Annotated in this window: 55 protein-coding genes and 3 pseudogenes (1 of these 58 running past the window's edge); 21 read left to right on the top strand and 37 right to left on the bottom strand. The window is 53.9% G+C overall.

Annotated features, from left to right (window positions below; all coding sequences use genetic code 11):
• The 4 genes from treB to nrdG form a co-directional block, all read left to right on the top strand.
• On the top strand, nt 1-1,178 hold the 3' portion of the coding sequence (treB, locus tag ACKI5T_RS15150) for a PTS trehalose transporter subunit IIBC (protein ID WP_407438539.1). It extends 241 nt beyond the left edge of the window; the window shows 1,178 of its 1,419 coding nt (coding positions 242-1,419); its start codon lies off the left edge, out of view; its stop codon occupies nt 1,176-1,178.
• Between the two features lie 51 nt (nt 1,179-1,229).
• The gene (gene treC / locus ACKI5T_RS15145) at nt 1,230-2,885 is read left to right on the top strand and encodes an alpha,alpha-phosphotrehalase (protein ID WP_407438471.1); all 1,656 of its coding nucleotides are present in this window, start codon (nt 1,230-1,232) and stop codon (nt 2,883-2,885) included.
• Between the two features lie 375 nt (nt 2,886-3,260).
• Nucleotides 3,261-5,399, top strand: a complete 2,139-nt coding sequence (gene nrdD, locus ACKI5T_RS15140) for an anaerobic ribonucleoside-triphosphate reductase (RefSeq protein WP_407438469.1) — start codon at nt 3,261-3,263, stop codon at nt 5,397-5,399.
• Between the two features lie 128 nt (nt 5,400-5,527).
• Nucleotides 5,528-5,992: an anaerobic ribonucleoside-triphosphate reductase-activating protein gene (gene nrdG, locus ACKI5T_RS15135; protein WP_407438467.1), complete on the top strand. Its 465-nt coding sequence runs from the start codon at nt 5,528-5,530 to the stop codon at nt 5,990-5,992.
• Between the two features lie 3 nt (nt 5,993-5,995).
• On the opposite strand, the gene ACKI5T_RS15130 is transcribed toward nrdG, so the two are convergent.
• The 14 genes from ACKI5T_RS15130 to pmbA form a co-directional block, all read right to left on the bottom strand.
• Nucleotides 5,996-6,280 (bottom strand): type II toxin-antitoxin system RelE family toxin, encoded by a 285-nt coding sequence (locus ACKI5T_RS15130; protein WP_407438466.1) that lies wholly within the window; start codon nt 6,278-6,280, stop codon nt 5,996-5,998.
• Nucleotides 6,270-6,512, bottom strand: coding sequence for a type II toxin-antitoxin system RelB/DinJ family antitoxin (locus ACKI5T_RS15125; RefSeq protein WP_407438464.1), 243 nt, complete (start codon nt 6,510-6,512; stop codon nt 6,270-6,272). Before ACKI5T_RS15125 ends, ACKI5T_RS15130 begins: the two co-directional genes overlap by 11 nt.
• A 77-nt stretch (nt 6,513-6,589) precedes the next feature.
• Nucleotides 6,590-8,500 (bottom strand): BglG family transcription antiterminator, encoded by a 1,911-nt coding sequence (locus tag ACKI5T_RS15120; RefSeq protein WP_407438462.1) that lies wholly within the window; start codon nt 8,498-8,500, stop codon nt 6,590-6,592.
• Nucleotides 8,501-8,519: 19 nt separating this feature from the next.
• On the bottom strand, nt 8,520-9,665 hold the full coding sequence (locus ACKI5T_RS15115; protein WP_407438460.1) for a lactonase family protein: 1,146 nt from the start codon (nt 9,663-9,665) through the stop codon (nt 8,520-8,522).
• Between the two features lie 159 nt (nt 9,666-9,824).
• A complete protein-coding gene (dagF, locus tag ACKI5T_RS15110) occupies nt 9,825-10,565 on the bottom strand; it encodes a 2-dehydro-3-deoxy-phosphogluconate aldolase (protein WP_407438459.1) in 741 nt (246 codons plus the stop codon).
• Nucleotides 10,562-11,680 carry a DgaE family pyridoxal phosphate-dependent ammonia lyase gene (locus ACKI5T_RS15105; protein ID WP_407438457.1) on the bottom strand — a complete coding sequence of 373 codons (1,119 nt, stop codon included), beginning with the start codon at nt 11,678-11,680 and terminating at the stop codon, nt 10,562-10,564. Before ACKI5T_RS15105 ends, dagF begins: the two co-directional genes overlap by 4 nt.
• On the bottom strand, nt 11,664-12,797 hold the full coding sequence (locus tag ACKI5T_RS15100; protein ID WP_407438455.1) for an amidohydrolase/deacetylase family metallohydrolase: 1,134 nt from the start codon (nt 12,795-12,797) through the stop codon (nt 11,664-11,666). The genes ACKI5T_RS15105 and ACKI5T_RS15100 overlap by 17 nt, the downstream gene beginning before the upstream one ends.
• Nucleotides 12,798-12,840: 43 nt before the next feature.
• Complete coding sequence (locus ACKI5T_RS15095) at nt 12,841-13,482, bottom strand: DUF4310 family protein (protein WP_407438453.1); 642 nt, start codon at nt 13,480-13,482, stop codon at nt 12,841-12,843.
• Between the two features lie 13 nt (nt 13,483-13,495).
• Nucleotides 13,496-14,272, bottom strand: a complete 777-nt coding sequence (locus tag ACKI5T_RS15090; protein WP_012015840.1) for a DUF4311 domain-containing protein — start codon at nt 14,270-14,272, stop codon at nt 13,496-13,498.
• Nucleotides 14,273-14,294: 22 nt separating this feature from the next.
• Complete coding sequence (locus ACKI5T_RS15085) at nt 14,295-14,594, bottom strand: DUF4312 family protein (protein WP_235134626.1); 300 nt, start codon at nt 14,592-14,594, stop codon at nt 14,295-14,297.
• 1 nt (nt 14,595) lies between these two features.
• The gene (locus ACKI5T_RS15080) at nt 14,596-14,958 is read right to left on the bottom strand and encodes an SFCGS family glycine-rich protein (protein ID WP_012015838.1); all 363 of its coding nucleotides are present in this window, start codon (nt 14,956-14,958) and stop codon (nt 14,596-14,598) included.
• 11 nt (nt 14,959-14,969) lie between these two features.
• Entirely contained in the window at nt 14,970-15,308 is a 339-nt protein-coding gene (locus ACKI5T_RS15075; RefSeq protein WP_150099549.1) for a glycine dehydrogenase, read from the bottom strand.
• Between the two features lie 323 nt (nt 15,309-15,631).
• Complete coding sequence (cybC, locus tag ACKI5T_RS15070; RefSeq protein ID WP_012015836.1) at nt 15,632-16,018, bottom strand: cytochrome b562; 387 nt, start codon at nt 16,016-16,018, stop codon at nt 15,632-15,634.
• 93 nt (nt 16,019-16,111) lie between these two features.
• Entirely contained in the window at nt 16,112-17,464 is a 1,353-nt protein-coding gene (gene pmbA / locus ACKI5T_RS15065) for a metalloprotease PmbA (protein WP_012015835.1), read from the bottom strand.
• A gap of 94 nt (nt 17,465-17,558) precedes the next feature.
• Between pmbA and yjgA the strand changes: the two genes are divergently transcribed.
• Together yjgA and ACKI5T_RS15055 are read left to right on the top strand one after the other, a co-directional pair.
• Nucleotides 17,559-18,110 carry a ribosome biogenesis factor YjgA gene (yjgA, locus tag ACKI5T_RS15060; protein ID WP_012015834.1) on the top strand — a complete coding sequence of 184 codons (552 nt, stop codon included), beginning with the start codon at nt 17,559-17,561 and terminating at the stop codon, nt 18,108-18,110.
• A gap of 303 nt (nt 18,111-18,413) precedes the next feature.
• Nucleotides 18,414-19,622 (top strand): aldose 1-epimerase family protein, encoded by a 1,209-nt coding sequence (locus tag ACKI5T_RS15055; RefSeq protein ID WP_407438449.1) that lies wholly within the window; start codon nt 18,414-18,416, stop codon nt 19,620-19,622.
• A 56-nt stretch (nt 19,623-19,678) separates the two neighbouring features.
• Here the strand turns inward: ACKI5T_RS15055 and mpl are convergent, their stop codons facing one another.
• Entirely contained in the window at nt 19,679-21,052 is a 1,374-nt protein-coding gene (gene mpl, locus ACKI5T_RS15050; RefSeq protein ID WP_407438447.1) for a UDP-N-acetylmuramate:L-alanyl-gamma-D-glutamyl-meso-diaminopimelate ligase, read from the bottom strand.
• 199 nt (nt 21,053-21,251) lie between these two features.
• On the opposite strand from mpl, the gene fbp reads away from it, so the two are divergent.
• Nucleotides 21,252-22,250, top strand: a complete 999-nt coding sequence (gene fbp, locus ACKI5T_RS15045) for a class 1 fructose-bisphosphatase (protein ID WP_407438445.1) — start codon at nt 21,252-21,254, stop codon at nt 22,248-22,250.
• A gap of 146 nt (nt 22,251-22,396) precedes the next feature.
• Entirely contained in the window at nt 22,397-22,696 is a 300-nt protein-coding gene (locus tag ACKI5T_RS15040; RefSeq protein ID WP_407438443.1) for a LysR family transcriptional regulator, read from the top strand.
• 34 nt (nt 22,697-22,730) lie between these two features.
• On the opposite strand, the gene ACKI5T_RS15035 is transcribed toward ACKI5T_RS15040, so the two are convergent.
• The 5 genes from ACKI5T_RS15035 to ytfQ form a co-directional block, all read right to left on the bottom strand.
• A complete protein-coding gene (locus tag ACKI5T_RS15035) occupies nt 22,731-24,299 on the bottom strand; it encodes a methyl-accepting chemotaxis protein (RefSeq protein WP_407438441.1) in 1,569 nt (522 codons plus the stop codon).
• Nucleotides 24,300-24,392: 93 nt separating this feature from the next.
• Nucleotides 24,393-25,394, bottom strand: a complete 1,002-nt coding sequence (yjfF, locus tag ACKI5T_RS15030; RefSeq protein ID WP_235134625.1) for a galactofuranose ABC transporter, permease protein YjfF — start codon at nt 25,392-25,394, stop codon at nt 24,393-24,395.
• Entirely contained in the window at nt 25,381-26,406 is a 1,026-nt protein-coding gene (gene ytfT / locus ACKI5T_RS15025; RefSeq protein ID WP_407438439.1) for a galactofuranose ABC transporter, ATP-binding protein YtfT, read from the bottom strand. Before ytfT ends, yjfF begins: the two co-directional genes overlap by 14 nt.
• A gap of 10 nt (nt 26,407-26,416) precedes the next feature.
• Nucleotides 26,417-27,919: a galactofuranose ABC transporter, ATP-binding protein YtfR gene (gene ytfR, locus ACKI5T_RS15020; protein WP_407438437.1), complete on the bottom strand. Its 1,503-nt coding sequence runs from the start codon at nt 27,917-27,919 to the stop codon at nt 26,417-26,419.
• A 65-nt stretch (nt 27,920-27,984) separates the two neighbouring features.
• Entirely contained in the window at nt 27,985-28,941 is a 957-nt protein-coding gene (gene ytfQ / locus ACKI5T_RS15015) for a galactofuranose ABC transporter substrate-binding protein YtfQ (protein ID WP_012015825.1), read from the bottom strand.
• A 309-nt stretch (nt 28,942-29,250) separates the two neighbouring features.
• Here ytfQ and ppa point away from each other — a divergent pair, with 309 nt between their 5' ends.
• On the top strand, nt 29,251-29,781 hold the full coding sequence (ppa, locus tag ACKI5T_RS15010) for an inorganic diphosphatase (protein ID WP_012015824.1): 531 nt from the start codon (nt 29,251-29,253) through the stop codon (nt 29,779-29,781).
• A gap of 90 nt (nt 29,782-29,871) precedes the next feature.
• Here ppa and ACKI5T_RS15005 read toward each other — a convergent pair whose 3' ends face one another.
• The 7 genes and pseudogenes from ACKI5T_RS15005 to tamA all read right to left on the bottom strand — a co-directional run bounded on the left by ACKI5T_RS15005 (nt 29,872) and on the right by tamA (nt 37,878).
• Nucleotides 29,872-30,150 (bottom strand): hypothetical protein, encoded by a 279-nt coding sequence (locus tag ACKI5T_RS15005; RefSeq protein ID WP_407438435.1) that lies wholly within the window; start codon nt 30,148-30,150, stop codon nt 29,872-29,874.
• 149 nt (nt 30,151-30,299) lie between these two features.
• Entirely contained in the window at nt 30,300-30,803 is a 504-nt protein-coding gene (locus tag ACKI5T_RS15000; RefSeq protein WP_407438433.1) for a fimbrial protein, read from the bottom strand.
• A gap of 3 nt (nt 30,804-30,806) precedes the next feature.
• On the bottom strand, nt 30,807-31,145 hold the full coding sequence (locus ACKI5T_RS14995) for a hypothetical protein (protein ID WP_407438432.1): 339 nt from the start codon (nt 31,143-31,145) through the stop codon (nt 30,807-30,809).
• A gap of 107 nt (nt 31,146-31,252) precedes the next feature.
• Nucleotides 31,253-31,624: pseudogene (locus tag ACKI5T_RS14990) on the bottom strand (fimbrial protein); the annotation flags it as partial.
• Between the two features lie 400 nt (nt 31,625-32,024).
• On the bottom strand, nt 32,025-32,369 hold the full coding sequence (locus tag ACKI5T_RS14985) for a gamma-glutamylcyclotransferase (protein ID WP_133631876.1): 345 nt from the start codon (nt 32,367-32,369) through the stop codon (nt 32,025-32,027).
• A 2-nt stretch (nt 32,370-32,371) separates the two neighbouring features.
• Nucleotides 32,372-36,148, bottom strand: coding sequence for an autotransporter assembly complex protein TamB (tamB, locus tag ACKI5T_RS14980; RefSeq protein ID WP_407438430.1), 3,777 nt, complete (start codon nt 36,146-36,148; stop codon nt 32,372-32,374).
• Nucleotides 36,145-37,878 (bottom strand): autotransporter assembly complex protein TamA, encoded by a 1,734-nt coding sequence (gene tamA, locus ACKI5T_RS14975; RefSeq protein WP_407438428.1) that lies wholly within the window; start codon nt 37,876-37,878, stop codon nt 36,145-36,147. Before tamA ends, tamB begins: the two co-directional genes overlap by 4 nt.
• A gap of 222 nt (nt 37,879-38,100) precedes the next feature.
• Here tamA and msrA point away from each other — a divergent pair, with 222 nt between their 5' ends.
• Nucleotides 38,101-38,742: a peptide-methionine (S)-S-oxide reductase MsrA gene (gene msrA / locus ACKI5T_RS14970; RefSeq protein ID WP_407438426.1), complete on the top strand. Its 642-nt coding sequence runs from the start codon at nt 38,101-38,103 to the stop codon at nt 38,740-38,742.
• Nucleotides 38,743-38,963: 221 nt separating this feature from the next.
• Nucleotides 38,964-40,301, top strand: a complete 1,338-nt coding sequence (locus ACKI5T_RS14965; protein WP_012015809.1) for a hemolysin family protein — start codon at nt 38,964-38,966, stop codon at nt 40,299-40,301.
• A 74-nt stretch (nt 40,302-40,375) separates the two neighbouring features.
• On the opposite strand, the gene ACKI5T_RS14960 is transcribed toward ACKI5T_RS14965, so the two are convergent.
• Entirely contained in the window at nt 40,376-40,582 is a 207-nt protein-coding gene (locus tag ACKI5T_RS14960; protein ID WP_012015808.1) for a DUF1107 domain-containing protein, read from the bottom strand.
• A 323-nt stretch (nt 40,583-40,905) separates the two neighbouring features.
• Here ACKI5T_RS14960 and ACKI5T_RS14955 point away from each other — a divergent pair, with 323 nt between their 5' ends.
• The gene (locus tag ACKI5T_RS14955; RefSeq protein ID WP_407438424.1) at nt 40,906-41,460 is read left to right on the top strand and encodes a YtfJ family protein; all 555 of its coding nucleotides are present in this window, start codon (nt 40,906-40,908) and stop codon (nt 41,458-41,460) included.
• Here the strand turns inward: ACKI5T_RS14955 and cysQ are convergent.
• Nucleotides 41,457-42,197, bottom strand: coding sequence for a 3'(2'),5'-bisphosphate nucleotidase CysQ (cysQ, locus tag ACKI5T_RS14950; protein WP_407438422.1), 741 nt, complete (start codon nt 42,195-42,197; stop codon nt 41,457-41,459). The two genes, ACKI5T_RS14955 and cysQ, sit on opposite strands and share 4 nt — an antisense overlap.
• A gap of 179 nt (nt 42,198-42,376) precedes the next feature.
• Here cysQ and ACKI5T_RS14945 point away from each other — a divergent pair, with 179 nt between their 5' ends.
• Together ACKI5T_RS14945 and ACKI5T_RS14940 are read left to right on the top strand one after the other, a co-directional pair.
• On the top strand, nt 42,377-44,323 hold the full coding sequence (locus ACKI5T_RS14945; RefSeq protein WP_407438421.1) for a bifunctional 2',3'-cyclic-nucleotide 2'-phosphodiesterase/3'-nucleotidase: 1,947 nt from the start codon (nt 42,377-42,379) through the stop codon (nt 44,321-44,323).
• Between the two features lie 49 nt (nt 44,324-44,372).
• Nucleotides 44,373-44,999, top strand: coding sequence for a Vat family streptogramin A O-acetyltransferase (locus tag ACKI5T_RS14940; protein ID WP_407438419.1), 627 nt, complete (start codon nt 44,373-44,375; stop codon nt 44,997-44,999).
• 79 nt (nt 45,000-45,078) lie between these two features.
• Here the strand turns inward: ACKI5T_RS14940 and ACKI5T_RS14935 are convergent, their stop codons facing one another.
• Entirely contained in the window at nt 45,079-45,483 is a 405-nt protein-coding gene (locus tag ACKI5T_RS14935; RefSeq protein WP_407438418.1) for a YybH family protein, read from the bottom strand.
• Nucleotides 45,484-45,834: 351 nt separating this feature from the next.
• Here ACKI5T_RS14935 and ACKI5T_RS14930 point away from each other — a divergent pair, with 351 nt between their 5' ends.
• Nucleotides 45,835-46,578: a hypothetical protein gene (locus ACKI5T_RS14930; protein WP_407438416.1), complete on the top strand. Its 744-nt coding sequence runs from the start codon at nt 45,835-45,837 to the stop codon at nt 46,576-46,578.
• 61 nt (nt 46,579-46,639) lie between these two features.
• Here ACKI5T_RS14930 and ACKI5T_RS14925 read toward each other — a convergent pair whose 3' ends face one another.
• The 3 genes and pseudogenes from ACKI5T_RS14925 to ACKI5T_RS14915 form a co-directional block, all read right to left on the bottom strand.
• The gene (locus ACKI5T_RS14925) at nt 46,640-46,948 is read right to left on the bottom strand and encodes a YciI family protein (protein WP_407438414.1); all 309 of its coding nucleotides are present in this window, start codon (nt 46,946-46,948) and stop codon (nt 46,640-46,642) included.
• A gap of 3 nt (nt 46,949-46,951) precedes the next feature.
• Nucleotides 46,952-47,553, bottom strand: a pseudogene (locus ACKI5T_RS14920) (FMN-dependent NADH-azoreductase).
• Nucleotides 47,505-47,678, bottom strand: a pseudogene (locus ACKI5T_RS14915) (alpha/beta fold hydrolase); the annotation flags it as partial. The pseudogenes ACKI5T_RS14915 and ACKI5T_RS14920, both read right to left, overlap by 49 nt.
• Nucleotides 47,679-47,854: 176 nt before the next feature.
• Between ACKI5T_RS14915 and ACKI5T_RS14910 the strand changes: the two are divergent.
• On the top strand, nt 47,855-48,148 hold the full coding sequence (locus ACKI5T_RS14910; RefSeq protein ID WP_407438413.1) for a hypothetical protein: 294 nt from the start codon (nt 47,855-47,857) through the stop codon (nt 48,146-48,148).
• 23 nt (nt 48,149-48,171) lie between these two features.
• Entirely contained in the window at nt 48,172-48,690 is a 519-nt protein-coding gene (locus tag ACKI5T_RS14905; RefSeq protein ID WP_407438411.1) for a helix-turn-helix domain-containing protein, read from the top strand.
• Nucleotides 48,691-48,731: 41 nt separating this feature from the next.
• Here ACKI5T_RS14905 and ACKI5T_RS14900 read toward each other — a convergent pair whose 3' ends face one another.
• Nucleotides 48,732-49,118, bottom strand: coding sequence for a helix-turn-helix domain-containing protein (locus ACKI5T_RS14900; protein ID WP_012015797.1), 387 nt, complete (start codon nt 49,116-49,118; stop codon nt 48,732-48,734).
• An 83-nt stretch (nt 49,119-49,201) separates the two neighbouring features.
• Between ACKI5T_RS14900 and ACKI5T_RS14895 the strand changes: the two genes are divergently transcribed.
• From ACKI5T_RS14895 to ACKI5T_RS14885, 3 genes are all read left to right on the top strand, one after another.
• Nucleotides 49,202-50,050 (top strand): SDR family oxidoreductase, encoded by an 849-nt coding sequence (locus ACKI5T_RS14895; protein ID WP_407438409.1) that lies wholly within the window; start codon nt 49,202-49,204, stop codon nt 50,048-50,050.
• An 81-nt stretch (nt 50,051-50,131) separates the two neighbouring features.
• Nucleotides 50,132-50,956 (top strand): AraC family ligand binding domain-containing protein, encoded by an 825-nt coding sequence (locus tag ACKI5T_RS14890; protein WP_407438407.1) that lies wholly within the window; start codon nt 50,132-50,134, stop codon nt 50,954-50,956.
• Nucleotides 50,957-51,031: 75 nt separating this feature from the next.
• On the top strand, nt 51,032-51,997 hold the full coding sequence (locus tag ACKI5T_RS14885; protein WP_407438405.1) for a DMT family transporter: 966 nt from the start codon (nt 51,032-51,034) through the stop codon (nt 51,995-51,997).
• A 37-nt stretch (nt 51,998-52,034) separates the two neighbouring features.
• Here ACKI5T_RS14885 and ACKI5T_RS14880 read toward each other — a convergent pair whose 3' ends face one another.
• Entirely contained in the window at nt 52,035-53,684 is a 1,650-nt protein-coding gene (locus ACKI5T_RS14880; protein WP_407438403.1) for a methyl-accepting chemotaxis protein, read from the bottom strand.
• 250 nt (nt 53,685-53,934) lie between these two features.
• Here ACKI5T_RS14880 and ytfE point away from each other — a divergent pair, with 250 nt between their 5' ends.
• Nucleotides 53,935-54,597 carry an iron-sulfur cluster repair protein YtfE gene (gene ytfE / locus ACKI5T_RS14875; RefSeq protein WP_407438401.1) on the top strand — a complete coding sequence of 221 codons (663 nt, stop codon included), beginning with the start codon at nt 53,935-53,937 and terminating at the stop codon, nt 54,595-54,597.
• A gap of 67 nt (nt 54,598-54,664) precedes the next feature.
• On the opposite strand, the gene cycA is transcribed toward ytfE, so the two are convergent.
• Both cycA and fklB read right to left on the bottom strand, forming a co-directional pair.
• Complete coding sequence (cycA, locus tag ACKI5T_RS14870) at nt 54,665-56,074, bottom strand: D-serine/D-alanine/glycine transporter (RefSeq protein ID WP_407438400.1); 1,410 nt, start codon at nt 56,072-56,074, stop codon at nt 54,665-54,667.
• A gap of 307 nt (nt 56,075-56,381) precedes the next feature.
• On the bottom strand, nt 56,382-57,002 hold the full coding sequence (gene fklB / locus ACKI5T_RS14865) for an FKBP-type peptidyl-prolyl cis-trans isomerase (RefSeq protein WP_012015790.1): 621 nt from the start codon (nt 57,000-57,002) through the stop codon (nt 56,382-56,384).
• Nucleotides 57,003-57,183 lie beyond the last annotated feature (181 nt).

Raw genomic sequence — 57,183 nt, 5'->3', positions numbered from 1 at the left:
CAACAGGCCACTCTTCGGCTGATAAAGAGCAAGCCAAAAAAGCGGCACGTCAGAACATGAAATGGCACGAGCAGTTGATTTCCCATTTCGCGGAAATCTTCTTCCCGCTGCTGCCTGCGCTGATCAGCGGAGGCTTGATTTTGGGCTTCCGTAACGTGATCGGCGACGTGCCGATGAGCGACGGCAAAACGCTGGCGCAGATGTATCCCGCGCTGCAAAGCATTTACGATTTCCTGTGGCTGATTGGCGAGGCTATTTTCTTCTATCTGCCGGTCGGGATTTGTTGGTCGGCGGTGCGTAAAATGGGCGGAACGCCGATTCTGGGTATCGTGCTGGGCATTACGCTGGTCTCTCCGCAGTTAATGAACGCTTACTTACTGGGACAACAGGTGCCGGACGTCTGGAACTTCGGGATGTTTACCATCGCCAAAGTGGGCTACCAGGCGCAGGTGATTCCGGCACTGCTGGCGGGCCTGGCGCTGGGCTTTATTGAGACGCGCCTGAAACGCATCGTGCCGGATTATCTCTATCTGGTCGTCGTTCCGGTCTGTTCTCTGATTCTGGCGGTATTCCTCGCCCACGCGTTTATCGGTCCGTTTGGCCGCATGATTGGCGACGGCGTGGCCTTCGCGGTGCGTCACCTGATGACCGGCAGTTTTGCGCCAGTTGGTGCGGCGCTGTTTGGCTTCCTGTATGCCCCGCTGGTGATCACCGGCGTGCATCAGACCACGCTGGCGATTGATATGCAGATGATCCAGAGCCTCGGAGGCACGCCGGTCTGGCCGCTGATCGCCCTGTCGAACATCGCTCAGGCGTCTGCGGTAACGGGGATTATCATCGTCAGTCGCAAGCACAACGAACGCGAAATCTCGGTTCCGGCTGCGATCTCCGCCTATCTCGGTGTGACCGAACCGGCGATGTACGGCATCAACCTGAAATACCGCTTCCCGATGCTGTGCGCGATGATTGGCTCCGGCCTGGCCGCGCTGCTGTGCGGTCTGAACGGGGTGATGGCGAACGGGATTGGCGTCGGCGGCCTGCCGGGCATTCTCTCCATCCAGCCGGCTTACTGGCAGGTGTTTGCGCTGGCAACGGCGATTGCGGTTATCGTGCCGATGGCGCTCACCACCGTGGTTTATCAGCGTAAGTTCCGTCAGGGCACGCTGCAGATTGTTTAACCTCTTCATTCGGGGCGCACTTGCGCCCCTTCGCATTTGCAGGAACGAACTATGAATACCCTTCCTCACTGGTGGCAAAACGGTGTCATCTATCAGATTTACCCAAAGAGTTTCCAGGACACCACCGCAAGCGGCACCGGCGATTTACGCGGCGTGACGCAGCGTCTGGACTACCTCAAAAATCTCGGCATCGACGCGATTTGGCTCACCCCGTTCTACATCTCCCCGCAGGTGGATAACGGCTACGACGTGGCGAATTACACCGCCATTGACCCGGCCTATGGCACGCTGGATGATTTTGACGAACTGGTGGCGCAGGCGCATACGCGTGGGATTCGCATCGTGCTCGACATGGTGCTCAACCACACCTCCACGCAGCACGCGTGGTTTCGCGAGTCGCTGAATAAAGCGAGTCCGTATCGCCAGTTCTATATCTGGCGCGACGGCACGCCGGATGCCCTGCCGAACAACTGGCGCTCCAAGTTTGGCGGCAACGCCTGGCGCTGGCACGCCGAGAGCGAACAATATTATTTGCACTTATTTGCGCCCGAGCAGGCGGATCTCAACTGGGAAAATCCAGCGGTGCGTTCGGAGCTGAAAAAAGTCTGCGCGTTCTGGGCCGATCGCGGCGTGGACGGTTTGCGTCTCGACGTGATTAACCTGATCTCCAAACAGCAGGATTTCCCCGACGATAACCTCGGGGACGGGCGTCGCTTCTACACCGACGGGCCACGCGTACACGAATTTTTGCAGGAGATGAGCCGCGACGTATTTACCCCGCGCGCGCTGATGACCGTGGGGGAGATGTCATCCACCTCGCTGGAAAATTGTCAGCAGTACGCGGCGCTCGACGGGCACGAACTGTCGATGACGTTCAACTTCCATCATTTAAAAGTGGATTACCCGAACGGCGAAAAATGGACGCAGGCGTTGCCCGATTTCGTGGCGCTAAAAACCCTGTTCAGCCACTGGCAGCAAGGCATGCACAACAAGGCGTGGAATGCGCTGTTCTGGTGTAATCACGATCAGCCGCGCATTGTGTCGCGCTTTGGCGATGAGGGCGAATACCGTGTGCCCGCCGCCAAAATGCTCGGCATGGTTCTGCACGGAATGCAGGGCACGCCGTACATTTATCAGGGCGAAGAGATCGGCATGACCAATCCGCACTTCACCCGTATCACCGATTACCGTGATGTTGAAAGCCACAATATGTTCGCTGAAAATCGTGAAAAAGGCCGTGAAACGGACGAACTTCTGGCGATTCTGGCAAGTAAATCCCGCGACAATGGCCGCACACCCATGCAGTGGGACGCCAGCCAACACGGCGGATTTACGCAGGGTGAACCGTGGATCGATCTCTGCGATAACGTCGGCACGATTAACGTTGCCGCAGCGCTTAACGATCCGGACTCCGTTTTCTATGCCTATCAGTCGTTGATTCAGCTGCGCAAAACGCTGCCGGTACTGACGTGGGGCGATTATCAGGATCTCCTGCCTGAACATCCGTTCCTGTGGTGCTATCGCCGTCAATGGCAAGGGCAGACGCTGATTGTGGCCGCCAACCTGAGCGGCGAGTGTCAGCAGTGGCATCCGGATGCGCACGAGGGCGACTGGCGCGTGGTACTCAGCAACTATGCAGAAGTGTCCAGCCAGCCGATAGCCATGACTCTGCGCCCCTTCGAAGCCATCTGGTGGCTGCAAGACTGACGAACAATGCCGGGCAACCATCATGTTGCCCGGCGTTACAAGCATGTTTTAGTTGAATAATTAATCAGAATTTTCCCACCTGAATTTACAAAGCCTGTAGTGCCCGCCGTTTGTACTCTCGTCCTTTTACTTTGTTCTGAATCAAAAAAATCGCAAACATCTTTGATGCAAATCACTACATATAGAACTTAAAATGCATGCCGACCCAACATCTTGTATTTATCGTCTACTATTCCAACACTACAACGGCGCCGACGTCGGCCGGAATTGTGGATAACAAGGGTCGAAAACGAGGGAAGTGACTGGGGCATCTATAAATGTGCGCAATGAATACTTCCCCACCTCTGTGGATAACCTGTTTTTAATGGAGTGATCATGACACCGCATGTGATGAAACGAGATGGCTGTAAAGTGCCGTTTAAGTCAGAGCGCATCAAAGAAGCCATTTTGCGTGCAGCTAAAGCAGCGGGAGTCGATGACGCAGATTACTGCGCCACCGTCGCAGAAATCGTCAGCCAACAGATGAATGAACGCAGCCAGGTGGATATCAATGAGATCCAGACGGCGGTCGAAAACCAGCTGATGTCTGGCCCACATAAACAGCTGGCGCGCGCCTACATTGAGTACCGCCACGATCGTGATATTCAGCGCGAAAAGCGTGGCCGTCTGAACCAGGAAATTCGCGGCCTGGTTGAGCAGACCAACTCCGCACTGCTCAACGAGAACGCCAATAAAGACAGCAAAGTGATCCCGACGCAGCGCGATCTGCTGGCCGGGATAGTCGCCAAACACTATGCCCGTCAGCACCTGCTGCCGCGCGACGTGGTGCAGGCGCACGAGCGCGGTGAGATCCACTACCACGATCTCGATTACTCCCCGTTCTTCCCAATGTTCAACTGCATGCTGATCGATCTAAAAGGCATGCTGACCCACGGCTTTAAAATGGGTAACGCCGAGATCGAGCCGCCAAAATCGATCTCCACGGCCACGGCAGTGACGGCGCAAATTATTGCTCAGGTCGCCAGCCATATTTACGGCGGGACGACCATCAACCGCATCGACGAAGTGCTCGCGCCGTTCGTGGCGGAAAGCTTCAAAAAACACCGTAAAGTGGCCGAAGAGTGGCAGATCCCGGACGCGGACGGTTACGCCCATTCCCGCACCGAAAAAGAGTGCTATGACGCGTTCCAGTCGCTGGAATATGAAGTGAACACGCTGCACACCGCCAACGGCCAGACACCGTTTGTGACCTTTGGCTTTGGTTTAGGAACGAGCTGGGAATCGCGTTTGATTCAGCAGTCAATTCTGCGTAACCGCATTTCTGGCCTCGGCAAAAACCGCAAAACGGCGGTGTTCCCAAAACTGGTGTTTGCGATCCGTGACGGTCTGAACCACAAGTTTGGCGATGCGAACTACGACATCAAACAGCTGGCGCTGGAATGCGCGAGCAAGCGCATGTATCCGGACATTCTGAACTACGACCAGGTGGTGAAAGTCACCGGTTCGTTCAAAACGCCGATGGGCTGTCGCAGCTTCCTTGGCGTGTACGAAGATGAAAACGGCGAACAGGTTCACGACGGGCGCAACAACCTGGGCGTGATCAGCCTGAACCTGCCGCGTATCGCGCTGGAAGCCAAAGGCAATGAAGACGCGTTCTGGAACTTGCTGGACGAACGACTGGTGTTGGCGCGTAAAGCACTAATGACCCGCATCGCGCGCCTCGAAGGCGTTAAAGCCCGCGTGGCACCGATTCTGTATATGGAAGGCGCCTGCGGCGTGCGTCTGAAGGCGGACGATGACGTTTCTGAAATCTTTAAGAACGGCCGCGCGTCGATTTCTCTGGGCTATATCGGCATCCACGAAACCATTAACGCGCTGTTTGGCGATCAACACGTCTACGACAGCGAAGCGCTGCGTGCTAAAGGCGTGGCGATCGTTCAGCGTCTGCGCGACGCCGTCGATCTGTGGAAGGACGAAACCGGCTACGGCTTTAGCCTGTACAGCACGCCGAGCGAAAACCTGTGCGACCGCTTCTGCCGTCTGGACACCGCCGAGTTTGGCGTGGTGGATGGCGTGACCGACAAGGGTTACTACACCAACAGCTTCCACCTCGACGTCGAGAAAAAGGTCAATCCCTACGACAAGATCGACTTTGAAGCGGCTTATCCGCCGGTCGCGAACGGCGGTTTCATCTGTTACGGCGAGTACCCGAACATTCAGCACAACCTGAAAGCGCTGGAAGACGTGTGGGATTACAGCTATCAGCACGTACCGTATTACGGGACAAATACGCCGATTGATGAATGTTACGAGTGCGGCTTTACCGGTGAGTTTGAATGCACCAGCAAGGGCTTTACCTGTCCGAAATGTAGCAACCACGACGCCGCACGCGTCTCGGTGACCCGCCGCGTGTGCGGCTATCTTGGTAGCCCGGACGCGCGTCCGTTCAACGCCGGCAAGCAGGAAGAAGTGAAACGCCGCGTGAAGCATCTGGGGAATGGACAGATCGGGTAAGTTCTGCGCAGGGTTCTCCCCCTCACCCTACCCCTCTCCCTCAAGGGAGAGGGAACTCTTCCCCCTCTCCCTGTGGGAGAGGGCCGGGGTGAGGGCATCAGCACGCACAAATTCTCTGGACATTTTCTATGCGATACCACCAATACTATCCCGTCGACATCGTCAACGGCCCCGGCACCCGCTGCACCCTGTTTGTCTCCGGTTGCGTTCATGAATGCCCCGGCTGCTACAACAAAAGCACCTGGCGACTGAATTCGGGCATGCCGTTTACCGCCGAAATGGAAGACCGGATTATCAACGACCTGAACGACACGCGCATTCAGCGTCAGGGGATCTCGCTCTCCGGCGGCGACCCCCTGCACCCACAAAACGTGCCGGAGATCCTGAAGCTGTTTAAACGTATTCGCCGCGAGTGCGCGGGAAAGGACATCTGGGTGTGGACGGGTTACAAGCTGGATGAACTGAACGCAGAGCAAAGGGAAGTGGTGGATCTGATTAACGTCCTGGTCGACGGTAAATTTGTGCAAGACTTAAAAGATCCGGCGCTGATTTGGCGCGGCAGCAGCAATCAGGTTGTGCATCATCTGCGGTGAGCATTAGAGCCGTTTGTTTGCATCATGATAAACGGCTGCTTTCTCTCTCTTACCGATAGCGATAACAAATACCGTTACAACGTTGTCCTGAACCTGATAGATCAAACGATAACCCTGCGATCTGAGTTTTATTTTGTAGCAATCCGGTAGACCATGCAGGCGGGCCGATTCGACCCTGGGGTTCACCAACACGTCCGCAAGTTTCTTCTTAAACTGGTCTTTTACAGTCTCCCCCAGCTTGCTCCATTCCTTTAACGCCCTCGGATCAAATGCCAGTTCATAAGTCATCCAGACTAACCTTAATTCCCTTTTGCGGATTAGCCAGACGATCCCGGACTGCCTGTATCAGTTCATCTTCACTGTCGCTAATGGTGACCGTCTTCACCGGCATACGTCCGGTTTCTGCCACATACTGGAATAGCAGGCGCACCGCTTCTGTCGGGGTAAGGTTAAGTTTTTCCAGCACCGCGTAAGCCTCATTTTTAAGTTTATCGTCCAGACGGACGTTCAGCGTTGCCATTATGCCTCCAGAGAATTCGTAAGCGTAATGCAGTTTAGCATTACATTTGAATTACATCGAATTCTGGATAACGCCTCTCAAAAACGACTCAAACTCTCCATCGCTACCGCTTTAAACGCGTCAAAATCGTGACAGGCGCACAGCCGCGTCATTGCCCGCTCCCGCAGGAAAGTGACAAAAATATCGTAGATCGCCATCGCCTCTTCGTACTCGCTTTTACTGATCGCCAGCAGGAATATCACGTGCGCTGTTTCATCGCCCCATTTGATGCCCTGCGGAGCCAGCACGGTGTAGACCACCGTTTTTTGCGCCAGCAGGCCGAGGGAGTGTGGCAGCGCGATACCGTCACCTAACATCGTACTGACGATAGCTTCACGCTCCACCACCGAGTCGAGGAACTCCGCGCCAACGAATCCTTCCGCTTCCAGCTGCGAACAGAGTTCCTGGAACAGCGTTTGCTGATCGATGGGTGTATTCACCACGCGGAAATGATCTGCATCGAAATATTTTTCCAGCATCCACGGTCGCGTGCGGTCCACCAGCACCAGCTTGCCGATCTGCTCCAGCTGATAATCGGTCGGGAACGGTGCGATTTGTACCACCGGCTTAGCCTTTTCGCTGATCCGCGCGGTCGAGATAACAAAATCTTCGCTAATGCTTTCCGCCAGTTCGTACTCGCGCAGCGTGACGGTACGCGTCATATCTATCTGCGGATATTTGCGTTGCAGCACCGCCTCGATCATCCGCGCCATCGCGTTACCGGCATCACACACCAAAAGCACGCGCGGCTGACGCTGATAGCCGACGTTGTAATGTCGCTCCAGCCCGACGCCGATATGCAGCACCAGAAAACCAATTTCGTTTTCGCTGATGATATAGGGGGTGTATTTCCCCCAGCCGGAGACCGCCGCCAGCGTCATGTCCCACGCCATCGGATAGTGTTGTTTGATGTTTTCCAGCAGCGGATTGGGGATCATGATTTGGTAACGCACGCGGGTGATCATGGTTTTAATATGCGTCAGCAAATCTGCGTGCAGCTGTGCATCGTTCAGCAGGTTGTAGTTATAGTGCGTGTTGATGTAGCGCAGGATGTAATTGACCAGCGCTTCGTCGTCGTCGGCGTTAATGGCACTCGGGGCGATGTCCTGGATTTGACGGGACGCCAGATGGACGCACAGCCAGTTCTCTTCTGAGGGCGAGAGCACTTTATCTGCCAGTCGCGAAATGGCGGCGGCGATATCCCGCGCGGCGTCGCGCACGTTCTCTTCCACATCTTCGGCGTTAAATTCTGGCAGCGGATATCCTTCGCTGATGCGCCGCACCGACACCGCACAGTACAGGCGTACAAACAGCTCGCCTTCATCCGTGAGGCGAATGTGATGGCGCGTGAGCGTGTCATGCAGCACCACGACCAGTTGCTCCGGCACGCCAACGTTCAGGGCGATTTCGGTCACCAGCGGATTCAGGCTGTCCTGCTGCGCCAGTTCCCACAGCAGATCGGTCAGGCAGGCGCGCACGGACATTTCGCTGCCGAACAGTTTCATGCCGTGACGCGGGCGGGTTTCGAGCGTCAGGTTGTAGCGATGAAACCACTCACGCACGTCCACCATATCGCTTTGCAGCGTGGCGCGGCTGACAAACCATTCATCAGCTAAATCTTCCAGTTTTAACGAGAAGGCGGCAGTGAGAAATCGCACCACCAGATAGTACACTCGTTCTTGCCCGGTTCGCGGGATTCGCAACGCGCGTGGACGGGAATCCTGCAATGACTGATAGCGCGCGGCATCGTCGATTTTAAGCTGGTAGCCGTTGCCTCGGCTCAAAATAAACTGCGCGCCGTGGCTCGCCAGTAGCGCATTCAGAGCCGTGATATCGGCGCGGACGGTACGTGTTGAGACCGAAAGGCGCTGCGCCAGTTCGTCCTGCGGCAGCGTCTCGTTTTGCAACAAATCAAACAGTTGCGCTAAACGTTGGTTCGGAAATCGCACGTCGGTGTCCTCTTACGGCTCATGGCCCTGGTGAAATGACCATCTGGGATGGACTGCCAACCGGCGTATAGTCCGGCTCAAAGCGTAGCTTACCGTCTGGCTCGACGCGAAAACGGGTGATGTTATCGCTGCGCTGATTCATCACGTACAGCCAGCGCCCCTGATTATCGAGCGTCAGCGTGCGTGGGTAATCGCCACGCGTCCAGACATCGTCCTGGTGCGTCAGCGTTCCATCCGCCGTTACGGTAAAGTGCGCGATGCTGTTATGCAAACGGTTAGCAACGTACAGCTGTTTGCCGTCGTGACTCAACACCAGGCCCGCGGCAAAGCTGGTTCCTTTGTACCCTTTCGGCAGCGCGGAGATCGTTTTGCCCTCTTTCAGCGTACCGGATACGCTATCGAGCGAATAATGAGTCAGCGTGGATGCTTCTTCGTTAATCAGCCATAGTCCATCGCCTTTCGCAGTGAAGACAAAATGGCGCGGCCCCGCACCTTTCGAGGACGCGTTGATAAACGGCGGATCGTTCGGCGTGAGCTTTCCACTACGATCGTCAAAACGGTACTGATAGATCCGATCCAGACCCAGATCGGTTGAAAAGACAAATTTCCCGCTCGGATCGGCAGCGATCATGTGTGCATGCGGGCCGTTGTGATCGCTGATCGCAAAACTGCCTTCCACGGCGGCGTCGGGTTTTGCCGCGCCTGGTTCGCCCCGATCCTGATGGGTGTCCGTTGCTTCGCCAGGGCTGCCGTCCGATTTCACCGGCAACACCGCAATGGTTCCGCTGACGTAGTTTGCCACCAGCAAGTGACGGCCGTTTGGCGTCAACGACAGATAGACGGGGCCCGCACCGCCGGATGCGACCTGATTTAACGCGCTCAGCTCGCCGTTGTCACCAATACGCAGCGCCTGCACCACGCCCTGCTCGACTTCACTCGCCAGATACAGCGTTTTGCCATCGTGCGAGACGGTCAACTGCGCGGCGTTCGGCAGTTTGCTGACCAGCGTTTTATGGTCGAGCGCGCCGGTTTGCGGATCGACGGTAAAACGGTATAGTCCTTCGCCGTTCGGGTTGTAGGTGCCAACCCAGGCGTACTGCGGTTGAGCAACGGCAGCCGTCGCCAGCAAAGAGAGTGAAGCAGCAAGCAGATGATGAGTGTGCATAGTGGCTCCTTTGGGAGGGTGTATTTTGTTTCCCCTCACCCCGGTCCTCTCCCAAGGGAGAGGGAGAAAACAATTCCCTCACCCTATGGGCAGAAGGTAAAGACTGCTCCGGACAGTCCCCTCTCCCTTGGGGAGAGGGTTAGGATGAGGGGAAAAATTCTACTTCACTAACGTCCTGGTCATATCCAGCAGCGTGCGCACATCTGCAGGGCGGGTGTCGCCGCTGGATTTGTCGATAATCGAGCTGTAAATGTGCGGGATAATCTTGCTGACGCCCGCATCCAGCGCGATCTGCAGGATCGCTTCGAAGTTCTCCAGATCGATACCGCCCGTCGGCTCCAGCCAGAAATCGTGCTTCGCGCAGGCTTCTGCCACCGCTGTGTATTCGTCGCGACATGCCAGGCCGCCCATCGGGAAGTATTTGATGGAGCTGCCGCCAAAATCTTTCAGCAGCGCGATCGCGGTTTCTATCGGCACGATGCCGTCCGGCGCTTTGCTGCTCAGCGGGCCGGTCGAGATTTTAACCCTGCCAACCGTACCGGTTGGCGACACCAAACCGTTCACCACGGAGTCATTTTGCCCCAACAGCGCGCGGCTGGTCGCCACGCCGGTAAACACCTGGTTGACGTGCTGCGGCTGTACCTGGCGGGAGATTTCGCTAACCATCGCTGACTGATTGGGATCGCCTGCGCCAAGACCCACTGAGAGCGCGTTATCAATCAGCGCGGCGTACTCGCGCATATCCGCGACGGCGCTGTCCACATCAGGATAGTTTTTAGACAGCACGCCCACCAGCACATGACCTTCTGCCGCTTCGTAAATGGCGCTGGCATTTTCTTTTGAGCCTGCCAGCACGTTCAGGCACACGCGGTCACGGTAAAAGTTAGGGGTTAATTTCATGCGTGTTTCTCCTGGTCTAATACTTCGCGGATGCGGCGATAAACAATGTCCAACTGGTCGGCAGTCACGCTGCGCACGTCCGCTTCGATAATCCCTTCGTTCGCCTTGTAGCCACGGAAGTAAATGGCGTATTCGCCCTGCTTCAGCGCGTTCACCAGATCGCCCGTGCCCACGCCGGTGGTGGCTTCGTCGAATTTGATTTCGCTGCGCGCGATATCACGTCCGGCGCTGTCCCAGACCACGCGGGCCGTCACGCCGTTTAAGGTATTCAGTGCATCAATAAAAGGCGTCATTTTCGCGACCATTTCCGCGCCACTCTCTTTGGTCGCCGTCAGGTAATGTTCGATGGCGCAGGTCAGGCCGAGAATGCCCTCTTTGCCCACTTTCATGGCGCGGCCAATGCCCGCCGTCTGGCGTTTCACCCATTCGACGTACTGTGTTTTGCCGATCACCAGGCCGCTGGTTGGCCCTTCGATCGCCTTCGCGCCGCTGTAGATCACCAGATCCGCACCGGAGCGGTAATAGACGTGCAGATCTTCTTCCGCAGCCGCATCGACGATCAACGGCAGGGAGTGCTTGCGCGCCACCACCGCCGCCTGCTCAACGCTGAGCATGCTTTTCTGCACGCAGTGGTGAGATTTGATGTAGAGAATGGCGGCGGTACGCGGGGTGATCGCCGCCGCCAGTTGATCGGCGGAGCATTCGTTGGCATAACCCGCTTCGACCATTTTGCCGCCGCCGAGCGCCACCATCGTGCCGACCGGTGCGCCAAAGTTGACGTTGTGACCTTTCGGCATCACGATTTCGTTGTTCTCAATGGGCGTGACGTGCAGGTTTTCCAGCAGCCAGTCGCTGTCTTTCACCAGCACTGCCGCCACGGACTGCGCGATACCCGCCGAGGCGCAGGAGACGACCGTTGCGCCTTCGACGTCTAACAGCTTCGCGATGTATTCACCGGTTTTATTGACCAGATCTTTCATCTCGAAATACTGATTCATGCCGTCCATCGCCGCCTGAACCACTTCCGGACGCGGCGTGGAAACGCCCAGCGCCGTCATACGACCGGAGGTGTTGATCACCTGTTTTAAATGGTATTTCTCATAAATCGAAGACATTTTCCGTGCTCCCTTGTTCGGTCATGTAGCCCTTGCCCGCGCGGATCGCGGCAAGCGGCAGCAGAATATGTTCAGCCTGCAGGCTGTCGTTTTCAGCATCCATCAGCAGCGTCGGCTGGCGTTTTACGGTAAACAACGTCAGGTCAGCATCCAGACCCGACTGAATGCGCCCTTTTTGCGTCAGGCGCAGGCCGTCGGCGGCGTTGGCGGTAACGCACTCGATCACCTGCGGTAGCGACATGCCAATGGCGAGGAATTTCGACATCACGCTGGCAAGGCTGCCGACCGGGCCGTTGAGGCGGTTGCGGCAGTAGATGTCCGAGCTAATAGTGTGCGGCAAAATACCCATCGCAATGGCGCGTTTCGCCACCTCGAAGCTAAAGCTTGCGGTGCCGTGGCCGACATCAAGGCGCACGCCGCGCTTCAGCGCGCTGGTGATGGACGCACGCAGTTCCCCCGACGGTGTCAGGATGCGGTTCGGTTTGCCGTTATAGCAGTGGGTGATGATGTCGCCGGAACTCAAGAGGTCAGCAATTTCATCAAGATTGGGTGGATTGTTGCCGATGTGGACCATCAGCGGCAGGCCGCCATTTTGCTGCTGCATCGCTTTCGCGCGCGCCAGCGGCGTGATGCCGTTTTCCCCGACCACGCTGCTGCTCATGCGCGCTTTCAGCCCGACGATAAAATCAGGGTGACGCTTCACGGCCTGCTGTACCGCGTCCGCGTCGATATTAGCCATGTTCGCCAGCTCGTTTTGGGCGATCAGCCCGACGCGGGAAATATTCAACAGCGCGAAAACCTCCGTGCTGGCTTTGCGGGTAATTTCGTAGAAGTCGTCCACGTCATCCGCACCGGTGCTGCCCGCGTCCACGACGGTCGTGACGCCTGTCGCGATGCCCACGCTGTCCGGCTCATCATGGTAAATCGGTGAGTTTGGGTAGCAGTGAACGTGAGAATCAATCCAGCCCGCGCTGACAAACACTTCGCCGTTCAGCTCGACGGTTTTGTGTGCGGGAGCGTTAATCTCACCCAGCGCCGCAATTTTGCCGTCCTGAATGGCGATATCAGCCAGCGTATCGTCGGTGAGGCGCGCACGGCGCAGGAGTAAATCAAACATAAACATCTCCTGAGAAAGCGAGCGCCGAAGCGCCCGCCGGGGATTAAAGAGCCACTGGGAACAGCGAACCCAAAATCATTGCGCCAAGGATCGCGCCGCCGGTGATCGGCTTCTGCCAGAGGTAAAACAGCAGCGCGCCAATCAGAGAACCAATCCCAATCGGGATAGAGGCGGTCATTGCGCTGAGGATAATCAACGGGCCAAGGAAGCGGCCAGAGGCATTACCCGCGCCCATCATCACGTCCGCCCCGTAGGTGGAATCGCTTTGGTTGATGGTGAATTTACGCGCGAGGATAATCAGGTAGCCAATCGCCAGACCAATCACCAGGCCGGTGGCCAGCGACGCCACAAAGTTGGCAACCGGGAAGACAAAACCTGCGCCAAGCAGCAGCGCCGGGACGCCGAGACCGACGCCGGTTTGAATCGCCCCACCGATATCCAGAATCCCCACCAGCGAGCCTTCGATGATGCGCGCAAACAGGAAGCTGGCACCAAACGCAGCCACCGCGCCGTAAACGCCGGTATCCATGCCCGCTTTTAACATCGCCACAAACGCCACTTCGTTAAACGCGCCGATGCCGTAGAGGTAGTACATGTGCGTCCCGGCGAAGACGCCGGATGAGAGCAGGCCAACGAAGATCGGGAACGACCAGTCGGCATACCAAAAACCTTTATTCTGTTCCATGTCGAGGCTCCTGTTATTTGCCGCTGAGCGAGCTGTGGATCATGTCGAGCCAGTTCGGCACGGTCAGATGGAAGGATTCGATCATTTTCATGTCGAAGCCGCGGAAGAAACCACTCAGGACGAACAGCAGCACAATCGCCACCATCATCACTTTGGTCACGCGGTTCCAGCCGCTCTCTTCGACGCCTTTGCCGATCAGAATGCCCAGCACCAGCCCCGGTACGGCGTTGCCCATAATCAGCTGCGCTGCGCCGCCAAACACGGTGGCCCAGAAGCCGGATTTTTTACCCGCGTCGATTGCCGCCAGCCAGAAGATCACCGGCATCACGGTATTCACCAGCAAGTTTGCCGCAGGAACCAGCACCTTAACGGCGGTCACCTGAAGCGCCGCTGGAACGGACGAAGCCGTAAGGTTTAAGAAAGTGACAACGAACATACCGATCACGCCGCAGGCAATCGCCATTTTGCGGGGATCGTGTAGCGTCTCACCGACATTGCGGTTTTTTAACATCAGCGCCGCGGCACCCCAGTTAGGGATGATGCGATGGTCAACGTCCTGCGTGAACGCCCCCGCCGCAACCGACGAGGCCCAGGCGTTGAAGAAGAAACCCAGACCAAAGGAGAAGTGAGAAGCGGGATCCCCTTCGCAGGAGTTCAGTTCCCCCAACGTACGAAATGCGCCCATACCCTGTGTGGTAGGCGCATGAAACATGCGTGCAGCCCCAGCGCCAACGCCGACGCCAACCAGGCCGCCGATGATGAGCGATTTTATTAAAATTATCAGGAACATTCGTCTGCCCTATTAGTGAGAATCAGCGTTGCGTGACAAAATCCACCTGGTCAAGATTGATGGCAGTCACGTTGACGGTCACGTCCAGCTCCACGCTGTAAGTGCGTCTTTCCCGGCGCAAAAAGAAGAACAGAAACGCTTCTTTACGCACCGCTTCTTGCGCCTGAACAACCTGCACATCCTGTGGCTCAATACGCAGTAAGATATGCGGCGATGCGTTCATCACCGCGGCCTGTACGTGGTTTAGCGCGTCGGCAAAGGCGCGTGTTTTGGCATCGCCCTTGCCCTTTACTCTCACCGTGGTGGTAAATTGCTCTTTCATGTTACGCGCCGTACTTTTTCAGCCAGGCCTGCACCAGTCGCTCGCCCAACTCTTCTTTATCCATAAAACCAAAGCCCAACACGTTGTTGCCTTCGTTGATGGCGGTGACGCCTTCTTCCACTGAACGCATGCCGTATTTCGCTTTGTAGCCGTGCTTGGTTTGCGCTGTGATAGCACCCGCGCCGCCGCTGCCGCAGAAGGAGATCCCGAATGTGGCGTTTTCCGCTTTCATCACGTCGCCCAATTTCATGTCCGCTGCCACGCCCGGCACGACAACCGCACGACCGCCGGCCTTTTCCACACCGATAGCCACTTTTTGGCCTTTCCCGAGACGATCGCCGATCACGACTGTAATTTGTTCCATTGTGTAGCTCCTTAAAGGTTGTCTTTGGCGACTTCGAAGTGAACGGAGAGCAGCCAGGCTTCTTCATCAGGAAGATTGCCGAACTGCGCGACCACTTCGCGGGCAAGCCGCATTGAATCTGCTGAAATTTCGTCGAACAGGTCAGCTTCGACCTCCGGCAGCGGTTCGCCGGTCACTGACCGGTGCGCCATTGCGCGAACGTGTGAGGTCAGCATCTGCTGCTGGACGTCATTGGGAATGATGTTGTGGCGGGCAAGCAGGGAATAGACCTGCTCGAGCATGGTGTTTGCGAGCGTTTCAGTTTGCGCTGCCTGTTCCCCAACGTCGTTCATTACCGCTCCGTTAATCACTCGTTTTACCCCGTTAATGGCACTGAGATAAAACTAACGCTGGAGGTTAAAGGTTTGTAGCGAGTTGTTTTCCACTTCGAAGTGGAAAGGAAAGCGGCACCAGTGATCTGTTCCACATAATTACGGTGAATATGAATTATCAACTGGATTTACGTGATGAATATCACTCTATTCGGCGGCAAAAGGTCAGAAAGGAGAGTGGAAAAATTTACGCGCAAGGTCGTAAAGTGTGACGCGGATAAGGTTTTCTTATTACGTTGTGGCAAACAAAACGGGGGCCTTTCGCCCCCGTTCATTATTTTGCCGTCTGGCTTAGCGTGCCATTAGCGGAATTTTTTGTGGTTTTCGTTGCGGGTGGCAATAAATCCATCAGCGGCAGCCTGGGCTTCTTTTACTTTGCCTTCGTTGGCAAGCTTCAGGGCACCGTCGATCTGGCCGACCAGCACGTCAAAACCGTGGCGATAGTCTTTCATCTCAGCGCTGTCGGCTGCTTTGTTTTCCAGCTTTGGTGGCGTCGCTTTTTGCGCATCGAGTGCGGCGACGCGCATTTTGGTCAATGCGTCTTTCATCTCCGTCGCATTATCCGTTTTCTGAACCACTTTCAGGTTGGTACTGAGCGTGTCCATATCATCTTCAAGATCGGCGGCAAACCCAGCAGAACTGAACACTAACGACGACACAGCAAGAATGGCTAACAGGTTTTTACGCATTGCTCACTTCCTTTTTTATTATGAAAAATAAGCTAAATACCCTAAATAATTCGAGCGCAGCCAACGCATCTGCAACGTGAAATATGACGGGTATTATTGACCCGCGATTTTCATCTCGGGTAACAGCACTGAACCACACTGTATATTGCTACGTGTTTCAATATCGTTACCGACAGTAACGATATTGCGCCACATGTCTTTTAAGTTACCAGCAATCGTGATTTCGCTTACCGGATACTGAATCTCACCGTTTTCGACCCAGAAGCCCGCCGCACCGCGAGAGTAATCGCCGGTGATCCCGCTGACGCCCTGCCCCATCAACTCGGTCACGACCAGGCCGGTGCCCATTTCTTTGAGCATCTGTTCAAAGTTCAGGCCCTGGCCTTCGATGCGCCAGTTGTGGATACCGCCCGCGTGGCCAGTGCTTTGCAGCCCGAGCTTGCGCGCAGAATAGCTGGTCAGCAGCCATTGGGTCAGAATGCCGTCTTTAATGATGTCGCGACGTTCTGTGCGTACGCCTTCGCCGTCGAACGGCGTCGACGCCAGCCCTTTCAGCAGATGCGGGTGTTCTTCAATGGTCAGCCATTCCGGCAGAATTTGTTGCCCCAGCGAATCGAGCAGGAACGTCGATTTACGATAAACCGCACCGCCCGCAATTGCCCCGACCAGATGACCAAACAGCCCGGTCGCCACTTCGTTGGCAAAAATCACCGGCGCTTTCATGGTGGAGAGTTTACGTGGAGACAGGCGCGACAGCGTGCGTTTTGCACACTCTTCACCGACCCACTCTGGCGACTGTAAATCGCCCATCGCGCGGCCAATGGTGTAGGCGTAATCGCGTTCCATGTCGCCATTTTCTTCAGCGATAACACAGCTGGAAAGGGAGTGGCGCGTGGAGCTGTAGCCCTGCAACATGCCGTGGCTGTTGCCGAACACTTTGATGCCGTAGTGGCTGTTAAAGCTGCCACCTTCGGTATTGGTGATACGTTTATCCGCTTTCAGAGAGGCCTGTTCGGCGCGCGCGGCATATTCGATCGCTTCGTCCGGGGAGACTTCCGCCGGATGGAAAAGATCGAGATCCGGCGCGTCAAACGCCAGCAGATCTTTTTCCGCGACGCCAGCGTATGGATCCGGTGAAGTGTAGCGCGCAATATCCAGCGCAGCCTGCACGGTACGGGCGATGGCATCCGGGCTGAGGTCGGTCGACGACGCGCTGCCTTTGCGGTTCTGGTGATAAACCGTAATCCCCAGCGCACCGTCACTGTTAAATTCCACGTTCTCGACTTCGCCGTAGCGAGTGCTTACGCTGATACCCGTGGTTTTGCTGACTGCCACTTCCGCGCCGTCTGATTTTCCGGAAGCCAGCATCAACGCTGTGGAGACCGCTTCTTCCAGAATCTTACGCTGCGCTTCAACTTGTGAGGTTACTTTCATCGCAAATGCCATACTGTAAGAGATAGTTATCTGAAGTCTAACAGAGAACCGTTTTTCAGTGCGCGTCTTAACTGGTAACATTAGCCTCTTTTTTAAGGAGCCTGACATGACTAAGCAGCCCGAAGACTGGCTCGACGACGTTCCCGGTGATGACATCGAAGACGAAGATGATGAAATCATCTGGGTCAGTAAAAGTGAAATTAAACGTGACGCCGAAGAGTTAAAACAACTTGGTGCGGAAATGGTAGAGCTGGGTAAAAACGCGCTGGATAAACTCTCGCTCGACCCGGATCTGCGCAGTGCCATTGAACTGGCCCAACGAATCAAAAAAGAAGGCCGTCGCCGCCAGCTTCAGCTGATCGGTAAAATGCTGCGCCAGCGCGATGTTGAGCCGATTCGCCAGGCGCTGGATAAGCTGAAAAACCGTCACAACCAGCAGGTTGCGCTGTTCCACAAGCTTGAGCAAATCCGTGACCGCCTGATTGAACAGGGCGATGACGCTGTCGCAGAGGTATTGAACCTGTGGCCTGACGTTGATCGTCAGCAGTTAAGATCGCTTATCCGCAACGCGAAGAAAGAGAAAGAAGGGAATAAGCCGCCGAAATCTGCGCGTCTGATTTTCCAGTATCTGCGCGAACTGGCTGAGAACGAAGGTTAATGACCTCACGCTAACTCATGATGAGTTAGCGTCATTTTTTCCTCCCCCGTCCTTCCCCTCTGGCATGACATCTCATTTTTTACGTTCCTTTTAAAGCTGAATCGTTAAAGCAAAAATACGCTTAATTCACAGTTTCCTATGCAAACAACATATCTCATTACACGAATATCAAACACATCGCATACTTTAACGAGAAAATACGCTTAATGAGCCACCAGGTGAAACGCATCACACTTTCATTTTTGTTAAGAATCTAGATTTGCCTGTGAAAGAAATAATCGATTCAGCAAAAAGGGAAGAGTGATGAAAAAAACATTGGCGTTAACCGCACTGGCCTGTTTAATTTCCGCGCCTGTGATGGCAAAAACATGGGTGCTGACAAGCGCTGATAGCGCGACAGATCTGGGCAACTGGAAAGTCACCAGCAATATGCTGAAAGTGAAAAACCAAAACTTCAGCATTGAACAAAAAGTCCTTCATGGCGGCAAGCAGGAAGGCAGCAAAGTTATCATTATCACCAGTAAAGACGGTTTAACGATCACATTAAGCCCGTCGCGCGGCATGAATTTACTGCGCGTTGAGGGCTACGGCGTGCGGATGGGTTGGGATTCTCCTGTGAAAGAGGTGGTCAACCCTGCTTTCATGAATCTTGAAAGCCGAAATGGTCTGGGATGGCTGGAAGGTTTCAACGAAATGATGGTGCGCTGTGGCTACGAATGGACCGGGCATCCGGTCACTGCAGACGGCCAGATTTACACTTTGCACGGAAAAGCGGGTAATACGCCAGCCTCGCAGGTAGAAGTCGAGGTGAGCGACAGCGCGCCGTACGAAATTCGTGTTCGCGGTCTGGTAAAAGAAAGTACGTTTAAAAAAGCCGATCTGCAGACAATGACGGAACTGCGCTATGTCCCGGGCAGTAACAGTTTTGCTCTTCACGATGTGCTGACAAATCACGCAGATTATCCGCATGACTATCAAATAATTTATCACAGCAATTTCGGTAAACCGATTCTGGAAGCAGGGGCGCGGTTTATCGCACCAATGGAAAGCATCAGCCCGTTCAATGATTACGCCAAAGCCGGTTTAAAAGAGTGGCAAAACTTTGCGGGGCCAACGAAAGGCTTTGATGAAATGGTGTTTAACATCAAACCGCTGGCGGATGAGAATCACCACACCACTGCCGCGGTGATCAATAAAGCCGGCGACAAAGGGGCCGCGATTCAGTTCGACACCCGCCAGCTACCTGTCTTAACGCTGTGGAAAAATACCGATACCGAAAAACAAGGCTATGTCACCGGGATTGAGCCGGGCACCAGCTATGCCTATCCGGTGACCATCGAACGGGAACAAAAGCGCGTGAAACAGCTGCAGGCCGGTCAGAGCACGCAGTTTGATCTGACTTACACATTGCTTCACACCTCTGGTCAGGTCGATGATGTGGTGAAGAAAATCGGTGAGATTCAGGGCAGCACCCCGATTGAGGAAATCGAAACGCCTATCGCCAAAGAGTAAGGTTTATTTTTTGCCAGGCGTAATCACCCGGTAGCGTTGCGCTACCGGGCAGTTTTTTACTCTTCGGCCTGAGCTTTCTTCGCCAGACCGTCCAGCAGCTTCTGATGAATGCCACCAAAACCGCCGTTGCTCATCACCAGAATGTGATCCCCCGGCTGCGCGGTTTTAATCACCATATCCGCTAAGGTGTCGACATCCGCATGCCAGTGGGCAGGCTGAATGCAGGCGTCAGCCACTTCCGCGACCTGCCACGGTATGTGCTGCGGTTGCAGGAGGAACACTTCGTCAGCGCGGCCAAGAGACGGCGCGAGATCGTCTTTGCTGAGCCCCATTTTCATGGTGTTAGAGCGTGGCTCCAGCACCGCCAGAATGCGCGCCGTTCCGCCAACTTTGCCGCGCAGTGCCGCCAGCGTCGCCAGAATGGCCGTCGGATGATGGGCAAAATCGTCGTAGACGGTTACGCCATTGGCTTCACCGCGCAGTTCAAGACGACGACGCGCGTTGATGAAGGATCCCAGCGCATCGGCCGCATCCGCAGGCTTGACGCCCACATGACGCGCCGCCGCAATTGCCATCAGGCCATTGTGCATATTGTGTTCACCGACCAGCGCCCACTTCACTTGGCCGACTTTTTCACCGTCCAGCAATACTTCCCATTCGGACGCGTCGGTTGTCAGTTTCTTCGCGTGCCAGTGGCCTTGCTCGCCCACCAGCTCCTGCTCGCTCCAGCAACCCATCGCCATCGTCTGCTTCAGATTGATGTCGTTTTCAGGATAGATAATACGGCCTTGGCCCGGCACGATGCGCACCAGGTGATGGAACTGTTTCTGAATGGCTTTCAGGTCGTCAAAGATATCCGCATGATCGAACTCAAGATTATTGAGGATCAGCGTGCGCGGACAGTAATGCACGAACTTGGAGCGCTTATCGAAGAAGGCGCAGTCGTATTCGTCGGCTTCAATCACAAAGAACGGGCTTTCGCCCAGGCGGGCAGAAACGTCGAAATTGCCCGGCACGCCGCCAATCACAAAGCCCGGCTTATAGCCGCAGGCTTCCAGAATCCAGGTCGCCATCCCGGCCGTCGTCGTTTTACCGTGCGTACCGGCAACCGCCAGCACCCAGCGGTCGCGCAGGACAAAGTCATGCAGCCATTGCGGGCCAGACATGAACGGAATATTGCGTTCCAGCACCGCTTCCACACACGGGTTACCGCGCGTCATGGCGTTGCCGATGATGACCAGATCCGGTTCAACGTCCAGCTGGCTGGCATCATATCCCTGAATAAGATCGATGCCTTGCTTCTCAAGCAGGGTGCTCATCGGCGGATACACATTGGCGTCCGAACCCGTCACCTCATGGCCCAGAGAGCGCGCCAGCATTGCCAGTCCGCCCATGAAAGTGCCACAAATCCCTAATATATGAATGCGCATACGTCACTATTCCTCTTCTATTTGGCGCACATTTTACTCACATGTCAGCCTCAGAGAAACGCATTTCAGGTAAATCCGTATTTTGCTGGCGCGATTCACCACTGCGCTAATATTTGAATGTTTGTTAAGATTGTTTGAGATTGACCGCTTTAACCATCATTCGATCGCTTTACTCAACATACGATGCAGGGAAAGTGTTATGAAAACGTTAGGTGAATTTATTGTCGAAAAGCAGCACGAGTTCTCTCATGCTACGGGTGAGCTCACTGCTTTGCTGTCGGCGATAAAGCTCGGCGCAAAGATCATCCACCGTGATATCAACAAGGCCGGTCTGGTCGATATCCTGGGTGCCAGCGGTGCCGAAAACGTTCAGGGAGAGGTGCAACAAAAACTCGATCTGTTCGCCAATGAAAAACTGAAAGCTGCACTGCGCGCACGCGACATTGTGGCGGGTATCGCCTCTGAAGAAGAAGATGAAATCGTCGTTTTCGAAGGCTGCGAACACGCCAAATATGTCGTGCTGATGGATCCACTGGATGGCTCGTCTAACATTGACGTCAACGTATCTGTTGGGACGATTTTCTCCATTTACCGCCGCGTCACACCGGTGGGTACTGCCGTGACGGAAGAAGATTTCCTGCAACCGGGTAACAAACAGGTTGCTGCAGGCTATGTGGTTTACGGCTCGTCCACCATGCTGGTGTACACCACCGGGTGCGGCGTTCACGCCTTCACATACGATCCCTCCCTGGGCGTCTTCTGTCTCAGCCAGGAGCGCATGCGCTTCCCGCAGAAGGGCAGCACCTACTCCATTAACGAAGGCAACTACATTCGCTTCCCGAATGGCGTGAAGAAGTACATCAAATTCTGCCAGGAAGAGGATAAAGCCACCCAGCGCCCCTATACCTCACGTTATATCGGCTCGCTGGTAGCGGACTTCCACCGCAACTTGCTGAAAGGCGGCATTTACCTGTACCCAAGCACCGCTAGCCATCCGGACGGGAAGCTGCGTCTGTTGTACGAATGCAACCCGATGGCGTTCCTGGCCGAACAGGCAGGCGGCAAGGCGAGTGACGGTAAAGAGCGTATTCTGGATATCACACCGGAAAGCCTACACCAGCGCCGCTCTTTCTTTGTCGGTAATAATCATATGGTTGAAGATGTTGAGCGTCTGATCCGCGAATACCCGGACGCCTAACGTTTTATCACGGGGAGCCTGCTCCCCGTTTTTATTTATATATTTTACCGTATAAATGAATATAAAAATCGCGCTTTAATCTTCCCGCCTACTCCTGCATTATTTCGATAACAGTTTATTAATTATTCAGGGGAGTCGCCGTCGCGATGGAAAACTATTCTCGAGCAAATACCGGTATCGATCTAAATCTTATTCCTGTCTTTATTGAAATCGTCAGATGCGGCAGCATGGCGAAAGCCTCCGTCCGACTTGAGATGTCGCGTCCTGCGGTCAGTCTGGCATTGAAGCGTTTTAATCAGCTCTTTGATGAACCTTTATTTATTCGTAAAGGCTTATATCTTGAGCCAACCCAAAAAGCGCTGGTATTAACCCATTCGCTGGAACAATTAATGGCGGATATTCATCACAATATTGGTGCAGTCAACGCTGAAGCTGAGATGGTATAAATCCTGGCGCGGATTGCGCCAGGATTTATTATTATCACACCGCGTGTGAAGTCAGTTTAAATGACGACATCGCTTCGATTAATTCGCGCGACTGCTCTTCCAGAGAGCGCGTCGCCGCGGAGGATTGTTGCACAAGCGCGGCGTTTTGCTGGGCGGTTTCGTCCATCTGATTCACCGCAATATTCACCTGCTCAATGCCACGACTTTGTTCCTGAGACGCACTGGCGATTTCTCGCATCAGTCGGGTCATGCGCATCACTTCGGAAGCGATCTCATCCATGGTTTCGCCCGCCTGCTGCGCCAGTTCACTGCCCTCGTTAACGTGGGTCTGCGACGCACTGATCAGCGTGCGAATTTCTTTAGCGGCATCGGCGCTTCGGCTGGCCAGGTTACGCACTTCACCCGCCACTACGGCAAACCCACGCCCCTGCTCACCGGCTCGCGCCGCTTCCACGGAGGCGTTCAGTGCCAAAATATTGGTCTGGAAAGCAATACCGTCGATGACGCTAAGAATGTCGGCGATACGGGCTGAGCTGCCGGAAATATCACGCATTTTCTCAATCACGTAGCAGACCATTTCGCTGCCGTGATCCGCCGTATCAGAGACGGTTTTCGCCATCTGGTGTGCCTGTTCAGCGTTATCGGCGTTTTGTTTCACCGTCGCCGTGATCTCTTCCATGCTGGCCGCCGTCTGCTCAAGAGACGTCGCGGTCGATTCTGTACGCTGGGCCAGATCCATATTGCCCGCGGTCAGTTCACGGCTGCCGGTGTCAATCTGCGAGCTGGCATCACGCACGCGCATCACAGACTCCATCAAAGACTGACGCATGCCTTCGATCGCCGCATTCAGGCGATTAAACTCCTGACTGACAGGCTGATTCAGCACATGCGTGAGATCGCCTGCCGCCACATTTTCCAGCTGAGCGATTGAGGCCGAGAGCGGCTTAAGCAGCATATGACGCAGCGACAGCCAGGCCAGGACGATAATTCCTGCCGTGATCAGCGCCGCGATCACGATCAGCAACATCACATGGTTTTTACTCGACTGTACCGCCTGCACTTCTGCATTGCCGCGTACTTCGCTCCATTTCTGGAACGCTTGCATATCGTTATCAAACTGACGCGCAATCGGGATCAGCTTATTTTCCAGCAGATCGTAATACGCATCAGCGCTTTGTTGGTTCAGCGCCGCGACCATCGGCGTGATCCCTTCTGCATTGTAAGCAGCCAGACTTGCCGCGACCTTATCCAGCAACTGCTGTCCCTGTGGGTCGTCAACGCCACCCTCGATCACCGCTTGCAGCGTTTTCTGCGCCTGCGTCACTTCTTTATTAATGCTTTGCACCGACTTGGCGGCGTCATCCAGCATGCCGATTTCCATCAATCGGACGGCCTGACCGGCTTCGTTACGGGCGCGTAAAATCAGCGTGTACCCCGAATTGAGCTGCACCATCTGTTCACCCTGAAGGTGATTAATACGCTGCAAAGAAGAGGAACTCTGTGTAAGGGCATAAATGCCGATACCGCTGACAATCAGCAGAAGAAGGGTCATCACGGCCAGTAAAGAAAGCAAGCCGGTACGAATCGATAGCGTTTTAAGCATGATGTTATTTCCGGTAGCGAGATATTTTTTGGCAGAACATTAGGTTATCGGCCGCTACCGGAAAAAGTTTAGACTTTAAGCAAATTCAGGGGGTTATCTGTTGAGTGGTCCAGTGCTAACGCGCGTCACTGGCGAGCTCTGGCGGTTCTCCCACAGGACTGTCAGGCCACGCTGTAGCGCGATAAAGATAAACAGCAACACCCCAATCGCGATTTTGGTCCACCACGAACTCAGCGTGCCGTCGAAGTTAATGTAGGTTTGAATCAGGCCCTGAATCGCCACGCCAAACAGCGTGCCCAGTACCGTTCCGACCCCGCCACTTAACAGCGTGCCGCCGATGACCACTGAGGCAATCGCATCCAGTTCCACACCGACACCCGCCAGCGCATAGCCTGCCTGGGTATAAATGGAGAAGACAATCCCTGCCAGCGTCGCCAGGCCCGTCGACAGCATATAGATACGAATGGTGGTACTCCGCGTCGAAATGCCCATCAGGTTGGCGGAAGTTGCGCTCCCGCCGATGGCGTAAACTTGATTGCCGAAACGGGTGCGATGCGCAAGGAAAATACCGATCACGACGACGCCCAGCATCAGCAGACCCATCGCGCTCAGGCGGCCACCGCCGGGGATTTTCCAGGCCAGGCTCGACAGCGTTTCGTAGATCGGGTGGTTGATGGGAATCGACTCTTCCGAGACCAGATAGCTCACGCCGCGCAGGAAAAACATCCCGGCTAAAGTGATGATAAACGCCGGAATTTTTAACGCATCAATCAGCAAGCCCATAAATGCGCCGAACGCACAGCCCATCACCAGCACCAGCGGGAAGGCGAGCAGCGGTGAGATCCCCCAGAAGCCTATCGCTTTTGCCAGGAACACGCCGGTAAAGGCGATCACGGAACCCACCGACAGATCGATTCCACCGGAGAGGATCACAAACGTCATGCCGACGGCGATTATGCCCAAAAAGGCGTTATCGGTAAGGATATTACAAATCACGCGCGTCGAGGCAAAACCGGGGAATTGCGTCAGACAGTAGAGATAGCCCAGTATAAAAACGCCGAGCGTGATCATTAACGGTAAATTACGTTTTATCATGGCCGCGAATCCCCTTAATGATGCTAATAAAGCGCGACGACTGAACAATCAGCACGCAGAGCACAACAACCGCTTTCACCACCTGGTTAAGCTCCGGCTGGAAGCCTGAGAGTAAAATCCCGGTATTCATCCCCTGAATAATCAGAGCGCCGACGACGGAAAGGACCAGATTGAATCGTCCACCCATCAGCGAGCCGCCACCGATGACCACCGCCAGAATGGCGTCCAGCTCCAGCCACAGCCCGGCGTTATTGGCATCCGCGCCGCGAATATCTGCTGCCACGATAATGCCGGCAATCGCTGCGCAAACGCCGCTCAGCACATAGGCCAACATCACCACTAAGCGCGTGCTCACTCCGGCATTTTTCGCCGCCCGAATGTTAATCCCCACCGCTTCGATAAACATGCCGAGCGCCGTTTTACGGGTAAACAACCAGAACACGATAAGCGTAGCCAGCGCGATAATGACCGGGGTTGGGAGGAGCAACAGCTTGCCGCTGCCGATCCATGCCAGATTTGGGGAATCAAACGTTACGATCTGCCCGGAGGTGATCAACTGGGCCACGCCGCGCCCCGCCACCATCAAAATCAAGGTTGCGACGAACGGCTGGATTTTGAGGATTGAAACCAGAATGCCGTTCCACAGCCCCGCCAGAACGCCGGTTCCTAGCGCCCCCAGCAGCACAACCGGCAAACTGTGCCCGGCGACGGTCAGTGAAGCGGCAGTTGCGCCCGCGATGGCCATAATGGCCCCCACGGACAAATCGATACCGCCGGTGGCGATCACCAGCGTCATCCCAATCGCCAACAGCGCGACGGGCGCTGCGCGGTTTAAAATATCAATCGGGCTGCCAAACAGGCGGCCGTCCTGCAACACGATTTGAAGGAAATGCGGCGCTACGAGGCTATCGACCGCCAGCACCAGCAGCAGCGCGATAATCTGTGGAGTGCCGGTTGGCCAGCGGAAGCGACGCTTCGACTCTCCAGCGTTTGAAAGTGAACGGGGCATCACGATTGACTCCTTATGCCGCGATGGCATTCATGATCGCTGGAACGGACAGCTCATCCAGCGGGATCTCTGCCACCTGTTTACGATCGCGCATAATGATGACGCGATCGGCATAACCCACCAGCTCTTCCAGTTCGGACGAGATAACCAGCAGCGCCAGGCCATCAGCGCACAGCGTTTCGATGAGGCGAATGATTTCCGCATGCGCCCCCACGTCTATGCCACGCGTGGGTTCGTCCAGAATCAAGAATTGAGGCTTAGTGAGCAGCCAGCGGGAAAGCAGCACTTTTTGCTGGTTACCGCCCGAGAGAAACTCAATCGGCTGTTCAGGACCTGGCGTGCGGATCCCAAGCTGGCGAATAAAGCGCTCGGCAATCGCATTTTGCTCTTTCCGCGGAATGGGTCGTAGCCAGCCGCGCTGGGCCTGGAGCGCCAGAATAATATTTTCCCGCACCGAGGCGGCGGCAATAATGCCGTCGGTTTTACGGTCTTCCGGGCAAAAACCGATGCCCAGACACGAGGCCTGATGCGGTGAGCGCAAGGTTTGCGGTTTGCCTTTGATAGTCGCGCTGCCGCTGTCGGCAGGTTTGATCCCAAAGATCACTTCGGCCGTTTCGGTACGCCCCGATCCTAATAAGCCCGCCAGACCGACGATTTCGCCGGGGCGCACTTCCAGGTTGAAAGGCGCGATCGTGCCTTTTTTACCGAAATCTTTAAACGCAGCGACCGGTTTATCGCTCAGTAGCGTGCGGCCCGCGCGTTGCAGCGCTTTGGTGTCCAGCTCGCGGCCGAGCATCATTTTCACCAGCTCGATTTGCGGCAGTTCGTGGGTTTCGCGACACCCAACAAACGCACCGTTTCGTAAAACAGTAATGCGATCGCTGACTTCATAAACCTGATCGAGGAAATGGGTGACAAAGATCAGGCTGACGCCCTGATCGCGCAGCTGGCGCATCAAGGTGAAAAGCATTTCCACCTCTTGCGTGTCGAGGCTGGCGGTAGGTTCGTCGAGGATCAGGACTTTCGCGGAGAGATCGATCGCGCGACAAATGGCAACGATTTGCTGCATCGCAACGGAAAAGCGGTTCAACGGTTCGCGCACATCGAGAGAAAAACCGTAAGACTCCATCAGTTTAGCGGCGCGCGCTTCCATCTCTTTTCGGCGCAGCAGGCCAAACCGACGCGGCTCACGGCCAATAAACAGATTATCGGCCACCGACATGTTCGGCAGCAGGTTGACTTCCTGATAAACCGTCCCGATCCCAAGCTGTTGGGCATGGGCCGTATTTCGTGGGGAGATGGCGTTACCTTCGAGCCAGATAGCACCACGATCGGCGTGATAAACCCCGGTCAGGGCTTTGATCAGCGTGGATTTACCGGCTCCGTTTTCCCCCAGGAGCGCCATGATTTCACCATGACGCAGGCTAAAGTTCACATTATCCAGCGCCTTCACGCCGGGGAAAAATTTACTGAGTCCCTCTGTTCGGAGGATTTCCTGGTGTTGTTCGTTCGTCATTCTGTCGCCCCCGGCATTACCCTCACCCTACCCTCTCCGGAAGGAGAGGGATCGGGAAAAAAGGATCAGTAACCCATGTTTTTCTTCTTCTCTAACTCTTCTTTCGCCGTATCAGGCAGGTAGAGCGTCGATTTGGTGATGGTCACTTGTTCTGGTTTGGTGCCGTCTTTCTTGAATTTCTCAAGGGCATCAAACGCCGGGCCGGCCATATTCGGGGTCAGTTCGACGCTGGCATTCGCTTCGCCGTCGATCATCGCTTTATAGATATCCGGCACGCCGTCGATGGAGCCCGTCAGGATATCTTTGCCCGGTTTCAGGCCCGCTTCTTTGATCGCCTGGATAGCACCGATCACCATGTCATCGTTGTGGGCGTAAACCATGCAGATATTTTTGCCGTTGTTTTCAGCCTTGATGAAGCTTTCCATGACTTCTTTACCTTTACTGCGGGTAAAGTCGCCGGACTGGGAGCGGATGATTTTGATGTTTGGCGCTTTGGCGATAGCTTCTGCAAAGCCTTTTTTACGGTCGATTGCGACGCTTGCGCCAACCGTACCTTGCAACTCAACAACGTTACACGGCTTACCGTTAACTTCTTTGATCAGCCAGTCGCCAATCAGTTGGCCTTCCAGCACGTTGTTCGCGGTGACGGTCGTCATCACGAGGGATTTGTCTTTCACATCAATAGAACGGTCGAGCAGGAAGACCGGGATTTCTGCATCTTTGGCTTCTTTTAGTACCGGTTCCCAGCCTGTCGCCACAACAGGCGCGATGAAGATGGCGTCAACGCCCTGGGCTATGAACGATCGGACTGCCTTGATCTGGTTTTCCTGTTTTTGCTGCCCGTCGGCGATTTTAAGCGTAATGCCGCGTTTTTCGGCCTCGCTTTTGGCGACGTTGGTTTCAGCCGCACGCCAACCAGATTCCGAACCCACTTGCGAAAAACCGACGGTTAATGGTGCGGCCATCGCCATAGACGACATGGCTGCCGAAACTGCTGTAACAAGTAGTAAGCGCTTCCACATAATGATGCCCTCATAGCCCAGGTTATTGTTGGTCAAAAGATGTTCTGCGACCCAACTATAGCCAATGGAATATGTAACGGAATGCGTTACATCACACTTCGGAAAAGTGAACAAAACGTTAATCACAAGTTTGTAATCGCTTTCATTCACCCATTGAATATGTGGCTAGCTTTATGGATTTTCCTGTCATGGAAAGCGTCTGAAAATGGCATGTGAACGTGGGCAGGCGTGAAAAGAGGCGGAGACTTTCATCGTGAGTTGGCTATAATACTCGCCACTTGTTTACCATACATTTTAAAGGACACAGACATGAGCTTACTCAACGTCCCTGCGGGTAAAGAACTGCCGGAAGACATCTACGTTGTTATCGAAATCCCGGCCAACGCAGATCCTATCAAATACGAAATCGACAAAGACACCGGTGCACTGTTCGTTGACCGTTTCATGTCCACCGCGATGTTCTACCCGTGCAACTACGGCTACATCAACCACACCCTGTCTTTAGATGGTGATCCGGTTGACGTTCTGGTCCCAACGCCGTACCCACTGGAGCCAGGCTCTGTCATTCGCTGCCGTCCAGTTGGCGTGCTGAAAATGACCGACGAAGCGGGCGAAGATGCGAAACTGGTTGCAGTTCCGCACACTAAACTGAGCAAAGAGTATGATCACATTAAAGATGTGAACGACCTGCCAGAACTGCTGAAAGCGCAGATCACTCACTTCTTCGAGCACTACAAAGATCTCGAAAAAGGCAAATGGGTTAAAGTTGACGGCTGGGACAACGCTGAAGCGGCTAAGGCTGAAATCGTTGCGTCCTTCGAACGCGCCGCGAAGAAGTAATTCTTACGCTGCTCAACACACCGCCTACGGGCGGTGTGTTTGTTTCTGGCGTCGAATGGCGCTTTTCAGACCATCCGACAACGCCAGGCTTTAAAAACAGTCAAACCGGGGATCGTCTGGCCACCTCGCTTTTGCATTGAGGCAAAGAGCTTGAGCCGACGGGTCACCTTCCGACCGAACGATCATAAGCAGACTGTGGCTGACGTCAGGGTTGTTATGCACCGTTGAAAAGCGTTCTGCCCACTCGCGGAAGCGGGTCAGCAACGCAGCGTCTCTGGTGATATTAAAGCGAAGCAGCAGCGCCATAACGCACCAGGCGAGCAGGTTTTGCGGCAGGGCCAATCCGGCGCTACCGTGATTAGGTAGCATCCAGAGCAGCCAGCCGCAAAGCCAGAGCAGCATTAACAGCGTGACGAGATGATTTGCGGACAGTTTTTTAAATAACGTAGTGACATAGGTATATATAAATGTTCAGGACGGGGAATACCCGTCCTGTTAAGGGAAATAAAGATGATTCATTACTGCTGGGTCATGACTAATACCGCATTCGCAGTAAATGCTCCGGTAGGAATGTCTTTTAACGCCACAGTGGAATTACGCACCGCCTGGAAACCTAATGTCAGAGTATTCGAACCCTCTAAAAAGTTCACTGATGTGACATCCGAAGGCGAAAGCACTTTGTTACTGTAAAATATCGCTGCCCCGACGCCATTCGCTGACGTTTTTACCGCCTGATTGCTACCAACGGATATAGGCGTGTAGTTCAGTTGCATATTGGCCGTCACCGTTCCGCCCGTACAGACGACTGAAATCGTTTTACTGATGGCTGAAGCCGAATCAGGTACCGTCGGAATTTCATCGCGATTTAACGTCCCGAGCGATACGCTCAACGCATTGCCGCCATTGACTGTGCAAGATGTGTCAGGCACCGTTGGAGTAAAGGGTAAGACAGGTATGCTCGGGTCACATTCTGTTTGATATTCAGGAAAAAGAAATCTTTGACCGTTTGAATCAACAATCACCGGTCATAACCACAGCCCAGTGTTCGGATTCATAGTTATCAAGTCGTTAACTCCCCCAGTGAGGTTAATATTTTGTTCATTTATCGTTCTAGAACCATCCAAATATATGGGGTTGGTTTTATAGTCTCTTTTTACATTACCGTTCCACTCGACAACTGTTATAACGGTATAATATCCAGAGGCAGGAACATAGGCAGAACTTGATATATCACACACGCCTGCATCTAATGCTTCAGTCTCAATCGCACCTCCTGAACGTATATTAGCATGAGGAGGGCAATATATATGCGCTGTACCCATTCCATGAGTACCAGCATCCGCTTTCTCGATGATAAATCGCATCGTGAGAGTCATTAACAGGATATTTTTTAATATAAAATCCGCTCTCAGAAAAAGTTATTCATTTTGCCGTAATCAATGGGAGACATTACGGGTACGCTAACTCAAACGTCGCCGTTGGTCAGGGTAATGTTTGCGCCTTTAGCGGTACCGGTGATACCCAGTGAACCATCTGTTGCGCCTTCTGCGCCAGTGAAGGTGGTTTTCACTGATTTCAACGTGGTGGTATCACAACCTTCCAGCTTGATTTCAAAATTTCGTGGTACGGAAGTGCCTGCACCGCTATTAGCTTTCAAAGCAACGTTAGAAACCTGACCCAGGCTCACGGTCTGATCGATGCTGTCTGGATTGATAGAGCATGGCGCATCAATGACAGAACCGGTGAAAGTCACTTTACCATGGCCCTGATCTTTGGCATTAGCCGCGCCAGCAACCAACAACATTCCCATAACAGCAGCCAAAGCTGCTTCTTTAAAGTTCATTTTTCAATCCTATTAAATAGTAAACTATTGGGGTATGTATAAATCATCAATTAAAAAGATTACGCTTTTTCATTAATCATCTATCAATGCTTTTTCATCATGGCAGCATCAATTAACATCAAAGATATTCATAAATGAATCCGTCAGCCAGAGGGAGGTATTTTTCAAAAGTGAATCAAAAACAATAAACAAACATGTATCTATATCGTCAAAAACCAATTAATAAATACACTCTTATTTAATTATTTAATTCATGGGGCGCCTTTTACTGATTCATTCACATTCTGAAAGATTTTGGCAGTCCATTTTCAAACTCACCGGTACAGTCCTTTTTAGATTTTCTTGTGGCTGAAAAATATCAAAAAAAACCACGCCGAAGCGTGGTCTTGTGAGGGGATTCTCAGTACTGGTCTCTGTCCAACCAGTTACCGCTTTCAATTAATTTCAATCCATCGACCGGCCGCTGATACACGTACATCCAGGCACTCCCGTACGGAGTCTGGACCAACTGACGTGCATATTCACCGCCCCTGGTGCGCAAGGCATCAAGTTCGGCAAGCGTGGCATTATCAATACGATAAACTTCACCCTGTACCGTTCCGTTCCCCGGAACCGCGCCTGGATAGTGGCCCAGACTGTACAACTGGTAGTTCTCGATATTGTAATTGCCCAGCAACTGAGCATTGGTCATCCAGTGACTGTTGCCCTGCTTAGTGCGTAAACTACCGTAGACAAATATTCGCATTGCTAGAACTCAAACTGATAGAGCACATCCAGCGCCTGGTCTATACCAGACACTGCTTCCAGATATAGCTTAGGCATAAGGCGATAGCGTAACGTGAGAGTCGCCAGCGAGTCAAAGATCCCTACGCCATATTTCACTTGCAGACCCGGCAATACATAGCCGCTAACCACAACTTGCGAAGAATCGCCAACGCCCTGGGTGTCCAGCGCAAGATTACTGACGCCAAACGTCTCGCCGATTTTACCCACAACCTGACCACTTTGTGCAACCCCCAGCCCCACTAACATTGACGTCATCGCCGCACTGTCGCTCTGCTGGCTGTCCAGACCCTGCCCACGCAGGAGGTAAGAGAGGGCTTCTTGCTGCGACATCGCCGGATCCGAGAAGATCTCGGCCTTCGGTTCATCGGCCGTTCCCGTCACGCGAACCCCGGCAATCACTTCGTTCTCGGTAGATTCAGGATTACGAATCGCTTCTATATTCAGCAGCGGCTGGTCCGGCGGGCCGGAGAACAGCAGTTCGCCTTTACGCACAATCAGATCCTGACCGTAAGCGTGGAAGCGCCCTTCCGGAATATTGATCTGCCCGTTAAGACCAAGCCCTTGTCGGTCCTGCGCCACTTTCAGGTCACCCGTCAGTCGCGCCTTCAGGCCAAATGCATCGAGGCGCACGTTGTTCCCAACATGAACGATCAAGTTGCTGTTAATCGGAATCCCGGCGCTTTTCGGCTCGGCAGGTTTCAGATTGTTATCCAGCATCACTTCATCGCTTGAAACGCCGACGGCGCTTTCCGGCACGTCATGCACCACGATGCGCGCCCACGGCACATCAACGCGGCCATCGAGGGTAAACAGGCTTGGCGTGGCTTCGAACACCACGTCCGGTGACACATCCAGGCGCACCATCGGCGGCACGGTAATACGCACTTTGCTGCCTTTCGCCGCCACGCGCGCACGCCAGTTATCAATTTGGGTCCAGTCCGCATCACCGCTCAGGTTGATTTGCCCTTGCTGGGTGCGCACAACCCCTGCCAGCGTCGAGCTTGTCCCGTTGAAGTTCATCGCAATCTGGCTTGGCTGCATATCAAACGGCATAAAGTTGCCGTCGATATCCACGCCGTTCAACTGCATTTGTCCAAACAGCTGCGGGCTTTGCAGATTTCCCGCCAGCCGCAGATTGGCGCTGAGCATCCCCGCCGCTTTTTCACCGCGCGAGAATATTGGGTTCACCATCGCAAGGTTAACGTTGCGGATATTCACGTTTCCGCCCAAATTACGTTGCCCCTGCGGATCGGTAATTTGCACCTGGCCGTCGAACTGGCCGTTATTGGTGAGACGAATCAGCCAGCCCAGTTCGGCGCGGTTGTTATGCAAATCGGCTTTCAGATTCAACGTGTCAAACGCCACCGGCAGCGGTGCGTCGTTCACCGTCTGTGTGACCTTCACGTTACGCCCGGAGAGCGTCACGCTGCCCTGCGGCAAGCCCTCTTTGGTGGTGTCCCATGCCACATCGGCCTTACCGCTGAATACGCCGCTGGCCTGCGTGGCCTCAGGCATAAACGGTTTCAGCATCGCCAGATCAAAGCGGTTCAGGTTCACCACCGCGTGGCCTTCTGCGCCCGCATCGATAGTCTGCGGCACGCACAGCTCGGCATTGGGGTTGGTCCAGCAGTGCGGTCCAATGCTGATTTTCTGCTCCGCGTTGCGGTAATCCAGCGCAATAGAACGCGAGAGCGCCAACGGCCCGACCGGCGTCGTGAAACGGGTATTATCCAGTTGCCCTTTCCAGCGCTCCTCTTTGCGGTCAAAACTGCCCGTTAAATGCAGCTGGCCAGAAACCGGCTCGCCCTGGACACGCAGCTGGAGATCGTGCTGTTTCTCGCTGCCTTTTGCGTCCAGCGTGACCAGACTGAGATTCACATCCGGCTGCGAAATACGCTCCACGCGCAGGTTCAGTTTTCCGGCAATCTGATCGGTGGATTTCACGTCGCCTTCGACGCGCACCCGGGCAATGGATAGCTCCTGCCAGCGCAGGTTATTAGCGGTAATGTCCGCCAACAGCTGCGGTGCATCCACCGTGCCGCGTATTTTGACCAAACCTTTCGCCGTCCCGCCCAAGCCCGGCAGCGCGTTGTCGAGGTTTGGCGCGTCAATCGTTGCATCCAGATTGAGATCTTTAACCCCCAACTCGCCTTTGATATCGGCGGTATTGCGTCCCAGCGCGACGTGCATTTTAGGGATAATCCACTGCAGATAACTGTTGCCGCGCAGCGCCCCTTCTACCAGCACTTTGTTTTGCTTCACGTTGCCGGTGATTTTGATTTCTGGAACTTCCATCTGCCAGCTTCCGCCGTACAGACTCCCACGCGTTTTGATCAAACCGTCGAGTTTCGACGGCCAGTCCGGCATCTCTTTGGCAGTGTTGATGCCTGTAAGCTTCAGCTCGCCGCGCCAGCTAATCGCCTGCTGCCAGTCGAGTAACGCCGTCAGCTCGGTCTTCCCTTCCAGCGCCGCCACGGTCAGTTTATCGAGATTAATTTGCTGTTCGTTGCCCTTCGCATCCAGCGTGATATTCGCAGGGGGCACGCCCTCGCCTTTCACGGCGGTGCGGAACGACAGCGTATAGTCGGTCATTTTGCCGCTGAGCTTCAGCTTGAGGTCATCGGCCTGGAACTGTTTTTCGCCGGTGAATGGCCAGTACAACTGCTGGCTGACAATTTCAATGTTCAGCGGTAAACCGGCTTCGGCCAGCTGAGTTTGCCCGCGCAACACCATATCTACCGGGCCTGACAGGTTAATGCCAAACTCCAGCTTCTCGCGCAGCGCGCCGCCCACTTTGAGCTTTACCTTCTCGCCTTTAATCGGGTCGATGTTCAGCGTGCTGTTCAGGGTCATATCCACTGGCCAGTTGTCGCGAAGCAGCGCGTTTCCGGTAGCGTTTACGCTGCCCTGATTGGTGTCGATATCCAGCGTGTCGAGCTTCATATTGCCGTCAATGCTGCTCACTTTCAGCAGCATGTTGAACACCGTCAGATCGGTATCCCCGGTCAGGCGCAGCTGCTCGCCCTTAAACTCTTCGATATTCAGATTGAGCGGCAGATGAACGTCGGTCATCTCCGGCAGAACCGGTTTAGAGAAGAGATCTTTCAGCGTTTCGCCCAGCGGTTTTTCTTGCGGCTGCGGGTTCTGAATTTTGGGTTCGACAATCTCTTCCTGCGCCACTTTTGCCACTTTCGGCAGCGCAATCAGCAGCCCCTGCAGCGCGGTTGGCGTCAGGGTTAGATTCTTCTCCTGCCAGCGCAGGCCGGAGGTGAAGTCCATCACCGACACAGTGGTGTCGTCGATTTTGATATTGACGTTATTGAGCGCCACGCGATACAGCGCGATAGGATACGGCGTCGAGAGATTCAGCGGGCCGGTATCTTCCTCTTCAACAGGCGCAGACTTCGGCATTTTTTTCGAATCTATCGTCACGTTAACGTCTTTTAACGACAGATCGTTTACGCACAAGCTGCTGTCACGCAGGCAGCGCAGTTTGACCGCAAGATGGAACTCGCCTGCGTTAACCGCCACGCCCGGCTGCTGGTAACGAATGTTCTTCAGGCTCAGATCGCGCCAGCCGCCCGTCACCTGGCCGATTTCCAGCCCAGGCACCCAGCGGTTTGCCGCGTTAAACAGCAGATGCAGGCCGGTTGTCGTCCCGACCAAAAACGCCACCGTGCCGAGCAGCAGCAGGATAATAATCAACACGCCGAGGCTTATCTTCTTCCATAAACTCATAATTCAGGCCCCAGACCGATGTAAAACTGTAAACCGTGCTCGTCTTTGTCCCCGACCGGAACGGCGAAATCAAGCTTGATTGGCCCGACGGGCGATTGCCAGCGCACGCCGACGCCCGCGCCGGTTTTGAAATCGCTTTTGCGGATATCATTCACCGCTTCGCCGCCGTCGACGAACATCGCGCCCCACCATTTTCCGCTGACGTTGTACTGGTACTCCACCGAGCCGGTCGCCAGCTTGGACGCCCCCGTCAGTTGCCCTTTCTCGTTTTCTGGGGAGATGGATTTGTATTTATAGCCACGAATGCTGCGATCGCCGCCAGCAAAGAAGCGCAGATCCGGCGGCACACGCTCGAAATCACCGGTTTCAATCCAGCCGAGGTTGCCGCGCATCACGAAGCGGTGCTTATCATAAAGAGTACGGATCCAGACGTTTTGCGCCTGCACAACCGAGAAATCGACGTCCGATCCCCAGGCGGTGTTCGAATAGTCAATGGAATAACGCTGGGAATCGCCCCACACCGGCATCAGGCCGCCGCGCGAACGGGTGCGGCTGATCATCACGCCCGGATAAAGCAGCATCGTGGTGTTAGTGACGTTGGCCTGCGTAAAGTGGTCAAGACTCCAGCGCAGGTTGATCGCGCGCTGCCAGCCGCTGGAGAGATCCCAGAAGCGAGAGACGGCGAGCGTAGTGGAATCCTGTTCGGTATCGTTTAAATCGGTGCGCTTAAAACCGCCCTGCAGCAGATAATATTGTTCCAGCGGGTTTTTCAGCAGTGGCATTTTATAGCTGAAATCCACCTGCTGTTCCGGCGCGGAGATACTGGTGCTGGTGGTCAGGCTGTGACCGTAGGAGTTCATCCACGGCTTTTTCCACGTTGCTTTGACGCGCGGACCAACGTCCGTTGAATACCCGACACCCGTTTCAATGGTGTTTTCAGTGCGTGGAGACACCACGCCATGCAGCGGCAACACTTTGGTTTTACGCGCTTTGTCGAATTCAGGTGCAACGACGACCGAATTAAACCAGCCGGTCGCCGAGAGACGGCGGTTCAGTTCAGCGAGGTCTTTTGACTGGTAATAGTCGCCCTCTTTGAATGGCACCAGGTTTTGCAGATATTCATCGCGGATTTGCGACCCTTCGAAAGTGACATCGCCAAAACGATAGCGCTCGCCGCTGTCGAAATCGATATCCCAGAACGCCTGACGTCTTTCGAGGGCCACGCCCAGTTGGCTTTTGGTAAATTGGCTGTCGAAATAACCTTTGCGCAGCGATACGCTGGTGAGTTCTTTTTTGAAGTGGTCGTAGTCGCCGTGGTTAAGCACCGTGCCGATTTTGGGCCGCGTGCTCAGCAGCTCCAGATAGTCGCGGTCGGTACGCGCGCCGCCGCGAAGCACAACGTCTGTGCCGCCAATGAGCACCGGTTCCCCCGCCGAGACACGGGCGATCAGCACCTGACGTCCCTTGGCGGGCGGCGGACGTAAATCGAAATCGATTGTGGGTTCGTAGTAACCCAACGCTTTTAAACCATCGCGAATGGCATCATCCACGCGCGCGCGAAAACGCCGGTCGGGCGTCACTTCGTCGCTTTGGATGGTCGACAGTTGCGCACGCACGTTTTTTTCCAGCGTCCCGGATAACCCCTCAACCTGCAAACGGACATTCGCCGCGCTGGCGACTCCGCTTGTCAGCAATAAACTGACCAAACATAACTGGCGGATCTTTGGCACGTTTTCTCCTGAATATCCTTGTTTCCACCCTGGAAGCAATGAAGTGCCGCTCCGCGGCGTATCACGGCATAAAGCCCAAAACCCAATTCTCGGGTTGAAAAATGGCCGAGAGGCCTAATATTTCTTATGTTTAAATCTAGACTCATTCAGCGTATTTATTGTGTTCAATTAAACGCTTCGTGACAACCCTAACTGAAATATCGCCACCCGGGAGGCCCCACCGTGAGTTTATTCGACAAAAAGCAGCTTGTTTCTCAAGCCGATGCATTACCGGGACGCAACACTCCGATGCCAGTGGCGACGCTGCATGCCGTCAACAATCATTCAATGACCAACGTCCCGGATGGCATGGAAATCGCCCTTTTCGCGATGGGCTGTTTCTGGGGCGTCGAACGTTTGTTCTGGCAGCTACCAGGAGTTTACAGCACCGCAGCGGGCTATACTGGCGGCTATACGCCAAATCCGACCTATCGTGAAGTGTGCTCAGGTGAAACCGGCCACGCCGAAGCGGTGCGCATCGTGTACGATCCGAGCGATACCCGCTACGAACAATTATTACAGGTGTTCTGGGAAAACCACGACCCGGCCCAGGGAATGCAGCAGGGCAACGACCACGGGACGCAGTACCGTTCCGCGATTTATCCGTTAACCCCGGAACAGGACGCCGCCGCGCGCGCGAGTCTGGCGCGTTTCCAGGACGCCATGCAGGCGGCGGGTGACCATCGCAAAGTGACCACGGAAATCGCCAATGCGACGCCGTTCTACTATGCAGAAGATGACCATCAGCAGTATCTGCACAAAAATCCGTACGGCTATTGCGGTATCGGTGGGATCGGCGTTTGCCTGCCGCCACAGCTCGCCTAAGCGTTGTAAACGCCGGGTGGCACGTCGCCATCCGGCCTGCTTTTTCAGAGATTTGTCCACCGAAAAAAGCCGAAAATGTGCCCTCTGGCGGCTTTACACTCTCTTACGCTATACTACCCGCTGAAATAATCGGCTCAACGCTACGAGCTGACGTTCAATGTGTCTTCACACAAATGTAATTAACTTCCCTTCCGAGGATCTGGCGTTAGGCCGGATAAACTATGTTAAACAGTATTTTACTAATACTTTGTCTCATCGCTGTCAGTGCTTTTTTCTCAGTTTCAGAGATTTCACTGGCCGCTTCCCGAAAAATCAAACTTAAGCTGCTGGCCGACGATGGCAACATCAATGCACAGCGCATCCTGAAAATGCAGGAAAACCCCGGTATGTTCTTTACCGTGGTGCAGATTGGCCTGAACGCTGTCGCCATTTTGGGCGGTATCGTGGGTGATGCGGCGTTCTCGCCGGTGTTTTACGGTCTCTTCTCCAAATACTTCGCACCTGAACTCTCCGAGCAGCTGAGCTTTATCCTCTCCTTCTCGCTGGTGACGGGTCTGTTCATCCTGTTCGCGGACTTAACCCCGAAACGCATCGGTATGATTGCGCCAGAAGCTGTGGCTTTGCGCATCATCAACCCGATGCGCTTCTGTCTGTACGTGTTCCGCCCGCTGGTGTGGTTCTTTAACGGCCTGGCGAACAATATTTTCCGTCTGTTTAAGATCCCGATGGTGCGTAAAGACGACATCACCTCTGATGATATCTACGCCGTGTTCGAAGCCGGTGCGTTGGCCGGTGTGCTGCGTAAGCAGGAGCATGAACTGATCGAGAACGTGTTTGAACTGGAATCCCGTACCGTGCCGTCCTCCATGACGGGCCGCGAAAACGTGATTTGGTTTGATCTCCACGAAGACGAACAGAGCCTGAAGAACAAAGTCGCCGAGCATCCGCACTCTAAGTTCCTGGTGTGTAACGAAGATATCGATCACATCATCGGCTATGTCGATTCCAAAGACCTGCTGAACCGCGTACTGGCGAACCAGAGTCTGGCGCTGATCAGTGGCGTGCAGATTCGCAACACGCTGATTGTGCCGGATACCTTAACGCTCTCCGAAGCGCTGGAAAGTTTCAAAACCGCAGGTGAAGACTTCGCGGTAATCATGAACGAATACGCGCTGGTGGTGGGTATTATCACGCTGAACGATGTGATGACGACGCTGATGGGCGACCTGGTCGGCCAGGGTCTGGAAGAGCAGATCGTCGCGCGCGATGAAAACTCGTGGCTGGTTGACGGCGGCACGCCAATTGAAGACGTGATGCGCGTGCTGGATATCGACGAATTCCCGCAGTCCGGTAACTACGAGACCATTGGCGGCTTTATGATGTTCATGCTGCGTAAAATCCCGAAACGTACCGACTCGGTGAAGTTCTCCGGCTACAAGTTTGAAGTGGTGGATATCGATAACTATCGCATCGACCAGCTGCTGGTGACGCGTATTGATAACAAGCCAACGGTGCTGGTACCGAGACTACCGGACGCAGAAGAAAAAGTGTCTGCGTAACGTCCCGCACATACATCAACGGCTCCCTTTGGGAGCCGTTTTTTTTACTGCTTAACTACTGCATAGCACGTTGGTTAAGCCATCTCAGTCTGCAGACGCATAACCTGACGGTTGACCTCGGACATCACAGAATAGTGCTGTTTGTCCTTCACTTTCGGGATAAGAATTTTGCCCTTATCAAATTCGAAAGCGCCAACATCCTTGATATACAACCGCCCACGGAACAGGATCTTCACGTACTTCGCCACCTGAAGCGGGTTGTAGCGTTGGAAAATTTTCATTCTTGTATCTCCTGCGAATCACACGCTCTTGCGGCGCCACAATCGGCCCGACTGTCCTGAGCGCAAATTTTGTTGCCCAATGACTATAGACCAGAAAAACAGTGATACCCAGTATGCATCAGTTTATTTACCGTTTGATTACAATTAATCAGAACATTCTTTGCATAGCATTACCGAAATCAGTATAAGGCGTCGTTTTTTTAAGGATATGTGCGTTGGCCCGCAAACTGGCACTCAGATTGCGGGTGAAGCCTATTGATCGCACTTATGATTAAAACGTATGACCAAGTGGTCGGATCACCTGCATATAAAAAGGAAACACTATGACCCTTCGTAACGTCCTGGCCGCAGCCTGCCTGTTACTGCCGCTGATGGCTTCCGCGCACAACATTGAAAATGGACAACGTGTGCCAGCGGTCGGTATTACCGATCGGGGAGAATTGATTCTCGACAATGATAAGTTTAGCTACAAAGCCTGGAATAGCGCGCAGCTTCCAGGGAAAGTGCGAGTGGTGCAACATCTTGCCGGGCGCTCCTCGGCAAAAGAGAAAAACGCCAGCATGATTGAAGCGATTAAGACCGCAAACCTCCCTCATGACCGCTACCAGACCACCACCATTGTTAACACCGATGATGCGATTCCAGGTTCCGGCATGTTTGTGCGCAGCAGCCTTGAGAGCAATAAAAAGCTCTACCCGTGGTCACAGATTATTGTCGACAGCAATGGCGTGACGCGCAAAGCCTGGCAGCTAGAAGAAGAGAGTTCTGCGGTAGTGGTGCTGGATAAAAACGGCCGCGTGCAGTGGGCTAAAGATGGAGCGCTGACGCAGGAAGAGGTGCAGCAGGTGATTGCCCTGCTGCACAAATTGCTTGGTTAATAAAGCGAGACCCTGAAGCCCGGATTTAAGAACGACTCGCGCGGGGTGTAGTCCAGTGGCTTGCCCTGCCAGTCGTGAACATGCGCCCCAGCGGCGGCCGCTACGGCGTGACCCGCTGCGGTATCCCAGACGTTGGTCGGCCCAAATCGCGGATACAGCTGGGCCTGCCCTTCTGCCACCAGGCAGAATTTGAGTGACGATCCGATTGATGTCGTCTGATGCTCACCAATCTGTTGCAGATACTCCTGCAGTTCGTTGTCGCTGTGCGAGCGGCTGATGACCACCAGCGGCGGGCGGGCATCACGCACCTGAATCTGTTTACGAACGCCGCACTCTTCTTTCCACGCTTTGCCTTCTGCGGCGCTGTACATCACTTTCATCACGGGCGCGTACACCACGCCCAGCACCGCTTTGCCCTTTTCAATCAAGGCAATATTGACCGTGAACTCGCCGTTGCGCTTGATGAACTCTTTCGTGCCATCCAGCGGATCGACCAGCCAGTAGCGCTGCCAGTGCTGGCGTACGTCCCAGCTCTGCGGGTCTTCTTCCGACAGGACAGGGATATCCGGCGTCAGTTCTTGCAAGCCTTTGAGGATCACCCCATGGGCAGCAAGATCGGCGGCTGTCACCGGGGAGTCGTCAGCTTTACTGACCACGTCCATCGGCTTTGCGCCATCGTACACTTGCATGATGGCCTCACCGGCTTCCCGTGCGAGCTGACAAATTTTTTCTAACATACTCCACCTCTTCGTTAACGCAGTGGGCATAACTATTTGTTTTATTTATATCGTAATCACACTCTGTGAAGCAATTCTGGTTTCATTGCGCATTTTTCTGGCAGGATTCACACTTCTGTAAGCAACAAAATGTACATACATATTCTTTTGTGGCTTGGATCGAAAAAAGGACTCCTCTGATGATTAAGTTTAGCGCAACGCTCCTGGCGACGCTGATAGCAGCAAGCGTACAGGCCGCGACGGTCGACCTTCGCATTCTGGAAACAACAGACCTGCACAGCAACATGATGGACTTTGACTATTACAAAGATACCCCTACGGAGAAATTCGGACTGGTACGCACCGCAAGTTTGATTAACGCCGCGCGGGGTGAAGTAAAAAATAGCGTGCTGGTTGATAACGGCGACTTAATTCAGGGTAGTCCTCTCGGCGACTATGTGGCGGCAAAAGGGCTAAAAAAGGGTGACATTCACCCTGTCTATAAGGCGCTGAATACCCTGGATTACGCGGTGGGCAACCTCGGTAATCACGAATTTAACTACGGGCTGGATTATCTGCACAATGCGCTCGCTGGCGCGAAATTCCCGTACGTTAACGCCAATATCATTGACGTTAAGACCAAAAAACCGCTCTTTACCCCGTACTTGATCAAAGAGACAGACGTGGTCGATCAGGACGGTAAAAAGCAGACGCTGAAAATCGGTTATATCGGCTTTGTGCCGCCGCAGATCATGACGTGGGATAAGGCCAATCTCACCGGCAAAGTGACCGTGAACGACATCACCGAAACCGCGCGCAAGTATGTGCCAGAAATGCGTGAGAAAGGCGCGGATATCGTGGTAGTGGTCGCCCACTCCGGGCTGTCAGCCGATCCGTATCAGACAATGGCTGAGAACTCTGTCTATTACCTCAGCGAAGTGCCGGGCGTCGACGCTATCCTGTTTGGTCACGCCCATGCCGTCTTCCCGGGCAAAGATTTCGCCAGCATCAAAGGCGCGGATATCGAAAAAGGAACGCTGAACGGTGTGCCGTCAGTGATGCCAGGCATGTGGGGCGATCATCTTGGCGTGGTCGATCTGGTGCTGAATAATGACGCCGGAAAATGGCAGGTGATGCAGTCCAAAGCCGAGGCCCGTCCGATTTACGATGCGGCAGCCAAAAAATCGCTGGCCGCAGAAGATAAAAATCTGGTGGACGTGCTCAAGCACGATCATGACGCAACACGTGAGTTTGTCAGCAAGCCGATCGGAAAATCGTCCGACAACATGTACAGCTACCTGGCGCTGGTACAGGACGATCCGACTGTGCAGATCGTCAACATGGCGCAAAAAGCTTACGTTGAGCACTTCATTCAGGGCGATCCGGATCTGGCAAAACTGCCGGTTCTTTCCGCTGCCGCACCGTTCAAAGTTGGTGGACGTAAAAACGATCCGGCCAGCTACGTTGAAGTGGAAAAAGGTCAGCTCACCTTCCGCAACGCGGCGGATCTGTATCTTTATCCCAACACGCTGGTTGTGGTGAAAGCGACGGGCAAAGAGGTGAAAGAGTGGCTGGAGTGTTCTGCCGGGCAGTTTAACCAGATCGATACGAAAAGCAGCAAGCCGCAGTCGCTGATCAACTGGGACGGTTTCCGCACCTATAACTTCGACGTGATTGACGGCGTGGAGTATCAGATTGACGTATCGCAGCCGGCGAAATACGACGGTGAGTGCCAGGCCATTAACCCGCAAGCGCAACGCATCAAAAACCTCACCTTCAACGGCAAACCTGTCGATCCGAATGCCACATTCCTGGTTGCCACCAATAACTATCGCGCCTACGGCGGCAAGTTTGCCGGAACCGGCGATAGCCATATTGCGTTTGCCTCACCGGATGAAAACCGCTCGGTACTGGCGGCATGGATTGGCGAGCAGTCGAAGAAAGCAGGCGCGGTCCATCCGGCGGCCGACAACAACTGGCGTCTGGCTCCGATTCACAGCGATACGAAGCTGGATATTCGCTTTGAGACGTCACCGTCCGATAAAGCGGCAGCGTTTATTAAAGAGAAAGCGCAATATCCGATGACCAAAGTCAGCACCGATGAGATCGGCTTTGCGATTTATCAGGTGGATTTGAATCAGAAATAAACACAGCAGGCGCGCGGAGCAGTCCGCGCGCCTTGCTTTAAGGAGGCATATGAACGGACCAAACCCATCGACGGCACATCCGATGGAGGGATTCCCTCAGGTTTGTTTTATCAAAAACACGGTGACCAATCCCAACATCATCGTGGGTGATTATACCTACTACGACGATCCGGAAGACTCGGAAAACTTCGAGCGTAACGTCCTTTACCATTTCCCTTTTATTGGCGACAAGCTGATCATCGGCAAGTTTTGCGCGATAGCAAAAGGCGTTCAATTTATTATGAACGGCGCAAACCATAAGCTTTCTGGGGTCTCGACCTTTCCGTTTTATATTTTTGGCAACGGCTGGGAGAAAGCCACACCGCAGCCCGAAGATTTACCCTACAAGGGCGATACGGAAATCGGGAACGATGTGTGGATCGGGTATCAGGCATTGATTATGCCGGGCGTTAAGGTCGGCAACGGCGCGATCATCTCCTCACGTTCGGTCGTGACATCCGATGTACCGGCCTATGCCGTTGTGGGCGGTAATCCTGCCAGAATCATTAAGACGCGCTTCCCCGATGACACCATCGCGACGCTGGAAAAGCTCGCCTGGTGGGACTGGCCGATTGAAAAGATCACGCAAAATCTCACGACAATCATGTCCGGTGATATCGACGCGTTACGCGATTAACCGCGCGTTTAAGTCTTCTAAGCCGCCATTAATCATTCAGGGCGACTTAGTGCAAGGCCGGTCATTCAGAGCGTGAAGGCTACGCTGTTTGCGCATCCAATAGAGCCGTACCGTACGAATTGTCGATGGTACAGAGCCAGCGACCGTCGCTTTCGTGCCGGAAGACATAGGTGGCGCGACGTGTTATTTCCACCGTCCCATTCTTGCCATCCGGGAAACGCAGTACCGTTTCCATGATAACCAGTGCGCTATCCCCTCCTTCGATGACCTCCATATTTCCCTGCTCCACAACGAGCTGGCCCTGAAAATAATCAGAGATGGCAATAAAGGCTTTACGAATATGATCTTTGCCTTTAACGACCATGCCAGGCTTAACCACCAGCGCGGCGTCTTCACTGTAATTTTCCATTAACGAATCATAATCTTTATTGGATATCGCTCTGTCACACGATTCAATCACCTGGCGTAGCGGATGCGAACTCATAAATACTCCTGCTGTTAAAAATATGACCACCCCGTATTAGCATAACAACCCGGCATAAATGTATAGCTACTAAATTTCATGAGTTTCTGGATTTTGCCCCAGACCTGTCCGCAAACTGATTGTGCGTATGACATGAAAAATAATGCAAATCTGACAGATCTTAAGAACATAATTTCGGACAGATCGTTTCATCATTGATACGCGAAGCGATTTTTAATGCCATTTTGCCGCGATAACGACGGTGCCTTCTGAAGAACTCAATTAAAGATTATTGACGATTGACCGATATATTATTTATTAGCGCTGAATAACATCGCTGCAGGTGTAGCCGCAGCAAAAAGAAAGGCACCTATGCTCAACCCTATCAGTAGTAAATCGAGTCTCAATAATGATACGACGGATAGCCGACGCACAATAATGCAGCCAGAGACGCCGGGTCATGCAACCAGTAAGGTCGAGATACCGACCAAAAAAGAGGTTGTTTTTTCATCGCTTGCTCAACAATTAAGTGACAGCGCAAGCCGCGCCGATGCGGAGAATGCGGGCCTCAGCAGAAAAGAGTTAGGCGCAAAAGCGCAAGCGCTGCTGAACAAAATTACCGGACCTGAATATGACGCTAACCGCGCAATGTATAACGCGGAAATCCCTGATTCTTCTGATCCTGAACGTCTGGCCAGAGCAGCGCAAGCCACAAAATTTGTTAACGGCGACGACAGGAACCCATTCGCTGGGTTTACACGCGAGCAACTGGCTTTAGTGACTTATGACGACAGCGGGCTCTACACCACCAACGAAAGAAGAGCCGCATGGGAAGCGTCTAACGATCAGGAATACGCCTGGCGAAAAGAGGTTGTCGCCAAAGCGATGGCCGAATATAACAGCAGCGGAAAGCTGACAAATTTCTTTAGCGCGGTGCTGGAACACTTTAAAACGCTACCGGATATCGAGCAGGCGCAATATCCCGATAACTATGAAACTAAGCTGCAGAAATGGATTGAGCTTGATTACAATTATTTTACCAATACGGTAGAAGGTAAAGGCAATCCGGCAGACAGTATTTCGCCTCATGCAAGTCTGGACATACTGAATCGATAACAGTGTCCGTATATCACTCATCGTCGATGAGTAATATACGGAGCGGTTATTTTAAAAGATCTTATATAGCATTTGAATTCCCTGACCCTTTCCCGGGGAAATCTTTGCTGCTTAATGTTGGTTCAATACTGACCAGAGTCACACTGACAACATTATGTTCGACAAAAGGACCGTCTTTCAGGAAGTGATGTACGCTGTCGCTATTATCACCGTGAAATAGAATATATCCCCCTGAGCCATTGCTTAAAGGCCCCGCAAAAACAATTCTCTCTTCCTTAAAACCTCTGATGAGCCATTGCTTATGTGCATCAAGATGTCGTGCAATGTCTTCTTCATGATGCAAATACGTTAACGTTACGGCATGCAACATATTTTATTCCTCATCATTTAAAACAGTATGAATAACCTGGGGGATTGACGCTATAGCGCGGGATATTTCTTGTTGCTTCACCTCTTCGCTTTTTGATGCACCTTCAGCGCGGATAAATTCCACCCGATCAATGCCCAGGAAAGCCATAAAGTGACGCAGATACAGCTCCTGAAAATCCATTTTTTCCAGAGGGGTGTTGTGATAGCCCCCCCTCTCGCTGAGACGATGATGGCTTTCTTGCCGCCTGCAAGCCCCACGGGGCCGTTAGCGGTATAGCTAAATGTTTTACCCGGCTGGGCTATTCTGTCGATCCAGGCTTTTAGCTGACTGGAAACGGAGAAGTTTTACATCGGCGCGCCAATAACGATAACGTCCCTCTCCACAAACTCTTTTATCAGCGTGTTAGAGACCTGATTTTCAGCGGCCTGTTCGATGCTCACCGATGGGCTGCCGGGAACGGGTCGGAATCCGGCGGCAATTTCGCCCGTCAGATGGCCTATTTCGTCTTTAACAAGATCGCGGTAAGTGACCTGTTTAAATGCGCCAGTTTCTGTATCAGCGAGGTCAAGGGATTCTGCACCGCAGTCACGTGATAACCTTTTGATTGCAGAATAGAAATCACCGCTGACCAGCTTGAACCGTCAGTAAAAGCACCATGAACCAGAACGATATTTTTGATCTTCAACTCCTTCGCATGAAGAGAAGCGGTAAAAAGCATCAGCAGGCACATAAGCAAAAACCCTTTTTGCATGCACGTTGTCAGTCGGTCTCGCATCAGACTCTCCTCACTGCGGGGGATAGAATAAATTTTCATCAGTTTAACGGCCTGATAAGCGGCACATGAAGTGTCGTTAATGACAGGTTTCAGGGAAAATCAGACATCTTTCTTTATTCAGGAATGAGCCCGTGCGAATAGGATTGCTGGCGCTGCCATACAGCATGAGATCGGCCCTCGCCGGGCTTGCAGATATGTTTTGGCTGGCAAATCAGGTCATCACGCAAAATCCCACGCTCAATACGCATCTCTCCAGAGAGACACCGTTTTATGATGTGAAAATAGTGACCCGTGATGGCAAACCGGTCACGGATGTTCAGGGCAGGTTAATTGAGAGCGATGGCGCGTTTGATGACCCCGAGTCCTTTGACGTGATTATTGCCAGCGGTATGCCGCTGGACGACCAAAAATACCCGCTCGCATAAGAGGCTGTTGGTGAGGCCGCCGCATGGCTGAAAGAGAAATATTCAGAGGGAAGCTGTATTGCAGGCGCGTGCGCCGGGAGCTTTGTCCTGGCAGAGGCGGGGTTGCTGACAGCCAGCCGTTATCACAGCAGCTCTACGCTCCCGGTGGATTCCATAATTCAAGACATCCGCTGCTGATCAAAGCTGAGCATCTGGTGCGTTATCAGAACCCTTCTATCTCGGTGGAAGCGTTGGCCGAGGCGCTCAATATGACGACCCGAACACTGCATCGCAAAATGATGTCACTTAATCAGGAAAGCCCTAAAAGTTTTATCACTCGCGTTCGAATCGAAACCGCCCATATCCTGCTGGAAAGCGCGCTAAGCACCGTTTCTCAGGTGGCGAGCGCGTACGGATACAAAGATGAAACGGCGCCTTCAATGGCGTCATGGAAATGTCTCCAGACCGTTACCGGGAAGGGTTCAACGCCAGAACGGAAAGGGTTTGAGATCCCTTGCCACGAATTCGGCAAACAGGAATATCTCACCCGCAACGAAGACTGACGGTCTGGCGCTCATCAGACCGGCACCACAACTCAACGCCTTTACGCTGCGCGTTCGTCCCGGTTAGTAAGTACTTGCGGGGTATTCACCTCAATCCAGTCTGCCAGCGCGGCCACCTTCTCGCTCACCTCTATGCCAAGGGGTGTCAGGCTGTACTCAACGTGCGGAGGCACCACCGGATAAGATACGCGATTCACAAACCCATCCTGCTCTAGCGCCTGTAACGACTGCGCCAGCATTTTCTCGCTGACGCCGCCCATTTTACGGCGCAGATCGCTGAACCGGTGCGTCCCCTGCCGCAGCGCCACCAGAATCAGCACGCCCCAACGGCTGGTGACATGCTTGAGCACATCGCGGGATGGACACTGCTCGGCAAAAAGATTGCCGTCGCGCATTTGCTCGCTGAGCGTCGGAAGGGTTGATTTCATACTTACCTTTTTGTACGTACTTACTATAAGTTAGCTAGAGTGATAGTGTGCCACAACACCAGACAAACACGAAGGAGTTCCTCATGATCGCGATTACCGGCGCTACCGGCCAGCTTGGCCAACACGTTATCGAAAATCTGCTGAAAACCGTTCCTGCCCATCAGATTGTGGCTATTGTGCGTAATCCGGCAAAAGCCGATGCGCTGATCAAACAAGGCATCACCGTGCGTCAGGCGGATTACACCGACCAGACGGCGTTCACTGCGGCGCTGAAGGGCGTGGAAAAACTGCTGCTGATTTCGTCCAGCGAAGTCGGCCAGCGTGAACCGCAGCATAAGAATGTTATCAATGCGGCCAAAGCGGCGGGCGTGAAATTTATCGCCTACACCAGCCTGCTGCATGCGGATAAATCACCACTCGGCCTGGCCAATGAACACGTCGCGACCGAGAAAGCGCTGGCAGATTCTGGTATCCCGTTCGCCCTGCTACGTAACGGCTGGTATACCGAGAACTATCTGGCAAGCGTACCACCTGCCATTGAACACGGCGTGTTTATCGGCGCTGCCGGTGACGGTAAAATTGCTGCGGCCCCCCGCGCGGATTATGCCGCTGCGGCGGCAAAAGTCATCGCAGAAGACGGTCACGCAGGCAATGTCTACGAACTGGCTGGCGACAGCGCGTGGACGCTAAGCGAGCTGGCGGCCGAGCTGAGCAAACAGAGCGGCAAACCGGTGGTTTATCAGAACCTGAGCGAAGCGGATTTCGCCGCGGCGCTGAAGGGCGTGGGATTACCCGCAGGTCTGGCGGATATACTGGCCGACTCTGATACCGGCGCGTCTAAAGGCGGTCTGTTTGACGATAGCCATACGCTGAGCAAACTGATTGGCCGCGCCACTAGGCCGCTGGCGGAAAGCGTGAAAAGCGTTCTGTAACGGTTAAGCGCAGGTTAATTTTTGTGGCATCCCCCTGGGTCATCTCTGATAATCAAAAGATGACCCACGAGGAGGCTCACCGTGCAAGGCGTACCCGAACAGTTCATCGATGAGAGAGACAGCGCGCGCTTTCGCCATCTGGCGCAGGTGCCGGGCGTCGAGCTGTATCACGCCCATATCTCTCGCTACGCCTTTGAGCCTCACACTCACGAAGCCTTCGGAATCGGCGCAATTGAAGCCGGTGCCGAGCGCTTTCGCTATCGCGGCACGCAATACGTCGCCCCCGTCCATTCCGTCGTCACCATGAATCCAGACGAGCTGCATACCGGCGAATCCGCCACGGACGACGGCTGGCGCTATCGCATGGTTTATCTTGAGCCTGATTTACTGGAGGAGGTGACCGGGATTCGCCACTGGTGGTTTAGCGACGTGACGCGCCACGATCCGCAGCGCTCACAGCAACTCTGCCAGCTAATTTATGGCCTTTGGCATACGGACGATCCGCTGGCGCAAAAGGGATTGTTGCTGGATCTGATCGACACCTTTAAGCCGCTGGCTCGCCATGCGCCGATAATTCAGGAAGGCGCACACCGCTTTGAGCTGGCGCGCGACTATCTGCACGACAATTATATGCATCCGGTGACGCTCGACGAGCTGGCACGCGTGGTGTCGCTGAGTCCGTATCATTTCCAGCGTCAATTCAAGGCGCACTTTCACGTAACGCCGCATCAAATGCTGATGGCGATTCGCCTGTGGCGCGCCAAAGCGTTTCTCACCCACGGTATGCCCGCGGCACAAGTGGCGGCGGCTACCGGACTGACCGATCAATCGCATCTCACCCGCGCATTTACGCATCGCTACGGCATTACGCCCGTGCGCTATCAAAAACAGGTCGCCCAGCGCTAATGCGCAATCTCATACAATACGCCAGGCGTTGGTCTTCCTACACTTCACGCTGGTTTATAGGTCGTGGAGGGAAAAATGATTAGCGGCGTGCTGTATGCCTTGCTTGCAGGTTTGATGTGGGGACTGATTTTTGTCGGCCCGCTGATCGTCCCGGAATATCCGGCGGTTTTGCAGTCGATGGGGCGTTATCTGGCGTTGGGTTTGATCGCTCTGCCGTTGGCCTGGCTGGGCCGTGCGCGTTTGCGTCAGCTACGTCGTCAAGACTGGATGACCGCGCTGGCGCTGACCATGATGGGAAATCTGATTTATTACGTGTGTCTGGCAAGCGCCATTCAGCGCACCGGCGCGCCGGTATCGACCATGATTATCGGCACGTTACCCGTGGTGATCCCGGTGTTCGCCAACCTCCTGTATAGCCACCGTGACGGCAAGCTGGCGTGGTCAAAAATGCTGCCTGCGCTGGTCTGCATTGCGGCGGGACTGGCGTGCGTGAATATTGCGGAGTTGCGTCATGGACTGGCCGGGATGAGCGCGTGGCGCTACGGCTCAGGCATCGTACTGGCGCTGATTTCTGTGGTGTGTTGGGCGTGGTATGCCCTGCGTAACGCTCAATGGCTGCGGGAAAATCCAGATAAAAACCCGATGATGTGGGCGACTGCGCAAGCGCTGGTGACACTGCCCGTTTCGCTGGTGGGTTACCTCGCCGCATGCGGATGGTTAGGGCTTCAGCAGCCGGAGTTTGCCCTGCCGTTTGGGCCGAGGCCGTGGGTGTTTGTGGGGTTGATGGTCGCCATCGCCGTGTTGTGTTCGTGGGTGGGTGCGTTGTGCTGGAACATCGCCAGCCAGAAATTGCCGACGGTGATTTTGGGGCCGCTGATCGTTTTCGAAACGCTCGCCGGATTGCTTTATACCTTCCTGATGCGCGAGAGCGTGCCGCCGCTGTTAACGACCTGCGGGATTGCGCTGCTGGTGATTGGCGTTGTGATCGCGGTAAAAGCCAAACCGGAAAAACCCACGGTCGTTCCGGTTTCGCCGAGTTGAATAATGCCCGGCAGCCGTTGCGCCGCCGGGCAAATACTTAGAACGTTTCCCAGTTACCGTCAGAAACCGTTGCCGTCGGCTTGACCTTCGCTGCGAAGGTTTTAACCGGCGCGGCTTTCACAGCCCGACCACGGTTAATTTTAAACACCGCAACCGCTTCGTTCAGACGAGCCGCCTGATCTTCCAGCGCGGCGGCGGCCGCGGCGGACTCTTCAACCAACGAGGAGTTCTGCTGAGTCACGCGATCCATTTCCGCAACCGCCAAACCAACCTGATCGATACCGCGGCTTTGCTCATCAGAGGCGGAAGCGATTTCGCCCATAATGTCGGTCACGCGCGTGACGGCACTGACGATTTCAGCCATCGTGCTGCCCGCTTCGTTAACCAGTTGAGAACCTGCGCTGACGCGTTCGCCGGAATCATCAATCAGCGCTTTGATCTCTTTCGCTGCCTGGGCGCTGCGTTGCGCCAGCGTACGGACTTCACCGGCAACCACGGCAAAACCACGTCCCTGCTCGCCTGCGCGTGCGGCTTCTACCGCTGCGTTGAGCGCCAGAATATTGGTCTGGAAAGCGATACCGTCGATGACGTTGGTGATCTGCGCAATTTTGCTGGAGCTGGTGGCGATCTCATCCATCGTACGCACCACGCCTTCTACTACATTTCCGCCCTTTTTAGCGGTGATAGATGCGTCTTTTGCCAGTCGTGACGCCTGACGGGCGTTGTCCGCATTTTGTTTCACGGTCGCGGTCAACTGTTCCATGCTGGCAGCGGTTTCTTCCAGAGAAGCGGCCTGCTGCTCGGTACGGGAAGAGAGATCGTTGCTGCCTGCAGAAATTTCACCTGCGCCCGTAAAGATAGTATCTGCGCCTTCACGCACGACGCCGACGGTGTTCGCCAGCGCGGTTTGCATTTCCTGCACGTTGCGCCCCAGCACGGCCATTTCGTTCTTACCGTGGGCGTCGATAGGCTGCGTCAGATCACCTGCGGCAATCGCGCGGATATGGCTAATGACTTCGTCCAGCGGCTTGAGCAGCACGCGACGCATTGCGATCCAACTGGTGATAATTACGCCCACCACCACAATCATAATTACGGAGAGGATCCACAGGATGCGCTGATAGTCGTTTTCGTTATCCACGATCCCTTTGTCGGTCAGCTTAGCCTGCGCTTCGCGCCATTCACGATACACTTTTTGCATCGCCTGCTGCTTTTTCTCGGCATTCTGTTTGAACATATCGTCCAGATTGCCCTGCGCCAGCAAGCTGTTCATTTGCGCCAGCGTGGACGAGTAGATGCGATATTGCTCTTCCAGTTGCTTACCCAGGTTTTCATCTATCCCCGGCGTTTCTGGCAAGGCGTAGTATTTGTCGTAGTGACCTTGCGCGTTCGCCAGCAGGTTTTTCGCCGTGGCAACCAGCTCACTGAGCTGTCCGCCGTTGATCTGACTCGCCGTGCTGCTTTGCAGGCGGAGCATGCCGCGGTTAAGGGTAACGCGCGCCTGGTTGAGGCTGATCCACGCGTCGGTAAATTCTGCAACGTTCTGACTGGAGACCTGTGAAACGGTGAAATTGTCTTTGTCATTATTCAGCGCATTTATGAATACGCTTGCAGAGATAATTTGCATGGCACCCAGCACCAGCAACACCGAAACAAGTAGTGTGATAACTTTAATACGCTTAAACATTGTATGCCTTTGTTATATGCAGGATATTGTCTGACGTGTATCTATCGGCAGGCGCGCTGGGTTGTTTAACGCTGTAAATTCTCGAATAACCACACTTTCTGAATTTCTCAAATCCATTCAGCACCTTAATACTTTAAAATAATTTTGTGATGAAGCTCACGTTTTGATGTTTGCCACTAAAGGGTTATAGCCTTCTCCTAAAGATGCATTTAAAATGCACCTTATACAATTGATGATGAGGTAACTGCTGATGGCCTTTCGCGACCAACCTTTAGGCGAGCTGGCGCTCTCCATTCCGCGTGCTTCTGCGCTGTTTCGTAAATACGACATGGATTACTGCTGCGGCGGTAAGCAAACGCTGGCACGTGCGGCACTGCGTAAGGAGCTGGATGTTGAAGCGATTGAAGCTGAACTGGCACAACTGGCCGAGCAGCCCATCGACAAAGACTGGCGCACGGTCGCGCTTGGCGAAATCATCGATCACATCATCGTGCGCTATCACGATCGCCATCGCGAACAGTTGCCTGAGCTGATTTTGCAAGCGACGAAAGTCGAGCGTGTGCACGCCGATAAAGCCTCTGTACCGCGCGGACTGGCAAAATACCTGACCATGCTGCACGAAGAGCTCTCCAGCCACATGATGAAAGAAGAGCAAATCCTCTTTCCGATGATCAAACAGGGAATGGGCAGCCAGGCGATGGGCCCTATCAGCGTGATGGAAAGTGAGCATGATGATGCGGGCGAACTGCTCGAAGTGATTAAGCACACCACCGACAACGTGACGCCGCCTGCGGATGCTTGTACCACCTGGAAAGCGATGTATAACGGCATTAACGAATTGATCGACGATCTGATGGAACACATCAGCCTCGAAAACAACGTCTTATTCCCGCGAGCCCTCGCAGGCGAATAAAAAAAGACGCCCGAGAGCGTCTTGTTGGAAGTCCTTGCTTTAGGCCACCTCGCGTGGCCTTTTTTCATTAGCGCATACCGGCCATACGTTTCTTACCGATAAACAGCCAGCCGAGACCCAACGCAATGAACCACAGCGGCGTGACCATCAGCGCCTGACGGGTATCATCTTCCAGCGTCAGCAACACCAGCACAAACACAAAGAACGCCATACATACCCAGCACATCAGTTTGCCGAGCGGCATTTTATATTTGGATGACGCATGCAGCTGCGGACGATGTTTGCGGTACACAAGGTACGAGCAAAGAATGATCGTCCAGACAAACATGAACAGTATCGCGGATACCGTGGTGATCATGGTAAACGCACCAATCACGCTCGGATTCACGTACAGCATCACCACACCGCCCAGCAGGCAGATGCAGGAGAAGGTCAGCCCTTTCGCAGGAACCGCACGCTTAGACAGTTTTGCGAATGCGCCTGGGGCAACACCTTCCTGTGCCAGACCGAACAACATACGGCTGGTGGAAAACACGCCGCTGTTCGCGGAGGACGCCGCAGAGGTCAGTACCACAAAGTTAATCAGGCTTGCCGCAGCGGGCAGCCCCACCAGGACGAACAGCTCGACAAACGGGCTCTTCGTTGGCACCACGGAACCCCATGGCGTCACGGACATAATTACGATCAGCGCAAACACGTAGAACATAATGATGCGAATCGGAATCGAGTTAATCGCGCGTGGCAGGGATTTTTCAGGATCTTTGGTTTCCGCCGCCGTTGTCCCCACCAGCTCGATGCCCACGAAGGCAAACACCGCAATCTGGAAGCCCGCGAAGAATCCGCTCAGGCCTTTCGGGAACCAGCCGCCGTCATTCCAAAGATGGGAAAACGACGCCTGAACGCCGGTTGGCGACTGGAAGTGTGTCAGGATCATTACCAGACCCACCACGATGAGGCCAACGATCGCGACGATTTTGATCATTGCGAACCAGAACTCCATCTCACCGAACATTTTGACGGTTGCAAGGTTAAGGCTCAGCAACAGCACGATCACCGCCAGCGACGCGACCCAGTCTGACAATCCGGGGAACCAAAATTGCGCATACGCGGTAATGGCGACGACATCGGCCATTCCGGTCACGACCCAGCAGAACCAGTAAGTCCAGCCGGTAAAATAGCCCGCCCACGGTCCGAGCAGATCGGAGGCAAAATCGCTAAAAGATTTGTATTCGAGATTCGAGAGCAGCAATTCACCCATTGCTCGCATCACAAAGAAAAGCATAAAACCGATGATCATATAGACGAATATGATGGATGGCCCGGCAAGACTGATGGTTTTACCTGACCCCATAAACAGCCCGGTACCAATGGCACCGCCGATGGCAATAAGCTGAATATGACGGTTTGTGAGATTGCGCCGCAGCGACTGTTCAGACGAAGCCTCTTCATCGGCGACGACTTTAACCTGATCTACCATGTGATTTTCCTGTTGTACCTGTCTGTGTTGTTTAGGCTCTTCTGGCCTTTAATGACGTCAAAACGCGACGATCCCTGATACAAGGACTCGTCGATAGTAGGTAAGAATCGGCAGGATGAATACTGTGAATTAGAGATTATGTTAATAATATGTTTAAAGTGAGTGTCATATCACTTGTACAATGCAAAACAGTTCACAAAAATACACGCAAAGCGTGCATATGCAAAATAAAATGTTGATATCGCTGTAACATTAGGTTTTATCACGCATTTTCCTCTCCCGTAGCGGGAGAGGAAAAGCGCGTCGATTACAGGATTTCCAGCAGCTCGACTTCAAAGACCAGGGTGCTGAATGGTGGGATAGATGCACCCGCGCCACGCTCACCGTATGCCAGGTTTTGTGGAATAGTCAGTTCCCATTTAGAACCAACCGGCATCAGGGTCAGCGCTTCGATCCAGCCAGGAATCACGCCGTTAACCGGGAATTCTGCCGGTTCGCCACGCGCAACGGAGCTGTCGAACACGGTGCCGTCGATCAATTTACCGGTGTAGTGCACGCGAACGTGGTTGGTGCGCGCCGGGATTGCGCCTTCGCCCTGAGTAATTACACGGAACTGGAGGCCAGATTCGGTGATATTCACGCCTTCGCGTTCACGGTTTTCTTCAAGATATTTCACGCCGTCAGCAGCCATTTCTTCAAAACGCTCACGACGAACGGCATCAGCACGCTCGTGGATTTCACGCAGTGCGCGATGAACAACGTCTACTGGCACTGCTGGCTGTTTGCCTTCCAGCGCGTCAGCGATACCCGCCACCAGCGCTTCAGGTAACAGTCCTTCCAGGCCGGATTCGCTCAACTGCTGTCCTACCTGCAAACCGATACCGTAGCTTGCCTGCGCTTCGATAGTGTCAAAAGTCGGGGTGGTCATGGGGGTTTCCTTCCATCACATTTAAAGTAGCGGGCAGCATAGCAGCCACGCCCTTACGGGTAAAACTTTGTCTTAAGTTAAGATGACAAACCGCCGCGAAACAGAAACAATAGGGCGTACCAGGATTTTTCCCAAACGTGGGACAGTGAAGGCGGCTTTGCTACGCCATTCAGGCAGTTAG

Source organism: Lelliottia sp. (assembly GCF_045627565.1).
Taxonomy (GTDB): domain Bacteria; phylum Pseudomonadota; class Gammaproteobacteria; order Enterobacterales; family Enterobacteriaceae; genus Enterobacter.
This window is presented reverse-complemented; position numbering and strand designations above follow the sequence as displayed.

Bases quoted from the DNA above. Each gene is read 5' to 3' on its own strand.
- ACKI5T_RS15035 (WP_407438441.1), bottom strand. From the start codon at position 24,299: ATGCTTAAAACGCTATCGATTCGTACCGGCTTGCTTTCTTTACTGGCC.
- mpl (WP_407438447.1), bottom strand. From the start codon at position 21,052: ATGCGCATTCATATATTAGGGATTTGTGGCACTTTCATGGGCGGACTG.
- ytfE (WP_407438401.1), top strand. From the start codon at position 53,935: ATGGCCTTTCGCGACCAACCTTTAGGCGAGCTGGCGCTCTCCATTCCG.
- ytfR (WP_407438437.1), bottom strand. From the start codon at position 27,919: ATGACGAACGAACAACACCAGGAAATCCTCCGAACAGAGGGACTCAGT.
- fklB (WP_012015790.1), bottom strand. From the start codon at position 57,002: ATGACCACCCCGACTTTTGACACTATCGAAGCGCAGGCAAGCTACGGT.
- yjgA (WP_012015834.1), top strand. From the start codon at position 17,559: ATGACTAAGCAGCCCGAAGACTGGCTCGACGACGTTCCCGGTGATGAC.
- ACKI5T_RS14885 (WP_407438405.1), top strand. From the start codon at position 51,032: ATGATTAGCGGCGTGCTGTATGCCTTGCTTGCAGGTTTGATGTGGGGA.
- ACKI5T_RS15115 (WP_407438460.1), bottom strand. From the start codon at position 9,665: ATGCACACTCATCATCTGCTTGCTGCTTCACTCTCTTTGCTGGCGACG.
- ACKI5T_RS15090 (WP_012015840.1), bottom strand. From the start codon at position 14,272: ATGTTCCTGATAATTTTAATAAAATCGCTCATCATCGGCGGCCTGGTT.
- yjfF (WP_235134625.1), bottom strand. From the start codon at position 25,394: ATGATAAAACGTAATTTACCGTTAATGATCACGCTCGGCGTTTTTATA.
- ACKI5T_RS15095 (WP_407438453.1), bottom strand. From the start codon at position 13,482: ATGGAACAGAATAAAGGTTTTTGGTATGCCGACTGGTCGTTCCCGATC.
- ACKI5T_RS14925 (WP_407438414.1), bottom strand. From the start codon at position 46,948: ATGTTGCATGCCGTAACGTTAACGTATTTGCATCATGAAGAAGACATT.
- ACKI5T_RS14905 (WP_407438411.1), top strand. From the start codon at position 48,172: ATGGCTGAAAGAGAAATATTCAGAGGGAAGCTGTATTGCAGGCGCGTG.
- ACKI5T_RS14985 (WP_133631876.1), bottom strand. From the start codon at position 32,369: ATGCGAATATTTGTCTACGGTAGTTTACGCACTAAGCAGGGCAACAGT.
- ACKI5T_RS14945 (WP_407438421.1), top strand. From the start codon at position 42,377: ATGATTAAGTTTAGCGCAACGCTCCTGGCGACGCTGATAGCAGCAAGC.
- ACKI5T_RS15080 (WP_012015838.1), bottom strand. From the start codon at position 14,958: ATGGAACAAATTACAGTCGTGATCGGCGATCGTCTCGGGAAAGGCCAA.
- ACKI5T_RS14940 (WP_407438419.1), top strand. From the start codon at position 44,373: ATGAACGGACCAAACCCATCGACGGCACATCCGATGGAGGGATTCCCT.
- dagF (WP_407438459.1), bottom strand. From the start codon at position 10,565: ATGAAATTAACCCCTAACTTTTACCGTGACCGCGTGTGCCTGAACGTG.
- tamB (WP_407438430.1), bottom strand. From the start codon at position 36,148: ATGAGTTTATGGAAGAAGATAAGCCTCGGCGTGTTGATTATTATCCTG.
- nrdG (WP_407438467.1), top strand. From the start codon at position 5,528: ATGCGATACCACCAATACTATCCCGTCGACATCGTCAACGGCCCCGGC.
- cycA (WP_407438400.1), bottom strand. From the start codon at position 56,074: ATGGTAGATCAGGTTAAAGTCGTCGCCGATGAAGAGGCTTCGTCTGAA.
- ytfQ (WP_012015825.1), bottom strand. From the start codon at position 28,941: ATGTGGAAGCGCTTACTACTTGTTACAGCAGTTTCGGCAGCCATGTCG.
- ACKI5T_RS14935 (WP_407438418.1), bottom strand. From the start codon at position 45,483: ATGAGTTCGCATCCGCTACGCCAGGTGATTGAATCGTGTGACAGAGCG.
- ACKI5T_RS15100 (WP_407438455.1), bottom strand. From the start codon at position 12,797: ATGTTTGATTTACTCCTGCGCCGTGCGCGCCTCACCGACGATACGCTG.
- cysQ (WP_407438422.1), bottom strand. From the start codon at position 42,197: ATGTTAGAAAAAATTTGTCAGCTCGCACGGGAAGCCGGTGAGGCCATC.
- ACKI5T_RS15005 (WP_407438435.1), bottom strand. From the start codon at position 30,150: ATGCTACCTAATCACGGTAGCGCCGGATTGGCCCTGCCGCAAAACCTG.
- ACKI5T_RS14995 (WP_407438432.1), bottom strand. From the start codon at position 31,145: ATGCGATTTATCATCGAGAAAGCGGATGCTGGTACTCATGGAATGGGT.
- ACKI5T_RS14955 (WP_407438424.1), top strand. From the start codon at position 40,906: ATGACCCTTCGTAACGTCCTGGCCGCAGCCTGCCTGTTACTGCCGCTG.
- ACKI5T_RS15085 (WP_235134626.1), bottom strand. From the start codon at position 14,594: ATGAAAGAGCAATTTACCACCACGGTGAGAGTAAAGGGCAAGGGCGAT.
- fbp (WP_407438445.1), top strand. From the start codon at position 21,252: ATGAAAACGTTAGGTGAATTTATTGTCGAAAAGCAGCACGAGTTCTCT.
- ACKI5T_RS15125 (WP_407438464.1), bottom strand. From the start codon at position 6,512: ATGGCAACGCTGAACGTCCGTCTGGACGATAAACTTAAAAATGAGGCT.
- ACKI5T_RS14900 (WP_012015797.1), bottom strand. From the start codon at position 49,118: ATGAAATCAACCCTTCCGACGCTCAGCGAGCAAATGCGCGACGGCAAT.
- treC (WP_407438471.1), top strand. From the start codon at position 1,230: ATGAATACCCTTCCTCACTGGTGGCAAAACGGTGTCATCTATCAGATT.
- nrdD (WP_407438469.1), top strand. From the start codon at position 3,261: ATGACACCGCATGTGATGAAACGAGATGGCTGTAAAGTGCCGTTTAAG.
- ACKI5T_RS14880 (WP_407438403.1), bottom strand. From the start codon at position 53,684: ATGTTTAAGCGTATTAAAGTTATCACACTACTTGTTTCGGTGTTGCTG.
- ACKI5T_RS15040 (WP_407438443.1), top strand. From the start codon at position 22,397: ATGGAAAACTATTCTCGAGCAAATACCGGTATCGATCTAAATCTTATT.
- ACKI5T_RS14960 (WP_012015808.1), bottom strand. From the start codon at position 40,582: ATGAAAATTTTCCAACGCTACAACCCGCTTCAGGTGGCGAAGTACGTG.
- cybC (WP_012015836.1), bottom strand. From the start codon at position 16,018: ATGCGTAAAAACCTGTTAGCCATTCTTGCTGTGTCGTCGTTAGTGTTC.
- ACKI5T_RS15055 (WP_407438449.1), top strand. From the start codon at position 18,414: ATGAAAAAAACATTGGCGTTAACCGCACTGGCCTGTTTAATTTCCGCG.
- ACKI5T_RS14930 (WP_407438416.1), top strand. From the start codon at position 45,835: ATGCTCAACCCTATCAGTAGTAAATCGAGTCTCAATAATGATACGACG.
- ACKI5T_RS15105 (WP_407438457.1), bottom strand. From the start codon at position 11,680: ATGTCTTCGATTTATGAGAAATACCATTTAAAACAGGTGATCAACACC.
- ACKI5T_RS15130 (WP_407438466.1), bottom strand. From the start codon at position 6,280: ATGACTTATGAACTGGCATTTGATCCGAGGGCGTTAAAGGAATGGAGC.
- ppa (WP_012015824.1), top strand. From the start codon at position 29,251: ATGAGCTTACTCAACGTCCCTGCGGGTAAAGAACTGCCGGAAGACATC.
- ACKI5T_RS14965 (WP_012015809.1), top strand. From the start codon at position 38,964: ATGTTAAACAGTATTTTACTAATACTTTGTCTCATCGCTGTCAGTGCT.
- ACKI5T_RS14895 (WP_407438409.1), top strand. From the start codon at position 49,202: ATGATCGCGATTACCGGCGCTACCGGCCAGCTTGGCCAACACGTTATC.
- pmbA (WP_012015835.1), bottom strand. From the start codon at position 17,464: ATGGCATTTGCGATGAAAGTAACCTCACAAGTTGAAGCGCAGCGTAAG.